This is a genomic window from Pseudomonas sp. S1(2024), from assembly GCF_046557535.1.
Map to the genome: position 1 here is coordinate 1 of NZ_JBKGFP010000063.1, position 42,863 is coordinate 42,863.

Sequence of the window (42,863 nt, forward strand, 5' to 3'; positions counted from 1 at the left end):
GCCTCTTCGCAGCACAAGGCTGCTCCTACAGGAATCGCAGTTCGCTGTAGGAGCAGCCTTGTGCTGCGAAGAGGCCGGCACAGGCGAATCAATGAACCACGGCCAACCACGGCAGGTAGGTCACCTTCAGCCCATAACGCTGCTCAAGGGTCCGCAACAGGGCCTCCGGCTCATCGAGGTCGAACACCCCGCTGACCTGCATCGCCGCCAGCTTGCTATCGGACAACACGATCCGCCCATGCCGATAACGCTCAAGCTCCGCCAGCACCTGCCCCAGCGGCTTGCCGTTGAAGATCAGCTTGCCGCGCTGCCAGGCCATCTGCGTGCCGGCATCGGCCGCTACTGCCAGTTCATGTTCGCCAACCTTGGCTTCGCCATGGGCCAATACCACGCGGCCATCGCGACGCACGCTGAAGGTGGCCGCACTCCCCTGCACCCGCTCACCGGCCGTGTCGACCACAAAGGGCCGTGAATCATCGGTGGTCTCGAACAAGGCCTCACCAGATTCCAGCACCACCCGCCGCTCACGGTCGCTGAACACCACGCTCACGGCTGTGGCACTGTTCAGCGTCACCCGCGTGCCATCTGCCAAAGTAATCACCTGTCGCTCACCTACCCCGGTGTGGTAATCCGCCAGCAGCATTGGCGCCTTCTGCCAACCCGCCACACCAACGGCCAACACCAGTGCAGCAGCCACCCCCGCCTGTTTGAGCCAGTTGCGGCAATGGCGCAGGGCCTGGCCGATGTATTTCGCCACCATGCTTTCGGAAACCCCCAGGCGCTGCGCGATCTGTGCCTGGGTCAGGCCGTCCACGCGGTTGAGCAACAGCGCCTGGCGGGCATTGTCGGACAGCTGCAGCAGCGCCTGGTCGAGGATCTGCAAGCGCTCCCGGGCCAGCAAGGCCGCTTCCGGGGCCGGCGCCGGGCAGGCGACCTCACCTGCCCGCTCGCTGTCGTCGTGGCTGGCGGCAATGCGCTGCTCGCGGCGCAAGGCATCGATCGCCAGGTTGCCGGCCACGCGGAAGATGAAACTGCGCGCGTGCAGCACCGGCACCGCCTGCTGGTCGATGTTCACCAGCTTAAGGTAGGTTTCCTGCGCGACATCGGCAGCGCGCTGACGGTCGCTCATGCGCCGTGTCAGGAACTGAAGCAGGTCGTCGTAGTGCTCCTGGAAGCTTGCCAGCAGGCCCGGCGCGGGAGAAGTCAGCATGGGTTCGGGAACAGCCAGTAGGAGAAGTTATCGGGCGTTAATGAGAAACAGTATCTTTCATCTGGGCGGAGACTTTCAACGCCGACGCGTATTTGCCACACTGCCCATTCGCCCACTCTGGCAAGGTCGCACCCCATGGCTGCCCGTCTGCACCGCTACGCCCGCCTGTTCCTGGTCCTGCTGCTGGCCTGCGGCCTGGGGGCCTGTGCGCTGTTCCAGGCACGCGACCCGGTCAATATCAGCGTGATCGGTATCGAGCCGCTGCCCGGGCAGGAGCTGGAACTGCGCATGGCGGTGAAGATGCGGGTACAAAACCCCAACGAGGCGCCGATCGACTACAACGGCATCGCCCTGAACCTGGAAGTGAACGGCCAGCCGCTGGCTGCCGGGGTCAGCGACCAGCAGGGGCACATCGGCCGTTATGGCGAAGCGGTGATAGTGGTGCCGGTGAGCATCACGGCGTTTTCCTTCCTGCGCCAGGCCTATGGGCTGGGCCGGGTGGACTCGTTGCAGGGCCTGCCCTATGTGCTGCGCGGCAAGCTGGCCGGCGGGCTGCTGGGGACCGTGCGCTTTACCGACGAGGGCAAGCTGGACCTGCCCAAGGGCGCCTACTGGTAGGCGCCTGGCGGGGTATGATCAGCGGCTGGCGCTGGCTGCGGCCATCAGCTTGTTGACTTCGCTGCGCACCATGTTGGCGTATTCGGGCGGCGACATGCCATCCAGCTCGGCACGCACCCACTCGGCCCATTTGCCTTTGCGCCGTGGTTTCTCGGCGATCAACCGTGCCGCTTCGCCCTTGGCCTTGCCCAGGTTGTTCTGCCACAGCTCGAACAGCCGGGCCTTCTCTGCCTCGATCTGCGCCCGTTCCTCGAAGCTCATGTTGGCCAGATTGAAACTCATGAAGGTACCTGCAGGTTTGAAAATGGCCGCTATCTTACACCCAGGTACTGCAACAGCCCAAAGCCGCCGCAACTTTCCCGACGCGCCGGCATCCATTGTTCAAGCCACACCATCGACGAGGACGAGTTCATGGCCCGGAAAAACGCCCCGCTGACCGACAGCGATCAGATCAAGGACCAGGTATTCAGCGAACTGCAGGCGCTGATCGAAGAGTCGGAAAAACTGCTGAACGACAGCGCCGCCCTGGTGGGTGACGAGGCGGAAACCCTGCGCGCGCAGGTAAGCCTCAAGCTACGCCAGGCGCGCAATGCCGCCGACAAGGTACGCAGCAAGGCGCAACCTGTGATGGACGCTACCCAGGACTATATCGGTGGCCACCCGTGGCAGACCGTGGCCATTTCCGCTGGCCTCGGGCTGGTAGTCGGCCTGCTGCTGGGCCGCCGTCACTGACGCCTGGGCCGCCTGGTGCGAATCAGGCGGCCTGCGCCATCGGTATACCGCTGTGGAAGCGCAGCTCCTGGTCCGGTGACTGGATCAGCTCCACCTCCGCTGCGCGCACCAGTTCCACCCGGCGGGCAATGTCTGCCTCTTCGCCATAGTTGTGCGCCAGTTTCAGATAACCCTGGTAATGGCGCGCTTCGCTCTTCAGCAGGCCGTGGTAGAAGCGGCCCAGTTCCTCGTCCAGATGCGGTACCAGCGCGGCAAAGCGCTCGCAGCTGCGCGCCTCGATGAACGCCCCCACCACCAGCGTATCCACCAGCTTGACCGGCTCGTGGGCGCGCACCAGCCGCCGCAGCCCCGACGCATATCGCCCCGCCGACACAGGGCGCAGCGGCACGCCACGACGCTTCATCAGGCGCAGCACCTGCTCGTGGTGCACCAGCTCCTCGCGGGCCAGGCGCGACATCATGTTGATCAGGTCGAGGTGGGTGTTGTACTTGGCGATCAGGCTCAGGGCGGTGCTGGCAGCCTTGAACTCGCAGTTCTTGTGGTCGATCAGCAGGGTTTCCTGGTCGGCGAGCGCCGCTTCGATCCAGGCGTCTGGTGTCGGGCAACCAAGAAAGGCGTCGATTTCGGGGATCAGGGACATGAGCGTGCAACCACAAAGAACTGGCAGGGCCGGCGATTATACCGGCGGCGGCGGGCGGCGCCAGTGACTATGCTTGATGTACATCAAGCGCCAGCGGGGGAAGCGCCGACTATAGTCAGGCATTGGTCGCCACCTTTGAAGGGAGTTAACGCCCATGCAAGCCGTCCGCAGCATCCTCGTCGTCCTCGACCCCGAGCACGCCCACAGCCGGGCACTGACCCGGGCCAAGCTGATCGCCGGCGTCACCGGCGCGCGCCTGCACCTGCTGATGTGCGACAAAAGGCATGACCACAGCGCGCTACTGAGCCTGCTGAGCAGCCAGCTGCATGATGACGGGTACGACAGCGTCACCCATGAGGAGGCCTGGCGCGACAACCTGCACGACACCATCATCTACGTGCAGCAGGCCGAGGGCTGCGAGCTGGTGATCAAGGAACACCGCCCGGACAACCCGCTGAAAAAGGCCCTGCTCACCCCCAGCGACTGGAAGCTGCTGCGCCAGTGCCCGTGTGCCGTGCTGATGGTCAAGAGCGAGCGGCCGTGGACCGGCGGCAAGGTCCTGGCCGCGGTGGATGTGGGCAACCAGGACGAGGACCACCGCCGCCTGCATGCCAGCATCATCGACCATGGTTTCGAGATTGCCAAACTGGCCAAGGGCGAGTTGCACGTCATCAGCGCCCATCCGTCGCCGATGCTGTCGGCGTCGGACCCGGTGTACCAGTTGAGCGAGACCATCGAGCAGCGTTACCGCGAGGCGTGCAAGGCATTCCAGGCAGAGTACGACATCGGCGAAGACCGCTTGCATGTGGCCGAAGGGCCGGCGGATGTGCTGATTCCGCATACCGAGAAGGAGCTCGATGCGGTGGTGACGGTGATCGGCACGGTGTGCCGCACGGGGATTTCCGGGGCGTTGATTGGTAATACCTCGGAGGTGGTGCTGGATTCGCTGGAGGGGGATGTGCTGGTGCTCAAGAGCGAGGAGGCAATTGCCCATCTGGCGGAACTGGCCCGCGGCTGAGTTCAATCTGTCAGGGCCCTATCGCCGGCAAGCCAGCTCCCACATCGACCACATTGACCTCAAGTCATGTGCAGTACCTGTGGGAGCTGGCTTGCCGGCGATGGGCTGCGCAGCAGCCCCATTCGACACCAAACGCTAGGCCAACGCTTCCTGCACCTTCGGGTCCAGCCCCTCCCCTGCATTGGCCTCGGCCCATTCCGCCAGTTGCCGGCGCATCGCAGGCGTCCAGAAGCTCTGCAGATGCTGCCGTATACCTTGCACCGCCAGCGCCCGGTCTGGCTCGCTGTCGAAGTAATGGGCAATCTGGTTGGCCATCTTGACCAGATTCTCACTGCTCATCGGCGCACCTCGGTTTTCTCCGCAATACGACGCTCCTTCAACAACCGCCGCTGCTCGTCACTGAAGTCCTGGTAGCGCTTCTGCCACTGCGACGGCTGGAACACTTTCACCACCTCCACCGCCGTCACCTTGTACTCAGGGCAGTTGGTGGCCCAGTCGGAGTTGTCGGTGGTAATCACGTTGGCCCCCGACTCTGGGAAGTGGAAGGTGGTGTACACCACACCCGGCGCCACCCGCGTGCTGACCTTGGCGCGCAGCACCGTCTGCCCGGCGCGGCTGCCGATGCCGACCCAGTCGCCATCCTGGATGCCACGGCTTTCGGCGTCGGTCGGGTGGATTTCCAGGCGGTCGGCGTCATGCCAGGCGACGTTGCCGGTACGCCGGGTCTGGGCGCCGACGTTGTACTGGCTGAGAATGCGCCCGGTGGTCAGCAGCAGCGGGTAGCGGTTGTTGACCTTCTCCTCGGTGGGCACGTAGCCGGTGAGCATGAAGCGCCCCTTGCCACGTACGAACTGGTCGATGTGCATGGTCGGCGTGCCATCCGGCGCTGCGTCGTTGCACGGCCACTGCAGGCTGCCGTGGCGGTCGATCTCGGCGTAGCTGACGCGGTGGAAGGTAGGCGTAAGGCGGGCGATCTCGTCCATGATCTCGGACGGGTGACGGTAGCTCATCGGGTAGCCCAGGGCATTGGCCAGGGCTATGGTCGCCTCCCAGTCGGCCTTTCCGGCCAACGGCTCCATGACCTTGCGCACCCGCGAAATACGCCGCTCGGCATTGGTGAAGGTACCGTCCTTCTCCAGGAACGAGCTGCCCGGCAGGAACACATGGGCGAACTTGGCTGTTTCGTTGAGGAAGATGTCCTGCACCACCACGCACTCCATGGCCAGCAGGGCCGCAGTGACGTGCTGGGTGTTGGGGTCGCTCTGGGCAATGTCCTCGCCCTGGCAGTAAAGGGCCTTGAAACTGCCGTCCAGCGCAGCCTCGAACATGTTGGGGATGCGCAGGCCCGGGTCAGGCTGCAGGGTCACGCCCCAGGCCTGCTCGAACTCGGCGCGCACAACTTCGTTGGAAATGTGCCGGTAGCCGGGCAGTTCGTGGGGGAACGAGCCCATGTCGCACGAGCCTTGCACGTTGTTCTGCCCGCGCAGCGGGTTCACCCCTACCCCTTCACGGCCGATGTTGCCGGTGGCCATGGCCAGGTTGGCGATGCCCATCACCGCGGTGCTGCCCTGGCTGTGTTCGGTCACGCCCAGGCCGTAGTAGATCGCCGCGTTGCCGCCGGTGGCGTACAGCCGGGCGGCGGCGCGGATCTGCTCGGCAGGCACGCCGCAGACCGGGCCAAGCACTTCGGGGGCGTTTTCCGCCAGGCTGACGAAGTCGCGCCAGCGGGCGAAATCTTCGGTTTCACAGCGGGCATCGATGAAGCGCTGGGCCAGCAGGCCTTCGGTGACGATCACGTGGGCCAGGGCGTTGAGCATGGCCACGTTGGTACCGGGGCGCAGTTGCAGGTGCAGCTCGGCGCGGGCGTGCGGCGAGTCGACCAGGTCGATGCGCCGTGGGTCGATCACGATCAGCCGCGCGCCCTGGCGCAGGCGGCGCTTGAGCTGCGAGCCGAATACCGGGTGGGCGTCGGTGGGGTTGGCGCCGATCACCAGCACCACGTCGGCCTGCATCACCGAGTCGAAGCTTTGTGTACCGGCCGACTCACCCAGGGTCTGCTTCAGGCCATAGCCGGTGGGCGAATGGCATACCCGCGCGCAGGTGTCGACGTTGTTGTTGCCGAACGCCGTGCGCACCAGTTTCTGCACCAGGTAGGCTTCTTCGTTGGTGCAGCGGCTGGAGGTGATGCCGCCGATGGAATCGCGACCGTACTTCAGTTGGATGCGGCGGAACTCGCTGGCGGCGTAGGTCACCGCTTCGTCCCAGCTGACTTCCTGCCATGGGTCTTCCAGGCGCTTGCGGATCATCGGCTTGGTGATGCGGTCCGGGTGGGTGGCGTAACCCCAGGCGAAGCGGCCCTTGACGCAGGCGTGGCCGTGGTTGGCGCCGCCGTTCTTGTCCGGGACCATGCGCACCAGCTGGTCGCCCTTCATTTCGGCGCGGAACGAGCAGCCGACGCCGCAATAGGCGCAGGTGGTGATGACCGCACGCTCGGGTTGGCCCAGCTGTACCAGGCTCTTTTCGGTCAGGGTCGCGGTCGGGCAGGCCTGCACGCAGGCGCCGCAAGACACGCACTCGGAGGCGAGGAAGTTTTCACCACCCGCCGCCGCCACCCGCGATTCGAAACCGCGCCCGGTGATGGTCAGGGCGAAGGTGCCCTGGATGTCCTCGCAGGCACGCACGCAGCGGCTGCAGACGATGCACTTGCTCGGCTCGTAGTCGAAATACGGGTTGGATACGTCCTTTTTCTCGGCCAGGTGGTTGGCGCCGTCGTAGCCATAGCGCACCTCGCGCAGGCCCACCTGGCCGGCCACGGTCTGCAGCTCGCAGTTGCCGTTGGCCGAACAGGTCAGGCAGTCCAGCGGGTGGTCGGAGATGTACAGCTCCATCACATTGCGGCGCAGGCCTGCCAGGCGCGGGGTTTCGGTGTGCACCACCATGCCTTCGCTGACCGGGGTGGTGCAGGAGGCCGGGTAACCGCGCATGCCTTCGATTTCCACCATGCACATGCGGCACGAGCCAAAGGCTTCGAGGCTGTCGGTGGCACACAGTTTGGGGATGCTGGTGCCGAGCATGGCCGCGGCACGCATCACCGAAGTACCGGCGGGCACAGTGATGGCGCGGCCATCGATGCTCAGGCTGACCTGTACCTCGCTGTCACGGGCCGGGGTGCCGAGGTCGCTGCTTTTATCAGAAGCGGGGTCGAAGAAATTGATCACTGCGCGGCCTCCGTGTGGGTCAGCCCGAAATCGGCGGGGAAGTACTTCAGCGCGCTGGCCACCGGATAGGCGGTCATGCCGCCCATGGCGCACAGCGAGCCGTATTGCATGGTGTCGCACAGGTCGCGCAGCAACAGGGCCTGGTCATGCCGTTCGGTCATGTCGCTGGTGGCGATCAGCCGGTCGACCACTTCCATGCCCCGGGTCGAGCCGATGCGGCACGGGGTGCATTTGCCACAGGACTCCTCGGCGCAGAACTGCAAGGCGAAGCGCGCCATGCTGGCCATGTTCAGGGTGTCGTCGGCCACTACCACACCACCATGGCCGAGCATCGCGCCCATGGCGGCAAAGGCTTCGTAGTCCAGCGGCGTATCGAAGTGGCTGGGCGGTACCCAGGCACCGAGCGGGCCACCAACCTGCGCGGCCTTCAACGGCCGGCCGCTGGCCGTGCCGCCGCCATAGCCTTCCACCAGCTCGCGCAAGGTCAGGCCAAAGGCGCGTTCCACCAGGCCGCCCTGACGGATGTTGCCGGCCAGCTGGAACGGCATGGTGCCCAGCGAGCGGCCCATGCCGAAGTCGCGATAGAACGCCGCGCCCTTGGCCATGATGACGGGTACCGAGGCCAGGGTGAGTACGTTGTGCACCAGCGTCGGCAGGCCGAACAGGCCCTGCAGCGCGGGTAGCGGAGGCTTGGCGCGAACGATACCGCGCTTGCCTTCGATGGATTCGAGCAGCGCGGTTTCTTCGCCGCAGATATAGGCGCCGGCGCCGACCCGCACTTCCAGGTCGAAGGCCTGGCCGCTGCCGGCCACGTCGCTGCCGAGATAGCCGGCGTCACGGGCGATGGCGAAGGCCTGGTCGAGCACGCGGATGGCGTCGGGGTATTCCGAGCGCACATAGATGTAGCCCTTGTCGGCACCCACGGCGAGGCCGGCAATGATCATGCCTTCGATCAGCAGGAACGGGTCGCCTTCCATCAGCATGCGGTCGGCGAAGGTACCGGAGTCACCCTCGTCGGCGTTGCACACCACGTACTTCTGCCCGGCCCCGGCGTCACGCACGGTGCGCCACTTGATGCCGGCCGGGAACGCCGCACCGCCGCGGCCGCGCAGGCCGGAATCGAGCACGGCGGCGACCACCTCGGCACCATCCAGGGCCACGGCCGCTTCAAGGCCGGCGAAACCGCCATGGGCACGGTAGTCGTCCAGCGACAACGGGCGGGTGATGCCGGCGCGGGCGAACAACAGGCGCTGCTGGGTCTTGAGGTAAGGGATGTCCTCGACCGGCCCCAGGGCCAGCGAGTGGCCACCAGGTTCACCGGGCTCACCGGTAAAGGCGTCGAGCAAGGACGGCACGTCTTCCGGGGTGACCGGGCCGAAACCCAGGCGCCCTTGCGCGCTGTCGCACTCCAGCAGCGGCTCCAGCCAATACAGCCCGCGGGAGCTGGTGCGCTGGATATCCAGCGGCAGCTGGCGGCGCTCGGCCTCACACTGCAACGCATCGGCAACCTGGTCGGCGCCCACGGCACGGGCTACCGAATCGCAGGGGATATACAGCTTCAGCATGCTGCGTCCTCCTGGCAAGCGTTGACCAGCGCGCGCAGGCGCTCAGGGGTAAGGCGCGCATGCACCTGGCCGTCCAGTTCCAGCGCTGGCGAGCAGGCACAGGCGCCCAGGCAGTACACCGGGCGCAGGCTGATGGCGCCGTCGGCGCTGGTGCCGTGGTCGTCCAGCGCCAGTTGTTCGCGCAGTTGCGCGGCCAGCGCCTCGGCGCCCCGGCTCTGGCACGACTCGGCGCGGCACAGGCGCAGGGTGTGGCGCGCCGGTGGCGTGGTACGGAAATCGTGGTAGAAGCTGATAACCCCACGCACCTCGGCCAGGCTGAGGTTCAGGGCATGGGCAATTTCGGCGACAGCGGCATCGGGGATGTAGCCGATGTCGTGCTGGATGGCATGCAGGATCGGCAACAGCGCGCCGGGGGTATCCTTGTCACGGGCCAGAATGCGGTGGATCACAGGCAGGTGGAGCAATTCATCAGGCATACAGCGGACCTCGGCATCACGGACCCTGCCTGAATTGTTGTGAGGGCAGGTATCCGGCGTGTTCTGCTGCGGCGCGCCGGCCACGTCACGGTTGCGTGGTGCCAGCGGCCTCCTTGCCTGCGGCCGCACGTCTGCGCGCGCTGGTCCGAGGCATCCTGCAAGCATGGCACTTGTGGCGCCGGGGGGTTGCGTGCGAACGACCAGGCGCATCCTGAAACCGACGCGGGTTGTTTTCCATGCTTATGCTGGCTGCTCTTGCAGGAGACGGCCCACCCCTTTGGGCTGCGCTGCCGCGCAGAGAACAACGATCGCTCGCCTGGCCCATGAGGCACGCTTACTGGACCGGCTCGGCCTCCAATGACGCAGGCTTGAAGCCCAGGCTTCGCATCAGATCACGTGCCGCCTCGAAGAACATGAGCTTGAGGCTTTCGGCATATTCCTCCGTCAAACGGCTTGCTGGTCCTGAAATGACAAGAGCTCCCATCAGTTCCTGCTGCGCGCCGTAGATGGGCAGCGCCATTGAAGCGGCATGCGGGTCGGTGGCTCCCTTCGAGTAGTAGGGTTTTTGCAATGCAATACCGATATGATACGGCGCGCGCAACGCCTGAGCCCCCGCCGCTTCATCCATCGGCCGCATGTCGCCGGGTTGAAGATTGAGGCGAAGTCGATGGGAAGAGTTAACACGGTACTGGCACATCCGATATGCACCGTGGCGCACATAGAAGGAGGCGGTCTCACCCGACTTTTCAGCCAAATCGTGCAAACGTGGCATCACATGCCTTTCGAGGTCCAGTGCCTCTTGATAGACCGTGTTCAAGCGCATGACTTCACTGGCTAGCTGATAACGCCCGTCAGCCATGCGCGTGATGAAGCCATGGTTTTCCAGGGACACCATCAAGCGCATGATCGTGCTTTTGATGAGGCCGGTACGTTCAACCAGCTGAACCAGGCTCAGCGCAGAGTCGCCTATCTGAAACGCGGTCAGCACGGTCAAAACACGGTCTGCCGATGCCACACCATTTACCGCTGGACGCGGCCGCGCTTTCACCATTTGCAAAACCTCACAGGATCGAAGCCCTCGATTGTACGCAAGGGCGGAAAAACCTCATTATCCGACAACGGTCGGCCACCGCCAACGTAGCATGCGCTGTGCGTGCAAGATAAAAAAAGCCAGCAGGGCAATATATCTGCGCCTGCTGGCTAGAGGTTGATCGCTATCGTATGGGGCAAATATTCGCAGACCTGGCAATCAGCGAACCTTACAGCCGATGCGGCCCTGTTCGCTGCGCTGGCCGATGCTCAGAACAGCGGCAGGGTGTAGTTGATGATCAGGCGGTTCTGGTCACCATTGCGTGCTGCCTCGCTGTGCGATTTGCCGTTGCGCCAGGCCACGCCAAGCCCTTTGAACGTGCCGCCCTGGATCACGTAGTCCAGCGAGAAGTCTCGCTCCCACTCCGACTGTTCGGCGCCTGCGGCTGCCTGGATGTGGTCGCCTTTCAAATAGATCACCGAAGCCTTCAGCCCAGGTATGCCGTTGGCAGCAAAGTCATAGCCGTACTGGGCAAACCCGGTACGCTCACCAGCGCGCGTGAAGCTGAGCAGCATCTTGTCCGTCCACAGATACAGGCTGCTGCCACCAGCCCCCTTGTCGATCGAACCCTGGTTGATCTGCACGAAGTTGCTATCGTCGGAAACACGCTGATAACCCAGGGTCAGCGAGTGGCCCCGCAAACGATAGGTGAACGCCGCACTCCACAGGTCGTTGTCGATTTCCCCGTCGCTACCTTTGGTGTATCCACCAACGGTATAGCCCTGGCTACGCCCTGAGCTACTGCCGTTGGCACCGTCCGCACGGGTGCGGAAATAGCGCAGGTCAGTGGTCAACGAGCTGTCATCGGTCAACGCCAGGGTGTGATTGAGGCCGGTGAACTGCTGCAGATAGTAGTCTTCGAGTTGCCCGGCGTAATACTGCAGCAGCAGCGTTTTGGTGGCGCGGTAGTCGGCACCGACAAAGTTGAAACGGTCACTCTCCTGAGTGCCGCCGTTTACGGCCATGCCGGTAAGGTCGGTCGAAGCCCGGCCCCTGGCGCGGTTCAGCGCCCCGCCGATGAGCGTGAGGCTATCGATGTCACTGGACTGCAATTGCACGCCCTGGAAGGTTTGCGGCAGCAACCGGCCATCAGAGGCCACCAGTATCGGCAACCTGGGCATCAGCTGCCCCACGCGCAGCTCGGTCTGGCTCATCTTCATCTTGGCGGTGGCACCGGCGCTGCTCCAGCGGTCAGCTGCGCCATCGCCATCGGAAGGAATCATGCTACCGCCCTGATGCCGCCCTCTGCCGCTGTCCAGCGTAAGGCCCAGCATGGCCGTGGCGTCCACGCCGAAACCAACCACACCGTCGGTATAACCGGAGCGCAGGTCGAGCAGAAAGCCTTGCGCCCACTCCTCGGTTCTGGAGGGCTGCGCCGTGCCGTCGCGGTTATCGCTGTTGAAGTAGAAATTGCGCATCGACAAGTTCGCGTGGCTGTCACCGATCAGGTCGGCCTGGGCAGACAAGCCTATGACGCTGCCGCCTGCTGCCAAGGCAATGCGGCAGATGGAAGGTAGGGATTTCAAGCAAGAGACTCCAAAGGATCGTTGTTATTATTTTGAAACGGCATTTCTTTATATTGAGGCAGATTATCGCAATCTCGTCAACAGGCCACGATGAACAACCATAAAATCAGGAATCACCGCAAAAAACAGCTTCACCCTTCGTCCGGTTTTGTTTTATTTTGCAACGCCATTGCATTAAATACATCAATCGGACGCCCAGGCGTCCCCCGGCCCTACAGGAGCGCCCATGAGCTTCTTTGCTGCCCCGCCGACCGTGGAGACCACGGTATTCACCCGCCTGCCCGACCGCTTCCGCGACCCGCGCCCGACTGCCTGGGCCAATGCCAACCGCCAGGGCCGTGCCATCGACTCGTTCCTCGAAGGCCCATCATTCGATCGTCAAGGCCGGCTTTACGTGACCGACATTCCCAACGGGCGAATTTTCCGCATCTCGCCGCAGGGCGAATGGGAACTGGTGTGTCAGTACGATGGCTGGCCGAACGGCCTGAAGATTCACCAGGACGGACGCATCTTCATTACCGACTACAAGCGCGGGATCATGCTGCTCGACCCAGACACCGGTGCTATCGAAGCACTGCTGGACTCAGCTGGTTCGGAAGGCTTCAAAGGCGTCAACGACCTGGTGTTTGCACCCAACGGTGACCTGTATTTCACAGACCAAGGCCAGACCGGGCTGCAGGATGCCAGCGGTCGCGTGTACAAGCTCGACGCCAGCGGCAACCTGACTTGCCTGCTTGGCACCATCCCCAGCCCCAATGGCATCGTCTACGACCCGCACCTCAATCATCTGCTGGTAGCCGTGACACGCGCGCAACAGATCTGGCGCATCCCGCTGGGCAACGGCTCGATCATCGGCAAGGTGGGCGTTTTCGCCCAGTTGCATGGCGGCCTGGGCGGGCCCGACGGCCTGGCCCTCGATGCGCAGAGCAACCTGTACATCGCCCATACCGGTTTCGGCTCGGTATGGAAGCTGTCGAAAGTCGCTGAGCCATTGCAGCGCATCGTCTCCTGCACAGGCATCAGCAACACCAACCTGGCCTTCGGCGGCAATGACGGGCAAACCCTGTACATCACCGAATCCGAAACCGGCAGCATTCTGCAGGTGCGCACCACTGCGCCTGGGCTGCCAATGTATTCCCACAGCTGAACCAGCCCCCTGTCAGGGCACACAACAATTACAAAAGAGTGACGACATGACCCACGAAACCCCCGCTGCCCAGGCGCCGCTCAGCGACGCCGAGGGCGAACGCCTGATGCGCCGCGTGCTGTGGCGCCTGGTGCCGTTCATCTTCATCTGCTACGTGATCAGCTACCTCGACCGCACCAATGTCGGCTTCGCCGCCATCAGCATGAACCAGGACCTGGGCCTTACCGCGACGATGTTCGGCTGGGCGGCCGGCCTGTTCTTCTTCGGCTACTTCATGTTCGAGATCCCCAGCAACCTGCTAATGCAGCGCTTTGGCGCACGGGTGTGGATTGCGCGAATCATGATCACCTGGGGGCTGATCTCCATGGCCACCGCGTTCGCCACCGGGCCAATCAGTTTCAGCATTGCGCGCTTTTTGCTTGGGCTTGCCGAAGCGGGCTTCACGCCTGGCGTATACCTGTACTTCACCTACTGGTTCCCCGGCAAATGGCGGGCGAAAGCCACTGCCGCCTTCCTGCTGGGCATTCCTGCGGCCAACATCGTCGGCTCGCCCCTGTCCGGCTGGCTGATGGAACAGCACGGCGTCCTGGGCCTGAAGAACTGGCAACTGCTGTTGGTCACCGAGTCGATGCCGGCCGTGCTGCTTGGCATCGCTTGCCTCTTCGTGCTGGTCGACACCCCGGCCAAGGCAAAATGGCTCAACCCGCGAGAGAAAGCCTGGCTTGACCAGCGCCTGTCCCAAGAACAACAGGCCATCGGTGCATCTCATGGCAATACGCTGCGCGCAGCCTTGACCAACCCCAAGGTGTTCACCCTGGCGGCCATCAACTTTTGCTGCATCGTCGGCTCGATTGGCATAGGCATGTGGCTGCCACAGATCATCAAAGGCCTGGGCATCGATAGCGGCGTGGTTGGCCTGGTGGTCGCCCTGCCCTACCTGCTCGGGGCACTGGCGATGACGATGTGGGCACGGCTGGCCAACCGTAGCCGTCACCGCCTGCCCTATGTGGTCAGTGCATTGGCCTTGGCCGCCGTGGCCCTGGTGGCCGCCGCCCTGCTTGACCAGCCGGTGTTGAAGATCGCCAGCCTGTGCGTGGCGGTGGCGAGCATCCTGTCATTCCAGGCCACGTTCTGGGCGATACCTTCGACCTTCCTGACCGGTCGCGCCGCCGCTGGCGGCCTGGCGATGATCGTCTCGATCGGCAACCTGGGCGGCTTCACAGGCCCGTTCCTGATCGGCCTGATCAAGGACGCCACTCATAGCTTCAGCATGCCGTTCTTTGCCGTTGCATCGATCCTGCTGGTCGGCACCTGCCTGATGCTTTGGCTGGGCGACCCCGCCAAGCAGCAGACGCCTCACGGCCAAGGCCAGACAATCTGACCGCTCAGCTGCGACGACGCATACCGTATTGACCCAACAGCCCGATCACCAGGAACCCTCCGGCGACCCCCAAGGTCGCCGGCGCTCCCCAGCGGGCCGCGATCAGCCCCGCCGCCATGCCGCCCAAAGCTTCGAAGCCGAAGCGCATGGCAATATAGAAAGCGATCACCCGGCCACGCAAATGGCTGGGTGCGCCACTTTGCAGCTGCATGTTGGTACTGACATTGCTCAGGGTGATGCCGAAACCCAGAACGCCCAGCGCCAGCAACGCCAGTGGCAGCGCACCCGCCATCCACAAACCGATCAGCGCAACCGCGCATAGCAGTGCTCCAGCATCGGTGAACTGCCGCAGGCGAGGCAATGCACCGCCAACCGCCAGCACCAGCGTGGCCACGAACGCGCCCGCGCCTGCCGCCCCCCACAACCATCCAAGCACTCGCGCATCGCCAGCGAACACGGCCCTGGCCAGGATCGGCAGCAGTGCCGCGTAGCAGGATGCCAACAAGTTGACCATGATCACGTTGACCAGCAACTGGCGAACGTTGCGCGTTTGCCACAGATACAACAACCCTTCGCGAAACACTTGCGCGGTTGAGCCACTGGCCTTTGGGCCGGCAGTACCGCGCACTTTCAGCAAGCCACCCAGCAAGGCCATGAAAGCCACGGCAGTAAGGGCGAAGCAGGCCGCCTCGCCGGCCAGGGCAATGAGCCCACCGGCCAATGGCGGGCCGACGAACCGTGCGGCATTGATCAACATGGCATTGAGCACCAACGCGTTCGGCAGGTCGGCCGGGTCGTCGACAAAACTGCCGATCAGCGCTTGGCGCAGAGGGGTTTCCAAGGCATTGAGCAAGCCAAGCAGCAATGCCATGGCAGCAATGAACGGACCATCGATCCAGTTGCGCCAGGTTGCAAGCGCCAGCACGAGCGACTGCGCGATCAGGATAAGCTGCACGATGATCAGCAACCGGCGCTTGTCATGCCGATCGATCCACGCTCCTGCCAACGGGCCGATGAGCAATTGCGGCGCGAGCGAAAGGAAGGTGATCAGCCCCAGCAGTACGGCAGAACCGGTCAGATGATAGGCCAGCCAGGCCAATGCAACCTGCTGAACCCACTTGCCCAGAGTGGAAACACCCTGGCCTGCGAAATAGATCTGAAAGTTGCGATGAGCGAGCGCCCGCACGGCGGCGGGCCAACGTTTGCGATGCGGTGACGATGAATCGGACAAGTCTGCGAATCCTCAATAGAACCCGCGACCGACACCGACCCAACAGCCGCTGCACACCCCATCGCAAGGTGCGCAGCGCATGCTGGATCAGCCTGGCAGCAGGCAGCCTTTCTTCTTCAAGGACTCCAGGACCCAGGAACGGTCGTTGGTGCCTTGGGCAATGTGTTCCATCTGTGCGGTTTCGGCAGTGTGCTTGGCGGTAGCGCGAGCATAGACCTCGGCGACGTGGTCGTAAGGCACGCACAGCAGGCCATCGTCATCACCGATCACCAGGTCGCCTGGCTCGATCACCATACCATCAATGGCAATCGGCACGTTGATCTCGCCCGGGCCGTCCTTGTATGGGCCACGGTGCGAAACGCCAGCAGCGAACAACGGGAAGTCACCCGCACCGATGTTGGCTGCATCGCGAATGGCGCCGTTGATGACGATACCGGCCAAGCCACGCTTGACCGCGTAGGCCACCATCATTTCACCGATCAGGGCGTTGGTCAGATCGCCACCGGCATCGACCACGATCACATCGCCCGGCTGAGCGATATCGATCGCGTAATGCAGCATGAGGTTGTCACCTGGGCGCGCCTTGACTGTCAAGGCCGGGCCACACAGCACACCTTCGCGATGCATGGGGCGCAGGCGGGCACCACCTGCAGTCATCCGGTTCATCGAATCGCTGACGTTGGCAACCGGAACCTCACGATAACGTGCAACCCACTCATCACCGACTTTACGTGCGCGCTCAAGCACTTGGAAGCCAATGCTCATGTGACATACCTCTCTTGGTGTTATTCGATGTCATCGGCCGCTGCCGAATCTGTTTTTTAGAATGTCATTTCATTAAAGTCGTGGCAATTGATTTTTGTCGGCTATTTTTGCTTGCTATCGACGAGCATCTTAATTTTCTTGCAACAGCGTTTCATTATGATAGGGTTTATCCCATTGCCGCAGATGAGCGGCAGACTGCGCCCGAACCGCTCCCAGACAAGAACAAGGTATCCACGATGTCCCGTACCATTCTGCTGACCGGCCCTGAGCTTGCCGCCGAGGCCATGAACCTTGCCGCCGAACAGGGCGTCAGAGTCGTCCCCACTACGCCCTACCTGCCCGCCGAAGAACTGGAAGCGATCATTCGCGCTGAACAGCCCGATGCCATCGTGGTCCGCCAGGGCAAACTGACCCGCGCCATGATCGACGCTTCAGCCAACCTGAAAGTGATCGCCAAGCACGGCGTGGGCTACAACACCATCGATCTCCAGGCCGCCGCCGACCGCAGCATCCCGGTATCGATCGCCCTGGGCGCCAATGCCCAGTCGGTGGCCGAGCTGGCCTTCGCCCTTATGTTCAGCGTGGCACGTCAAACCGCACTGCTGGATGCGCGCATGCGTGACGGGCACTGGGACAAATCCTCGGCCAACGGCATGGAGCTGTCGGGCAAAACCCTGGGGCTTATCGGTCTGGGCTCGATCGGCAGCATCCTCATGGACCTGGTGGCGCCACTGCGCATGAAGGTCAAGGTGTTCGACCCCTACCTCAAGCAACTGCCGGAGCGCCCGCACGTCGAACGCGAAGAGGATTTCGATCGCCTGCTGGCTGAAAGCGATATCATCAGCCTGCACTGCCCGCTGACCGAGACCAACCACAACCTGATTGGCGCTGCCCAGCTCGAGCGCATGCGCCCAGGCGCCATCCTGATCAACACTGCCCGTGGTGAGCTGATCGACACCAACGCCCTGGTAAAAGCGCTCAGCGAACGCCGCATCGCCGGTGCCGGCCTGGATACCTTCAGCCCCGAGCCGCCGCCTGCCGACAGCCCGCTGTGGGGCCTGCCGACACTGGTCGCCACGCCGCATGTCGGTGCCAACACCACCGAGGCCCGCGAACGGGTAGGCCTGGTAGCGCTAAAGCAGGTTCTCGATGTGTGGGCGGGCAATGCTCTGGACCCGCGTTGCGTGGTCAACCGCCACCTCTTCGCCAGCTGATCGCACCCCTCGCGTGCCTCTCGTGAGCGGGGCACGTTCACACGCGTCACTCCAGAAAAAAAACAATTGGAGAGCACCATGACTTCAGCAACATCGCTGCCGGATGAACTCGAACGCAGCACCATGCGCCGTATCGCCTGGCGACTGCTGCCCTTTCTGATCGTCTGCTACCTGATCGCGATCATCGATCGCGGCAATATCGGCATGGCTTCCCTGCAGATGAACGAGGACCTGCAGCTCACGGCCAAGGTGTTCGGCTTCGCCAGCAGCCTGTTCTTCTTTGCCTACTTCCTGGTCGAAGTGCCCAGCAACCTGGCCATGCAACGCTACGGGGCACGCATCTGGATAGCCCGCATCATGATCACCTGGGGCCTGATCTCGGCAGGCACGGCGTTCGTTCAGGGTGCCAATTCACTGTACGTGATGCGCTTTCTGCTGGGTGCTGCCGAGGCCGGTTTCTTCCCGGGCGTGCTGCTGTACCTCACCTACTGGCTGCCGTCTGCCTACCGCGCGCGCATGGTGGCGCTGTTCATGGTGGCGATCCCTGCCGCCAACTTCATTGGTTCGCCACTGTCGGGCCTGCTGCTGAACCTGGATGGCTGGATGGGCATGCGTGGCTGGCATTGGCTGTTCATTCTCGAAGGCATTCCAGCCGTACTGCTGGGCATCGCCTGCCTGTTCGTGCTTACCGACCGCCCCGAGCAGGCCAAGTGGCTGAGTGACGAGCAACGCGGCTGGCTCACCAAGCGCCTGGCTGATGAAGCCTCGAAAAAGACCGCCATCGGCCACATTTCGCTGTGGAAGCTGCTGCGCCACAAAGACATCTGGGTGCTGGCCCTGATCTACTCGGGCGCTTCTGCCGCTGGCAGCACCATGAGCGTGTGGGCCCCGCAGTTGCTGAAAACCTTTGGCCTCAGCGCCATGGAAATCGGCCTGGTGAACGCCATCCCTTACGGCATCGCCTCGGTGCTGATGATCATCTGGGGCCGCAGTTCCGACCGTACCGGCGAGCGTCGCTGGCACACCGCAATGACCATGCTGCTGATTGCAGCAGGCCTGCTGATGACCTTGTTCACCTCGTCCCTGCCGGCAACGGTAGTGATGCTGACAATGGTCCTGGTGGGCGCCTACTCGATGAAAGGGCCGTTCTGGGCGCTGGTGTCGGGTTGGCTGTCTTCCTCGACTGCTGCTGCAGGGCTGGCAGCCGTGGGCGCCATGGCCAACCTGATTGGCGGAGGCATCATGGTCAATGCCTATGGCGCCATTCACGATGCCACCGGCAGCTACTCCCTGGCGCTGATGCCGTTGGCCGCGCTGTGCACCGTGGCCGGGCTCGCGGTACTGGTGATTGGCCGCAAGCGCCAGCGCGAGCAAGCTGAGGCAGCCAGCGCTCTCAGCGCGAAATAAGCCGCGCAAGCCGTACTTCGATGCCCGCTTTCCTGCCTCAGGAACGTGGGCATCGTCATTTCACAACAACAAAAAACGAGGAATATCCATGACGTTGTCTCGTCGTCAACTCTTGCAGGCCACCGGTGCACTGGGTGCTGTCGCCTCCATGGGCGCCATGGCCGACGTGCCCTTCAGCAAGGGCGATGCGCACCCGCGCCTGACGCCGCCCGCAGGCAGCATCGACTGCCACATGCACCTCTACGACAGCCGTATCCCGGCCGCACCCGGAGCTACCCTGCTGCCGGCGGATGCCTCGCTGGAGGATTACCGCAAACTGCAGCAGCGCCTGGGCATCCGCCGCATGGTCATCGTCACGCCATCGACCTACGGCACCGATAACCAGGTGATGCTCGATGGCTTGTTGCGCAGCCGCGGCGATGCCCGGGGTGTGGCGGTTGTGTCCAATGCGATTACCGACGCAAAGCTTGCCGAACTGCACCAGGCAGGAGTGCGTGGTATCCGCTTCAACCTGAGCGTTGGCAGCCAGGTGCTCGATGGGCTAGAAAGCCTGGCCGCGCGGGTCGGCGAACTGGGCTGGAACGTACAGGTCGCTCCCGGGCCGCTGCTGCCCGAGGTTGCCCCGCGCTTGCGGGCCTTGCCAGGCAAGATCGTTATCGACCACATGGGCCATGTACCACAGCCAGAAGCGCTGAAGTCGCCGGCTTTCGCCGCACTGGTGCGGCTGCTGGACACCGACCGGGCATGGATCAAGCTGTCGGCACCTTATCTTCGCTCGAAAATCGGAGCACCGCTGTTCGAGGACGTCGGCCGAGTCGCCAGTGCACTGATCAGCCATCGCCCTGATCGCATGCTATGGGGTAGCGACTGGCCGCACCCGACGCTTGCCGCCGAGCAGAAACCCGACGATGCGCTGATCCTTGACCTGCTGATGAGCTGGGCTCCAAAGGAGCAAACCCAGACCCTGATCTTGCGCGACAACCCCGCCCAGCTTTACGACTTCTAATCACCTGCCAAACCGAAACGTCGCCCGCATCGGCCGAATGACGAAACTACTCAGATCTATCGCGATGAACATGCCCTGCAGGCGTCGTAACGGCCTGGATCAATACTCGCGTTAAAGCTATACCCAAAGGGTTCCGAGTGACGATGAACCATCCGCCCTGTTAGCAACTGGGGGAACTTAGCGGTGTCGAATCAGCTGGTCATACGCAACATGACCCGTCCCGAACTGGACGAGCTCGTCGATTGGGCTGCCCGTGAGGGTTGGAATCCCGGCGTTCACGATGCCGATTTGTTCTGGGCCACGGACCCTGCCGCCTTCATCGCGGCGTCCCGGGGCGGCGAATTGATCGGTGGCGGTGCCATCACTTCCTACAACGGCGAATTCGGTTTCATGGGCTTTTTCATCGTCCGGCCTGAGTATCGCGGTCAAGGCCTGGGCGATACCCTCTGGCACGCACGCCGCGAGCGACTCCTCGCCCGCCTGCGCCCAGGCGCTAGCATTGGCATGGACGGCGTGTTCGCGATGCAGGACTACTACGCCAAGGGTGGGTTCGTCTTCTCCCATCGCAACATGCGTTTTCGTGCCAAGGCCACCGAACGCCCGGCGCCTTCGCAGGTAGACAACCAGGACATCGTTCCGTTGGCCACCTTCCCGTTCGATGAGGTGGTCGATTACGACCGCACCTGCTTCCCTGCCCCGCGCGCAGCCTTCCTGAGCGGGTGGATAGCCCAGGCCGATGCACTTGCCGTGGGTTGCCGCCGCGAGGGCAGGCTTAGCGGCTATGGCGTGGCAAGGCGCTGCCGGGAAGGCTACAAGATCGGCCCCTTGTTCGCCGATGACGCCCTGGCAGCCAATGCCCTCTACGCACGCCTGGCAGAATTTGCGCAAGGTTGCCCGCTGTTTCTGGATGCCCCCGAGAATAACCCCGCCGCGATGGCGCTTGTGCGCCAACAGGGCATGATCGAGGTTTTCGGCTGCGCACGCATGTATCTGGGCCCTCCTCCGGCGATCGCACACGAACGTGTGTTCGCCGTCACGACCTTCGAGCTGGGCTGATGTCCGCTCGCAACCTGATCGGTTATGGCGGCAACCCACCCCACCCGCGATGGCCCGGTGGGGCGCGCGTCGCGGTCCAGTTCGTACTCAACATCGAAGAGGGTGCGGAGTCATGCATGCTCAATGGCGACGCACAGTCGGAGGCCTGGCTCCATGAGCTACCCGGCCGCCCGCCGCGTGTGGGGGAACCGGACCTGAGCGTCGAGGGCATGTACGAATACGGATCGCGCGCAGGTGTGTGGCGCATTCTGGAGCTGTTCGGCGCCAGGGGCCTGCTGCTGACCGCCTTTGCCGTTGGCCGAGCACTGGAACTGACCCCGGCGATTGGCCATGCGCTTTGCGCTGCCGGGCATGAGATTGCCGGGCATGGCTACCGTTGGCTGGACTATCGCGACATGCCTGAAGACCAGGAGCGGCGCCATATCCGCCTCACCATCGAGGTGATCGAGCAGATCTGCGGTAAACGCCCCGTAGGTTGGTATACAGGCAGGGTCAGCCAGAACACCCGCCGCCTGTTGCGTGAGGAAGGTGGGTTTCTCTATAGCTCGGATGCCTACAACGATGATCTGCCCTACTGGCTCCCAGGCTCGCCCGCCCACCTGGTGATTCCGTACACACTGGTCAACAACGACGCCCGCTATCTGCTGCCCAATGGCTTCGCCTGCGGTGAAGACTTCTTCCGGTTGCTGAAGGATGCTTTCGACCTGTTGTGGCAGGAGGGCGCGCACCACCCGAAGATGATGAGCGTGGGCCTGCATGGGCGGATCAGTGGCCATCCTGGTCGTGCGATGGCGCTGGCGCGCTTTCTCGATTACGTGCAGGGCCACGACGGGGTGTGGGTCTGCCGGCGCGAAGAGATTGCCAGGCACTGGATAGCCCAGTTCCCCGCCTGAGCGGTCAGTCGTTCGCAACAAACACGGGATCAGCTAACGACCCGCCCTGCCGGACGCGCCGAGCACAGCCTTGCGCTGGCATTTCATCAGGACCTTACGGCCAGTTTCGACAAAGGGCGTGACGATCAGGCTATAGACCGTCAGGTAACGCTGGTGGTCCTGCTCACCGGTGCCGAAGCGGATGTTTTCGGGCGTTGATGTAGTGACATAGAGCGTGCCGAACATCCAGTCCCAGAGGGACAGGTTGGTGCCGAAGTTCCGGTTGAAATGGCGCGGGGCATCACTGTGATGGATCTGGTGCTGGGCCGGGCTGTTCAACACATGTTCCAGCTGAGGGCCGAACGACAGCCAGACATGGCTATGCCGCAGGTTGGCCGCCAGGCTGTTGAAGATGAACACCAGGTAGGTCACGCCGAACAGGGTGTAGCGGCTGACTTCACCGCCGCAAAGGTACCAGAAGCATCCGGCGTAGAAGCCGATGCCAATGCCGGTGCTCAGTTTCTCGACGATCTTTTCCACGAAATGCACCCGGCTCGCTGTCGCCGGCACCAGCACGGGCGCCGAATGATGGACCTTGTGAAAGGCCCAGAGCCAGCGGGAGTGAAAGGCCCGGTGCGCCCAGTAATGGATGAAGTCCTTCAGCAGGAACACCCCCAACCCGTAGAGCAGGGACAGTGCAAGGTTCTCGCCCAGGCGCGGGCGCGCGCCCCAGAGGTTGCTGAAAAAGGCCAGGTAATCGCCGGAGCGCAGGATGTAAGGGTCGACCAGATGGACGACGGGCAGCACCAGTGCAACCTTGAGGATGGCCCGCACGAAGTAGTAGCGGTAGTCCAGCAGCGCCGAGGGATGCAGATGTACCCGGGCGCCGCCGATGAATTGCCAGAACGACTGGGCGTCGCTCAGGCCGCGCCGCTTCCTGAAGCGGAACAGACCATAGGCTGCGCCATAGGAGATGCAAAGGAACAAGGCCCCGAAACGGCCGTTCAAATTGAAAATGCCGAGAAACTGGTCGGTAACGGGCGTGATCACCCAATCGGTCAGGTGCTCATAGGCAAGCGACAGGGCATCCACGAAACGTCAGCCTCGGCAAAAGGGACGCAATTGTAAATCAGATTGATTTACTCGAGTGGCTTTCTGCATGAAGTGGTGCTTCAAGCACCGGGTAATCGCTTGCCCCCGCCCGCAAAAACACAACACACCGATTGACAACTGCAGGAGGAAGGACAACTATCCGGCCGCCTTTATGCGAAGCTTTATCATTATCAATGCGCTTCTCATCATTGCGCCCGCATAGTCCATCGAAAGGAGCCAATGGATGTCCGCCTGTTTTTCTCCCCCCGCCTTCAGCATTCGCCAAGCCGCACTGGTAGCAAGCCTTTCTGGCTCGCTGCTGGCCAGTGCCAATGCCTGGGCCGTGCCTGTCAGCTACAGCATCCCGGCGGGGCCGCTGGGGGCCGCAATCAATCATTTCGCCTTGGCAAGCGGGGTGACTGTCAGCGTCAGCAACGAAGAAATCGCTGGCCTGCGCAGTGAGGGACTGCAGGGCAGTTACGAGCTAGAGCAAGGCCTCGCGCAACTGCTGCAAGGCAGTGGCCTGCAGGTGCTGCAAACGGGAGACAAGCACTACATGCTGGCCCGTCCGAGCCAGGATGGCACGATGGAACTTGCTGCAACGACGGTCTCCAGCGTAGGGCTGGGTGCTACCACCGAGGGCACCGGCAGCTACACCACAGGTTCGGCCAATACGGCAACCGGGCTGCGCCTCTCGGCACGCGAGACACCACAGTCGATCAGCGTGGTGACCCGCCAGCAGATCGAAGACCAGAACCTGAACGATGTTGCCCAGGTACTGGAACAGACCCCAGGCGTGGTCGTCGACAGCATGGGGCCGGCCGGCAGCGACGCCAATCATATCTACGTACGTGGTTTCGAGGTCGGCACCATCCAGGTCGACGGCCTCAACCGACCTGACAGCTTTGGCTTTCGCGACGACCTTGCCGACATGGTGTCGTATGACCGGGTCGAGGTGGTACGCGGGGCCACGGGGCTGATGTCCGGCACTGGTGACCCCGGTGCGACCGTCAACCTGATCCGCAAGAAGCCGACCTTTGAAACGCAACGCAAGCTGACCCTGAAAGCAGGCTCGTGGGACACCTACCGCACCGAGCTGGACGTGTCTGGCAAGCTGTCGGAAAGCGGCAATGTACGCGGGCGCCTCGTGGCCTCGAACACCGACAGCCAGAGCTACGTCGACCGCCAGTCCCTGGAACGGCAGGTGGGCTATGGGGTGCTGGAATGGGACATCACCGACAGCACGATGCTAACCGTGGGGGCGGAGTATCAGGAAATGGACAACGACGGCGCCGGTAACCACGGCTTCCCGATGTTCAACTCCGATGGCAGTCACTTCAGCCCTTCCCGCTCGTTCAACTCGGCCTCGGACTGGAGCTACCACAAGCGTCGCACCAAGACCCTGTTCACCACCCTGGATCACGACCTGGCCAACGGCTGGCACCTGAAATTCAACGCAGAGCACAGTCGCCGAAGCTATGACGACGTATTTGCCACCGCCGCCAGCGGCACCGTCAAACCTGATGGCAGCGGCATCCAGACCTGGACTGGCCGTTGGGCAGGCGAACCTCGGCAGACCTCGTTCGACCTGTCGGCTACGGGCCCGTTCGAAGTGCTGTCGCGCGAGCACCAGGCGTACGTCGGGCTCAGCCACTACCGGGCCTACTACCGCAACGACGGCTACCATCTGTGGACCTGGCAGGACATCGACAACATCCATGACTGGGATGGCTCGTTACCAATACCTGATGCCATCCATAACAAGACGACCGAAAATGCGCTGGACGAAACCCAGGACGGCCTGGTGGCCTCGGTGCGCTGGAGCCTGGCCGATGACCTGTCGCTGATTACCGGCGCGCGGGTGATCGACTGGCGACGTGACGAAACCGAGGAGCAGTTGGCGAGCGGTGAAACCAAACACACCTCGCGCAGCGAAACCGGGGTCGTCACCCCTTACATCGGGCTGGTTTACGACATCAATGACAACTGGTCGGCCTATGCCAGCTACACCACCATCTTCAACCCGCAAGACAAACAGACTGCATTGGGCAGCTACATCGACCCGTTGGAGGGCGTGAACTACGAGCTGGGCCTGAAGAGCGAGTTCTGGAACAAGCGCCTGACTGCTGCACTCAGCGTGTTCGAAGTGCACCAGGACAACCTGGCCGTGGCGGACGGCGACGCCCAGGCGCCAGACGGCAACCAGGCCTACCGGGCCGAGTCCGGCACCAAGACCCGCGGTTTCGAAATGGAAATGGCGGGCGAGATCCTGCCTGACTGGCAAGTATCGGCCAGCTACACCTATGCCGTGAGCAAGAACTCGGATGGCGAGCGCCTGCTCACCGAGGTGCCCCGCGACACCCTCAAACTGTTCACCAGCTACCGCCTGCAGTCACTGCCGCAACTGAAAGTGGGCGGCGGTGTGCGCTGGCAAGGATCGGAGTACGAGAAAAACGCAGGCCCCAACAAGGAGACCTTCACCCAGGGTGCCTACAGCGTGGTCAACCTGATGGCGCAATATGCCTTCACGCCGCAAACCAGCGTCTCGCTGAACCTCGACAACGTGTTTGACAAGACCTACTACACGGCCATCGGCTCACGTGGCTGGTACGGCAGCCCACGTAGCGCCACGGCCACGTTGGTGTACGCGTTCTGACCCAGCCGGCGCTCGCTGCCGATGCCTGGCAGCGGCGCCGAACAAGTATCCATATTTGGCGCAGCCAGTAACAAATGCGCACAATATGTGTGTACAAATTTCCCATCTCCAGGCTCGCATCAGAGGTGACGGCGACCAATAAAGAGGATACAAAAGCCCGAGAACCGCCAAATCCAAGTGCTCGGCGGGTTGGTACGAATCTTGTTTGTATACAAAACCAAAAATAAAAGTACACAAGAGTTACGGAGTCCCGATGGCGTCAATTTCACGTTCCGGTGTCAGCCAGCTTGATGTTCCCCCTGCCGAAACGGCTGGGCCCACTCAGTTGGAGTTGAGCCCGCGCCTTTACAGTGCCGACCTTGCACCGACCCGCGCGGCAAATCGCACCTGGGGCCGCTACAGCCTGTTTGCACTGTGGACCAACGATGTGCACAACATCGCCAACTATTCCTTCGCCATCGGCCTCTTCGCCCTGGGCATGAGCGGCGCCCAGATCCTCGCAGCCTTCGCGCTCGGCGCACTGGTGATCTACGGCCTCATGAACCTGTCCGGCTACATGGGGCAGAAGACCGGCCTGCCCTACCCCGTCATGTGCCGGATCAGCTTCGGCATCCATGGTGCGCAGATCCCGGCATTGATCCGCGCGGTAATCGCCATCGCCTGGTTCGGCATCCAGACCTACCTCGCCTCGGTAGTGCTGCGCGTGCTGCTCACCGCCATCGCTCCCGAGCTCAAGCCCTACGACCAGAACTCGATCCTCGGTCTGTCGACCTTGGGCTGGATCACCTTCCTCGGCATCTGGTGCGTGCAGGTGGCGATCTTCGCCTATGGCATGGAGATGGTGCGCCGCTACGAATCCTTCGCCGGGCCGATCATCCTGGTCGCCTTCGCAGGCCTGGCGGGCTGGATGTACTGGCGCAGCGGCCTGTCGATTTCCTGGTCCAGCGGCAACGCGCCGACCGGCTCCACGATGTGGCTGAAGGTGCTGGGTGCCGCCGCGCTGTGGGTCTCGCTGTACGGCACCATGATCCTCAACTTCTGCGACTTTACCCGCAACTGCCCGGACCGGCGTACCATCAGCGTGGGCAACTTCTGGGGCCTGCCGGTGAACATGCTCGGTTTCGCACTGATCGCCGTGGTGCTCGCCGGTGCGCAGTTCAGCATCGACGGCAAACTGGTGCAGGGCCCGACCGAGATCGTTGCAGCCATCCCTAACACCGCCGGCCTGGTGCTGGCCTGCCTGGCCTTCCTGATCGTCACCGTGGCGGTGAACATCATGGCCAACTTCGTCGCCCCGGCCTACGTACTCACCAACCTGGCCCCGAACCTGCTGAACTTCCGCCGCGCCGGATTGCTCAGTGCCGGTATCGCCGTGCTGATCCTGCCCTGGCACCTGTACAACAGCCCGTCCGTGATCGTGTATTTCCTCGGCGGCCTGGGCGCCCTGCTCGGCCCACTGTACGGGATCATCGTCACCGACTATTACCTGGTACGCCGCAGCCGGGTGAACCTGCCGGAGCTGTATAGCGAAAGCAGCGAGGCCGCCTATCACTATCGTGGCGGGGTCAACCTGCGCGCCGTAGCGGCCTTCATCCCGGCGTCGCTGATCGCCATCGTGCTGGCGCTGGTGCCGGCGTTCGATACGCTGTCGCAGTTCTCCTGGTTCTTCGGCGCGGGCCTGGGCGGGCTGATCCACTATGCCCTCGCCAACCGCAGCGCAAGGTACCTTGAGGTTTCCGGCGAAAGCATCGCAGTGGATAGCACGCACCACTGACCGGGGCTGCCAGCGCGCCCTGATCACGGCCAGCGCGGGCCCCTGTAGGAGCGGCCAGCTGAGATGCCCGCTCGCTCGGAAGAACCATCCGATCTGTTTCCAGACGCATGCCCTGCTCTCTTGGTAAACTAGCCGCCTGCCCTGGCAATCACCGATCTCCTGCCGCCGACTTTTGCTACGTCGCGCCCTCGGTTTGCTACAAACACCCTCGAAATTGCTGAATTTGGTACAAGACACGTTGAACGATATGACCACAAACCCAGGCTCTAACCCAGCAACCACACGCCCTGAGCCTTCCCGTCGCTTCAGCGTTGCACCGATGATGGATTGGGCATACGTTCGCAAATACCCTTTAAATACGTGACTCCCAAAGCCTTCCAAAATCATTTGTACCAAATTTGTACCAACTACCAATGATGATTTCAGCCTTCGTACGACTGATTTGGCTTAATAGCTGATCAGTCAGTTCCTACGCTAGTCTCGGATGTCGAGAGAGGTAATGAATCATAGCGTCGGTCATCCGGTGAATCTGCTCACTCGAATTCGCCCCCCAAGCAGACACCTCATCTAGGTTGAAACGTCCCCCAGTCTCAGCCTGCAACAGGATTCCAGTGCGGCTAAGGTAGGCATAGCGCTTAAGCAAAACAAAGGCGTCGGCAATGGTCAGATCGTCGAGACGAGTTTGGTCAATCCCTCTTAAGTCTTCCAACGCCATCTCCAGCACGGTGACGTGATACTTCAGCATTACCTCCGCGGTTGCGCCTTTCAAAATGTGCTGCGCTGCAGAGTCGATCGCTGCATCCGCATTCACTGCAACTCCAAATGCTTTCTGCATGTATTCATAGTTCTCGCGAGCTTTTTCGCGCCTTTGGTGGACACGCTCCCGCTGTGCGAGGAACACGGCAACTAGGATTGCCCCGATACCTCCGAAGGCCTGCGCCCAAGCTGGCGCATCTCTGAGAATTCCAGCGTAGTCCAGCACGACTAACGCGCCTCCGCCAAGAGCACCGAGCGCGAGGAACCCCCAGATCACCCATGCGGTGCCCACCCTCATTCCATCCGACATGCTTGACCTCATTCGAAAACTAAATTTCAAATGCGAAGCTTGGCAAGATTCGATCGACAGATCCAGCGACAAGGCGAGCAGCCCCCCCATTGTGCTGGAGTAGGAATGGAAAAAGGCGCCCAAGTCCCAATCAACAGGGACTTGGGCGCCGTTAATCTGAGTATCAGTGGCTGGGTGGGCATGATTTGGCATGGACTGGCGTACGGCTTGCCCCAAGGTTTCCATCCCTGAGGACACCGAGCTAGCCACTGATCGAGATTCAGGGGGCGGAGGTCTGCCCGGGCTATAATGCTTGAGCTGGCAAAAGGAGTTTGTCTATGAAACGCGACCGCGCAATGGAAGAACTACGTGCCCTGGTACTGGCAAATAACCCTCACCTCACATCAGCCGAGCTCGAAAAACTTACTGATCTTCAGGTTCTGGAACGGGTCAGGAACTCGTTCATAGTGGATGACCCAGGCAGATCAAGTAATGAATGGGAGGTAGACATGTCGATTGCGCTGGAAGAAAGCGCGCAAGACCTGAAATATCATGGCTTGGCACCTTTTTAGCATAGCTAATACACAGAAAATTTCACGGACTGTGAAGCCGAATCCGCACCTACTTCGGCCTGGCTCTGAACAGAGGTGTGTGCCAGCCGAGCTGATCGTCAGGCCGCGCCGGGCATGCAATAGCGATAGCTTGTTTTCGCATAAGGTGCCCTAGAAATCGCCGTTCATTTACCCTAACATCCAAAAAAGCGTATTTCGGGATTAGTTTCAAGCTTGACACCTTCCTCCATAGGGGGATCCCAGCACCCGATTCGGCACTAAAAACCTGCATCCAGATCGCAGCCAAACACATGAAATGGAGTTCCAAAAATGAACTTTAATCCTAACCTGCTACTTTCCGCAATGGCAGATGAACTAGCAGAGATCGATAGCACCATAGGAAAACTACAACAACTCAGCTTTCACTTAAGCCTAGAAAACAACTATTACAACGAAGAAAATGAAATGACAGAGTCCGAGCTCAAGTGGCGACTTGAGAGAACCTACATCGGACTATCCCTACTAATGGAGCACCTCTCTCTAAATAACTTGCTCTCGAAATTCCAAGCTGGATTTACCATATTTGAAGGAAAGCTTGAGGAAGTTGCAGTCGCCCCTTACCTTGGCGACTTCTATAGCCAAGCGCAAATTTATCTCAGACAATACCTACACGCCCTCTCAGCCCTTCTAGGTGAAAACCTGCTAAACCAAGATTTAGTACAAAAGAAATCAACTCTCGAAGGAATACTACTTAATACCCCCAAAATAATATTTGACAGAGGCATAGAGCCACAGAACGAGGCCCAAGTAAGAAAAAGCGTGTATGACCTTTTAATTCACGTATTTCCTGACACCGTACGAGAAACCTCAATAATCCAAAACACCAAGACCTACAAACCAGACATAGGTGTTAAGTCACTATCAACCGCCATCGAATACAAGTTCGCCGACTCATCTGACGAAGTTAAAACAGCTGTTGGTGGCTTATATGAGGACATGCGCGGATATTCTGGAAGCAAAGACTGGACTCAGTTTTACGCTGTAATATACATGACAGAACACTTCTTCACACAACAACAAATCATGGCCGAATTCAAACACACTTCCGCAGACGAAAACTGGAAACCTCTACTTGTTATCGGGAAGGGTTCTAGAACCAAGCGCAGCGCCAGTTAAAGATAATAATTTAAGCCCCTCGCCCATGCCATAACCGCTGTATGGACGCCAACCATTAACGTCAAATAGGGGAAACATGAAGCGAACCACTCTATTAATCATATCTTTATTCATCGCGTTATTTACAGAGCTATTGAAATGGGGGCTAGGCAAATTTTTAGATTTAAACATCACATCAGAAAACACTTACGAAGTTATCATTAGAGCTAACGAGGCGCTGACGCACATCACTGGTAAATTTGCAGCAGGCTTTATATTAGGAGCCCTGATATTTTCCACATGGGATTGGCCATATGTGAAAAAATATTTAGTCAAAAGACAGCTAAAAAAAGATCACCTAAGTGACATTGCGCTGGCCAAAGAATGCGAGAACATTGCTGAGGAACTCAGCGCTCGGGACGCTAAGTTTCAAACCACACAAAACGAGATTAGGGCAAATAGTAGCACTGCTCGACTTGAAGATACATTTAGCCGCTGCAGACTTGTAGCAACTAGAGACATGGAAAAAATTCAAATTGAACTTGGCCAGAAGGTACGAAATACAATTGCGTCACTATCAGAAAAAGGGATGGCAATCGACGACGAAGCAAAATACATAACCGAATGGAACCTTAAGGAACTATCATATTTATTTACAGAACTTTCCAATGCCTTAATCAAACAAAATTACCAAAATAGAACTTTTAAACTTAGCAAGGCAAAGGACTGAAATCTCATTTGCACGTCGAGGGTATGGGTTAATTTTTGTACTCTGACATCGGCACACGCATTGGTATGAATGTGTAAGTAAAATAAGATTTCATCTCAAAATTCATGCTAGTGCCGAGGCCCACACGGATGCCCTAGAGCTTGCAGATTGAAGTCAGCGATCGTTTGGAAGAGCGAATCTGCCAAGACACGGAGACGCTCGACCTCCTCTTCCGAGCAGCCTGATGCTTGTGCCTCATGATACCGCCGCATTGCATCAACAGCCTGCAGCATCAAAGGGTCGTCAGGCAAGATCATATCGGAAAGTTCCGTTGCCATTTCATGAACCCTGCTGCGGCGTGAAAGCCCACATTATAGACCATTGATCCGTAAAGACCTGAACCCGACCAAAATCCATTATAGGTCGCAGCAGGACTGAGTAAACGGCTGTTCTGCCGTTACCTGATGGCTCTTTTCAACCTCCCCAAGATCTGCCCTAAATTTGCTCTGAGACTTATCGACTCTGGTGCAAGCTCACGGATGAAAAAACCTCGACACTGCTGCCCACCTGAGCTGTTACTCCTGAACCAGCTCGCTATTAGGGAAAATCTGAAATTCCCCGTATTTGCGAAACGGCCGCGCTGTAACCCGCATGGTTGCTGGGGTGTATATTTCAAGGACTGGTTTTTTAGACCATCCTTAGGGCCGCGCTGGAAGAGTTCTCCCTTGGGGGTCCGCCATCGCGGATCAGTCATCACCCAGGAAAACGTAACTGCCGCACTAACGACCCTCGACATCCATGCTGAATCTCATCCGAGATAAAACAGTTACAATCCTGAACGCAGATACAGCGAGGAGTAGCTGTTGAGGTTCGGCGGTGACGGAGACTCTGCGTTCGCGCTATACTTGAAGAGGTCGCCTTAGGCAAAAATCATTAAAACATTCACCACCTCCACTCAACTCATGTAACGGAACCCTTCATGCTAAAAAACTTAGTAACCACACACTTATCAAGCAGCGTAATGATCGCCACACCGGGAACCCCAAGCTTTATTTTTTTGTGCTCCGGCTTCATCTGCAGCAACAAAGGCTATATTTTGACCTGCGCGCACGCACTAGATCTTACGAAGGAAATTTACATCGCAACTCCGCCAGACCCGAATTCTTTCCCTCACCTGCAAGGCCTTAAATTCCACTTTGTCAAAGCCACTATCGCTCAGTTTGACCCACTAAATGACGTAGCACTCTTAAAAGTGGAAGAATCTAACTTCAAAATTACCGGCCCCAAACCTTCTATTGCATTTGGGGACGAACGTGAAGCGGCAATTGGTACGACTGTTGGCTATTTCGGCTTTCCTTTCGCGGCTCGTGGACTTATCTTGCTCAAATCATCTCAGAGCATCGTAAGCGCAAAGGTCACAAATGAAAGGAATGCAAGAAGTTTAGTTTTAGACTCCGCTGTCAACGATGGAAATAGCGGAGGACCTCTTATCGACGCCACCACGAATAAGGTTATTGGAATTATTTCAGGCCGATACTCACCATCCGGAACGCAACCGGTAGCCCTCATTGGAGGTATAGCACTGGGGCAAGACAGTAATATTTCTTTTGCAACTGGCATTAGCTATGGTATTGACCTAATGAAAGCCGAAGGTATTTATGAATAACATTGATGCAGCCAGCATTACTACAGCGATTGAGGAGCTTGCACCTCATCATCTGCGATCTTTTCTAAAGTCCGCTCTTGAAAAAGATGATTATGACTTTGACGCCGCAGGAATGATGCTTACTGGGGAAATAAGCCCTCAAAGAGCAGTAGTTCAAACATCCATCATCAAACGTGAGGATAGTCTGTGGCTTTCGGTTGTAGACGAGGTGTATGATTTCTTCTGCACATCGTCGAGCAAGTACAAACCTGAAAGAGCCGAAGCGGGCTCAAACGCTAAAAGTATTATAGCTGTGATCGCTGCCTCTCTAGCCGCGAAATTTCATATCGCCATAGGTGTTGCCACTGGATTTGTAACATTAGCTATAATTGCGGTATTCAAAATAACCAAAAATGCTTGGTGCACTTTGCAGCGCAGCAAAAAAACAACAATTAACTCTCCAGCAGACAAAGCATAATATACTGAGTGGACATTTTCCTAGATGTCCACTCAACTAGTATTTTTGACTCCAAGCTGCCGCATCACCTCAGAACAAGCCACCTAGCGAAGTAGGTTGCCAGTTCATGATCACCAATTCGCCTGTGACCTCCGCCTTGCACTGGCGCTGGTTCGTGTTGCTATAGCGGATATCCAGGCACTCGAAGTGGAAACCGTCGAATACCCGTCGGATGTCTGGGTGATCGTTGATGCTGACCATTACCCTGCCCTTGCAACGGCGCATGAAGTGAGCCATTCGCTCGTACTCCTCGAATGGGAAATCTACGCCATACCCGACAGTCTGCCAGTATGGCGGGTCCATGTAGAAGAACGTATGTGGTCGATCGTAGCGCTCGGCACAGTCGAGCCAAGACAGATTCTCGACGTAGGTGCCTGCGAGACGCTGCCATGCAGCAGACAGATTCTCTTCGATGCGCAACAGGTTGATGGCCGGCCCGGTAGTCGCGGTACCGAACGTCTGCCCAGTTACCTTCCCACCGAACGCATGCTGCTGCAGGTAGAAGAACCGAGCTGCACGCTGAATATCGGTAAGAGTTTCAGGGCGCGTCATCTTCTGCCACTCGAAGATCTGCCGGGAGCTGAGCGCCCACTTGAACTGGCGCACGAACTCTTCCAGGTGGTTCTGCACAACGCGGTAGAGGGTGACTAGGTCACCGTTGAGATCGTTCAATACCTCCACCGGGGCTGGCTGAGGGCGCATGAAGAACAGCGCAGCACCGCCGGCGAAGACTTCGACGTAGCATTCATGAGGGGGAAAGAGAGGGATCAAGCGGTCGGCCAGGCGGCGTTTGCCACCCATCCAGGGGATAATTGGAGAGGTCATAGGTATGCAAGTCTTTACTGTATGAATAAACAGGTGTTAGGCTCGCCGCGCTTTGTGCACAAGGCAGAGGCTACGGCTGGACTTGCAGGAAGGGTCTGCGGGTTCGGTGGGCCGGGCTGGATGTTGACGCATCCTCCCGGCTCGCCTCTTTACTACTTGGTGACTTCGCGGACGTAGGCCTGGCAGGCCTGTAGTGCGATCAGCCCTCGGTCACCGGTGTCGGTGATGCCGATAATTCGTTGAGCATGTGCTGGGTCAAGTCGGGCGCGAACGGTTGCATGAACCACGCCTCCGGTGCCGGCGGCTTCTCGCACCCCACCGTCACAACCCGGGGCGGCAAAGGCTTCGGCATCGACAAGGACTGACAGCCGCAAGTCAGCAGTAGCCAGCCTGTCACGCAAGCGATCTTGAATCTGTTTTGCATCGTTCATCTCCTTCCAGTGTGTTTTGCCCTGCTCCTGCAGGCGATCCTCCAGGTCTTTTCGCTGAGCTTTCTGCTCTGCCAGCTGCTCCAAGGCGGCAACTGCAGCCTCCTCACGTTCCCGACCATGAACCCGATCTCTGTCCGCCAACTGCTGGACATAACCGGCGGCCAACTCAGCCAGCTGTTTTCCGTATTCGCTGGCCTGCCACACCCAGGCCCCACGCCCGCCGGCATAGAGCCCGACCGCAGCGGCCAGAAGCGCGATACGCCAATTCAGCGGCATTACTGCAGTACCTCAAGCGCACGCTTGTAGAGCGCCTGGCGATCTTTCAACCCATTGAGGCCACCATTGATACGGCGGGTGATCAGCTCGAACACCGAGTCATCGGCCCGCAGCACCTTGTCCGCGAGGCTATTGAGTCCTGCCCGCTGCCAGTACCAGCCGGCCGATAGCGACGCATAGACGGGCTGCTCAAGAAGGTCAGGCGTGTTGAGCAAGCGGCTGTCACCGAACAGCGCTTCGCTGCAGGCCTCATAGTTGTCGCGGCCGGTGACCTGAATAAGCCCACGGCCACGGTACCGCTGACCATCACCGTCAGCCGCCGGGGTGTTGCCGAGGCGTTCCGCCAGGCGCCCGGTGTCGTACTTGGCCAGATAAGCATCGTTACCGAGCTCGCGCACATACTGCAGCTGCCCTGACTCATGGCCGACTTGCGCGAGGAACGCAGCCATACGCCGAGGGGTAATGATCGAGTACTTGCCCATGGTTGCGTTGAGGCCGGGAGCAAAAACGCCGGCTTTGCGGCCGGCGTTAGGGAGGATTTGTTGCAACTGTTGAACTGAGATAGCCATTGGTCTCTCCAGTGGTGGCCGTATACGGCCATGTGGGTTAGAGCTGCTCAACCTTGAGCGGCTTGTCGTCTTTCTTTTTCTTGCCCGAGGCCTTGGCCTTGCCCTTCTTCCCGCCGTTGCACTCCACGGTCGTGGTCCACCCGTTGGCCGTGAACACTTGCTCCACGCTTTCCACCAGGTACTCGCCATCGAGCCCAACCTTGAAGCCCTGGGCATTCACCGAGCACTCCGCGAACAGGTCGTGCCGGCCCGCCATTTCCAAGCGCACACTGGCGGTGCTGCGGTTGAACGCGGCCAGCCGCGCCTTGGCGGCCTGCCTGGCAGCAGTTTCGTTGGGGTAGATATGCCGGTCGGTGTGAACTGGGGGCAGGCCATCCGGCGATTCGTCGTTGTCGAGCTGGACCACCTTCAAAGCGCCGGACTTCTGATCCTGATGCTGGGTTTTCACTGCTTTCTGCGTGCTGCGGTCGCTCAGCCGGAACTGATAGCGGGACACGTCCGTCTTGTTGACGGTGATGACCTGCAGTGACTTGCCCGAAGTACTCTTCCCACCCTGCCGGGGCATCACCAGCAGCTTGCCCTGGGCAACCTTGGCAGTGCTGTCGTACTGCCGCGCCAGGCGCGTGACGAAGTTGAAGTCCGACTCGTTGCGCTGATCGATCCGCTCGACCTTCGTCGTGACCGGGCAAACCACCTCCCAGCCATTGCGCTTGGCGATTTCAGTGACGATCTCGGACAGCGGCACATTCTCCCAACTGCCGCTACGAATGGTCTTACCGCTGCCGCGCATGTCGCTGGCCTTGCCGCGAATGGTCAGCTCATCAGGTGGGCCGGATAACTGCACTTCGTCGACCGTGTATCGGATCCGACAGACGTTTCAAGGAGCTGATCAACAAAGGTCGGATTGATCTTCAACTGAGCAAAATCGACACCTCGAAGAAAGCACAGCACGTGATCTACCTCCACAACCTTGCCGCTTATCTCGACCGACAGGCCGAACGTTCAACCCAGTCAGCTTGACCAGGCGGCCCCGGCCATCAGGGGCATACGGCCCCCGCCGACTCTCACATCAACGGCGGAGGGCTCTTTCGGAGCACAGCACATGCAATCGCATCAACAAGTTCTTGCCATGGGCATTCTCTTGCTGGCCACCCTAGCCATCCTGCCTTTCCTGTTCGCGAAAGCCCGCCAACGCGCCTTCAACCGCGGCCTGGACGCCGGCAAACAGCGCCTGAAAGCCGATCTGAAATTGCAGATCAAAGGCCTTCAAGACGACCTGGACGAAGCCCGGGCCCAGACCGAAGCGGACCAGCGCAAGCATCACCTGGCTATCGCACACCTCAAAAGCAGCATCCGCGAACTCGAAGCCCGGATCATGTCCTACACCGGGCTTGCAGTGACCAGGGCGGACTACGAGCTGCTCATCAGCGCCATAGAAACCCTGAACCTGACCGAGCGGACGCTTACGGCAATGAAGGCAACTCAGCAGGCATCACGAGCCGGTCTGCAAGCTACAGGACTGAGCGACTTGGCTAAACGCATACACGCTCAACTGCGTGAAACGCCGGCCAGCGCCGCAAATGCAGGGGCTGCAGCATGACAACCGCCCAGCAGATCAACGTGTCAGGCACTCAGCAGCAGACACTCCCCTTCCAGCGCGAACTATATGTGGACCTATTCGCTGGGGCGGGCGGAGCAAGCAGCGGCGGCGCCCGGGCCTATCGCGACCCTGATGTGGCCATCAACCACAACCCCATCGCCATCGCCGTGCACCGGGCCAACCACCGCAAGACCCGGCACTACATCAGCGACATCTACGAGGTCGATCCACTGGAGGCCACCGGCGGCCAACCGGTTGGCATCCTGTGGGCCTCCCCAGACTGCCGGCACTTCTCCAAGGCCAAAGGTGGCGCGCCACGCAGCAAAAGCGTTCGCTCCCTTCCATGGGTCGTTGTCCGCTGGGTATTCGCGACACGCCCGCGCCTGTTCCTCATGGAAAACGTCGAGGAATTCCAGGCCTGGGGGCCGCTGGACGATGCTGGTAAACCGCTCAAGACCGAGATGGGTCGGACCTTCAAGGCATTCATATCCTGCCTTACCACCGGCCTGCCTGCAGACCACCCCGATATGGAAGAAATCATGGACTGCATCGGCCAGTGGGTTCCCATGGAAGCTCTGGTGCGTGGCCTGGGTTGCAATGTGCAATGGAAAGAACGCCGTGCGTCCAACGCTGGGTCACCGACCATCCGCAAGCGCCTGTTCCTTATCGCTCGCACCGATGGCCGTCCCATTGTGTGGACCAAACCCAAGCGACACGAGAACCCCCAGGCCGATCAGCTGCCATGGCGAACCGCGGCGGAGTGCATCGACTTCTCCGACCTGGGCAAAAGCATTCTCGAACGCAAGCGCCCGCTGGTGGACAACACCTGCCGCCGGGTCGCGAAGGGATTCTGGCGGCACACCGTGCTGGCCGAGCAACCGTTTGTCATCCCCTTAAACGATCAGCAGCTGGCTGCCGCCAGCCTCACCGAGTTCGCCAACGCGAGCAACCAGCGAACCTTCAGCATTGCAGAGCCTTTGCGCACCCAGGTTGCCCAAGTGAAGGGTGGCCACTTCGCCATGGCAGCAGCACACCTCACGCATTTGACCCACCATGGCGAGCGCTCGGGCTATCCCGTTACAGAGGCAGTTCGAACCATTACCGGAGCAAACCGGGGCGAACAGGCAATGGCCACTGCCGCCATGGTGACACTGCGCAAGGGCTGCACCGGCAGCAGCCTTTTGCAGCCCGTCAACGCCCTGACCACAGGCAGCGGGCACCACGCTTTGGCCGCATGTCACTTTGAGCAGGCTAACGGCGGGTTCTACAACGGTGACGGGCGGGCTGCAAAGGCACCACTGAGCACCATTCTCGGACGAGGCACTAATCAGCGGCTGGCCACCGCCTACCTTGTGAAGTACTACGGCACGGGCGGGCAGTGGCAAGGTGTGGAAGAGCCTATGCACACGCTGCCAACGAGAGAGCGCATGGCGCTGGTCACCATCGTGCAGGTGCCAGCCGCCATCCTGCCGCCGAAACTGATGGAACGGGCCCGGAAATGCGCCCACTTCCTGCACAAGTACCTGCCTGAACACTTCCCCAGGCCAGTGGATGTGGTGCTGCTCGGCGAGTATGCTCTGGTGGACTTCACCCTGCGCATGCTCAAGGCACCGGAGCTGAAGCTGGCACAAGGGTTCAGCCCTGACTACATCCTCGATCGCGGACTCTTTGAGAACCCTCACACGGGCCAGCTGGAGTGGCGCGCCATCAACAACACCGACCAGATCCGACTGATCGGCAACAGTGTTTGCCCAGACGAGGCGGAGGATCTGATCGCCGCCAACGCCAAGGATCTGATCGATCTGTACCAGCGGGAGGCCGCATGAGCCAACACGACCATCCCGCACCCGACGTGAAATTCAACGCAGCCGCGTGGCTCGGCCAGGCCGGGCTGTATCGCACTCGGTTTGACGCCGTGCGCAACTTCGAGCAGTCCGTCACGCCGGTTTCCGCTGACGAACTATTCGAGCTTGCTAGCAAACAGGTGATCAGCCAGATCAACGAGGGCCGGAACCGTGCCTAACCCAACACGAATCTGGCAACTGATCAGCCTTGTGCTCGCCATCACGCTGGTTGCCGCCCTAGTCGAGCTGTATCGCAGCAGCACCGCCCGCCGCCCAGCGGCAGGTCCATTACCGACCGTCGACATTAGCCAGAACTTCGAGCGCCTGGCCCTAAGCCCGAATGCACGCCGCGCCCATGAGAGGTATTCGTTGTGACCACCACACAGACCTACACCCCGACTACCCGGACGCCGAAAGGCATGCAACCCATGCAGCGCCCCGCCATGTCGTTCATCTGCGACATCTGCGGCAAGGCTCGCGTGAAGGGCAATCACGACCAGTGCTCCAAGGCCCGCCAGGCAGCTGGCTTCATCATCACGCGAGGTCGCAAGTCATGAGCATCGATCCACGAGACCTGTTCGTTAGCCTCAACCCCCTCGGCCTGTCCCAGCTCGAGCTGGAAAAGGACAGCTCCGGCTTCGTCGACGACCGCACCCACAACGACTACCTGGTGTTCCTGGCTGGCTACAAAGCAGGCACGGTGGATGGCGAGGAACGCGAGTGCCAGCGCCACCACCCAATAAACGCCGAGGGCTTCCAGCCCGAGATCAGCACCCTGCTTTCCGGCATGCCCTTTACCGGTGCGGCGGGCGTACACAACCTGAATCAGGCGGAGGGCAGCAAGCCCGACCTCAACATTACTCTTCCGAAAGGTGAGCGCGAGAGCTACTCCGCCGCCCGGGAAGTCCTGACCGAGAGGATTCGTCAGATCATGGTTGAGGGCTATACAGCGGAACAAGATGACCAGTACACAACAGGACAGCTAGCTGATGCGGCCAGCGTCTACGCCGCCTGGGCTCGCACTTGGAACCTACCGTATGCCCAATGCACGCATATCCCAGCACTATGGCCATGGGCTCCAGAAACGTGGAAGCCCCAATCTCAGCGGCAAATGCTCATCAAATCGGGAGCATTGATCCTGGCTGAATTGGAGCCCTTGATCGACAGCAGGCCCAGGAGGTTGCGCATGGCTAACCAAACTCCCCCACGGATCCGCCCAACAATGGCCTCGCACAGTCTCGACCTGCCCGCCATCTGCGATGTCTACGGCAAAGGTAGGTCGACCAGACGACACTCGAAATGCAGTCGGATCCGCCAACTGCGCGAGGGCGATAAATGGGCAGCCTACATGGCCAATGTGGCCGCCAAACGAGCACTGGGGAGAAGTGCATGAACACCGCTTTTGTTCTGATGGCGCAATACAACGGCAAAGCCATCATCTCAATAGAGCAGATTTGCTCCGACTATTTCACGCACCTGACACCGGATATGTTTCAACGGAAGGTACTGGCCGGACAAATCCAGCTTCCAATAACCAGGCTCGAAGCTAGTCAGAAAAGCGCCAGGGGCATACATATCGCTGATCTGGCCCTGTACCTCGACCGTCAGAGAGAAGCTGCGCGCCTCGAATGCGCGCAGCTGAACAAACCTCTACGCGCAAGCTAACTAGCCTACCCGGGCGCCGAGCTTCACCGGCGCCTGGATAATCTGGTCCAACCACTTCCAACCCTTATACCCGTCTCCTCGACCGCGCAAATGGGTATAACGCCGCATCGAGTTCCAATCGCGATGGCCGGATACACTCGAAACTCTGGGTATATCCCAATCCATCTCAAACAGCCGGCTCACACCTTCGTGGCGCAGATCGTGAAAGTGCAAGTCCTCGATACCTTTCATCTTGCACGCTTTAGCCCAAGCAGTACCGACCGAGTCAGTGTTGTAGGGGAATATCTCCGGACACTCCCTCGGCATGCTCTGCACAATCTGCCATGCCTCATCAGGTAAATGACACCAGACATCATTACCTAGCTTCTGACCGGGGTTTTTCATATCCCGCACTTTTACTGCTTTTCGGTGCTCATCCAGATCGTCCCAGAGAATTCGGGTGATTTCGTCCATTCGTCTTGTCGAAAAGATCGCGAACGCCACCACCTTGGGCATGTGGATGACTGACGGCCTGCGCTGCAGCGTCTCGAAGAAGTGCTCCATCACTTTGTCGAGCTCATCCAATGTAGGCCTGCGATCTCGCTCGCGACTCCTCATGTTGTAACCGAACTTTTTCAGGACCAAACGAGCATCAGGCATTGCTAACGGATTGATCTCGTACCCCCAAGCCGCCCTGGCCAAGGACAACACCGAACCCAGGTGAGCCAAATCATTGCCGGCAGTCTGAGGCTTTACGGAGCCACCCTCTGGCCCCATGCGCCAAAGCGCATAATCCACCAGGACCTGCTGGCTGATATCGGAGTCGATCTTCTCCCCCAAGTAACTTTTCTTGATGGCATTGAGAGTCAGTCGCTTGGTTTCACCGAGAGGCCGGGCTTTCTCCGCCTCGATCAGGTAGCGCTCGATCATCTCCTTGACCGTGTGCCCCTTGCGGCTGGCCCTCTCAATCGCACCAGGTACCGCCAATTCGGTCTCTCGTCGCTTCGCCCAGGCTTGAGCAGCCTGCTTGCGGGCGAATGTCTGGGCTTCTTGGTAAACTATGACACCCTTTTTCTTGAGGCGGATCTGGACGGTGTAGCTGACCGTCCCATCGGCCTTTTTCCTTGCTCTGATCGTTGCCATGATTTTCGGTGGTACAAGCGTGATTGGCGGTGGTACATCGTACCACTGTCACACCAAAAACGCCCAAAAACCCCCAAAAACGGCACAAAAATGCGTAGACCAGAATGCCCCTAGAATCAGCTTCAAAGCCACAAACCACGCGCCCTGAGCCCTCTCGCCGCTTCAGCGTTGCACCGATGATGGACTGGACAGACCGCCACTGCCGCTTCTTCCTGCGCCTGCTTTCCAAAAACACCCTGCTGTACACCGAAATGGTCACCACCGGTGCCCTGCTGCACAACGACGCCCACCGTTTCCTGCGCCACGACGTCTCCGAGCACCCGCTGGCCCTGCAACTGGGCGGCAGTGTGCCGGCCGACCTGGCCGACTGCGCCCGCCTGGCCGAGGAGGCTGGCTACGATGAGGTCAACCTCAACGTCGGCTGCCCGAGTGACCGGGTGCAGAACAACATGATCGGCGCCTGCCTGATGGCCCACCCGGCGCTGGTGGCCGATTGCGTGAAAGCCATGCGCGATGCGGTGTCTACCCCGGTGACGGTCAAGCACCGCATCGGCATCAATGGCCGCGACAGCTACGCCGAGCTGTGCGACTTCGTCGGCCAGGTGCGCGAGGCAGGTTGCCGGAGCTTTACCGTGCATGCGCGCATCGCGATCCTGGAAGGTTTGTCGCCGAAGGAGAACCGTGAGATTCCGCCGCTGCGCTATGACGTGGCGGCGCAGTTGAAGGCGGACTTCCCGGACCTGGAGATCGTGCTCAACGGCGGGATAAAGACCCTGGCCGAGTGCCAGGCACACCTTGAAACCTTCGATGGGGTGATGCTGGGACGTGAGGCGTACCACAACCCTTACCTGCTGGCCGAGGTGGACCAGCAGCTGTTCGGCAGCGAGGCGGTAGTGGTCAGCCGCAGCGAGGCGCTGGCGCAGTTGCGTCCTTATATCGTCGCGCACATGGAAAGTGGTGGCGCGATGCACCACGTTACCCGGCATATCCTGGGGCTGGCCCAAGGGTTCAAGGGGGCGCGGCGCTTCCGCCAGCTGCTGTCGGCGGATATTCACAAGGCGGCGGAGCCGCTGGCGGTGTTCGACCAGGCGGTGGAGCTGTTGCAGGGGCGGTAACCTGACAAGCGCCGCAGTATCTGTGGGAGCGGGGGGGGCCGAGGAAAAAAGAAAAAAAAAGGGCAAAACCAAAAATGGAGTCCTCGCCGGCAAAGCCCCC

At 60.4% G+C, this 42,863-nt stretch carries 42 protein-coding genes and 1 pseudogene; 25 read left to right on the forward strand and 18 right to left on the reverse strand.

The annotated features are described in order from the left end of the window. Nucleotides 1–88 precede the first annotated feature (88 nt). On the reverse strand, nt 89–1,210 hold the full coding sequence (locus ACLCGK_RS17325) for a sigma-70 family RNA polymerase sigma factor (protein ID WP_102084066.1): 1,122 nt from the start codon (nt 1,208–1,210) through the stop codon (nt 89–91). Between the two features lie 135 nt (nt 1,211–1,345). Here ACLCGK_RS17325 and ACLCGK_RS17330 point away from each other — a divergent pair, with 135 nt between their 5' ends. Next, the gene (locus tag ACLCGK_RS17330) at nt 1,346–1,828 is read left to right on the forward strand and encodes an LEA type 2 family protein (RefSeq protein WP_015269631.1); all 483 of its coding nucleotides are present in this window, start codon (nt 1,346–1,348) and stop codon (nt 1,826–1,828) included. A gap of 18 nt (nt 1,829–1,846) precedes the next feature. Here ACLCGK_RS17330 and ACLCGK_RS17335 read toward each other — a convergent pair whose 3' ends face one another. Beyond that, nucleotides 1,847–2,110 (reverse strand): hypothetical protein, encoded by a 264-nt coding sequence (locus tag ACLCGK_RS17335; RefSeq protein ID WP_003256287.1) that lies wholly within the window; start codon nt 2,108–2,110, stop codon nt 1,847–1,849. 129 nt (nt 2,111–2,239) lie between these two features. On the opposite strand from ACLCGK_RS17335, the gene ACLCGK_RS17340 reads away from it, so the two are divergent. Further along, the gene (locus ACLCGK_RS17340) at nt 2,240–2,560 is read left to right on the forward strand and encodes a YqjD family protein (RefSeq protein ID WP_003256286.1); all 321 of its coding nucleotides are present in this window, start codon (nt 2,240–2,242) and stop codon (nt 2,558–2,560) included. Between the two features lie 22 nt (nt 2,561–2,582). On the opposite strand, the gene ACLCGK_RS17345 is transcribed toward ACLCGK_RS17340, so the two are convergent. Beyond that, the gene (locus ACLCGK_RS17345) at nt 2,583–3,200 is read right to left on the reverse strand and encodes a tRNA-(ms[2]io[6]A)-hydroxylase (RefSeq protein WP_015269630.1); all 618 of its coding nucleotides are present in this window, start codon (nt 3,198–3,200) and stop codon (nt 2,583–2,585) included. A 154-nt stretch (nt 3,201–3,354) separates the two neighbouring features. Here ACLCGK_RS17345 and ACLCGK_RS17350 point away from each other — a divergent pair, with 154 nt between their 5' ends. After that, nucleotides 3,355–4,218: a universal stress protein gene (locus tag ACLCGK_RS17350; protein WP_410952535.1), complete on the forward strand. Its 864-nt coding sequence runs from the start codon at nt 3,355–3,357 to the stop codon at nt 4,216–4,218. Between the two features lie 135 nt (nt 4,219–4,353). On the opposite strand, the gene ACLCGK_RS17355 is transcribed toward ACLCGK_RS17350, so the two are convergent. The 6 genes from ACLCGK_RS17355 to ACLCGK_RS17380 form a co-directional block, all read right to left on the reverse strand. Then, entirely contained in the window at nt 4,354–4,557 is a 204-nt protein-coding gene (locus ACLCGK_RS17355) for a formate dehydrogenase subunit delta (protein WP_013971803.1), read from the reverse strand. Continuing rightward, nucleotides 4,554–7,436 (reverse strand): formate dehydrogenase subunit alpha, encoded by a 2,883-nt coding sequence (gene fdhF, locus ACLCGK_RS17360; RefSeq protein WP_054572332.1) that lies wholly within the window; start codon nt 7,434–7,436, stop codon nt 4,554–4,556. Before fdhF ends, ACLCGK_RS17355 begins: the two co-directional genes overlap by 4 nt. Then, nucleotides 7,433–9,001: a formate dehydrogenase beta subunit gene (locus tag ACLCGK_RS17365; protein ID WP_410952536.1), complete on the reverse strand. Its 1,569-nt coding sequence runs from the start codon at nt 8,999–9,001 to the stop codon at nt 7,433–7,435. Before ACLCGK_RS17365 ends, fdhF begins: the two co-directional genes overlap by 4 nt. After that, a complete protein-coding gene (locus ACLCGK_RS17370; protein WP_054572333.1) occupies nt 8,995–9,477 on the reverse strand; it encodes a formate dehydrogenase subunit gamma in 483 nt (160 codons plus the stop codon). Before ACLCGK_RS17370 ends, ACLCGK_RS17365 begins: the two co-directional genes overlap by 7 nt. A 334-nt stretch (nt 9,478–9,811) precedes the next feature. Then, a complete protein-coding gene (locus ACLCGK_RS17375; protein WP_123084557.1) occupies nt 9,812–10,528 on the reverse strand; it encodes an IclR family transcriptional regulator in 717 nt (238 codons plus the stop codon). A 248-nt stretch (nt 10,529–10,776) separates the two neighbouring features. Beyond that, the gene (locus ACLCGK_RS17380; protein ID WP_410952537.1) at nt 10,777–12,093 is read right to left on the reverse strand and encodes an OprD family porin; all 1,317 of its coding nucleotides are present in this window, start codon (nt 12,091–12,093) and stop codon (nt 10,777–10,779) included. Between the two features lie 226 nt (nt 12,094–12,319). Here ACLCGK_RS17380 and ACLCGK_RS17385 point away from each other — a divergent pair, with 226 nt between their 5' ends. Together ACLCGK_RS17385 and ACLCGK_RS17390 are read left to right on the forward strand one after the other, a co-directional pair. Continuing rightward, nucleotides 12,320–13,240, forward strand: coding sequence for an SMP-30/gluconolactonase/LRE family protein (locus ACLCGK_RS17385; protein WP_410952538.1), 921 nt, complete (start codon nt 12,320–12,322; stop codon nt 13,238–13,240). Nucleotides 13,241–13,286: 46 nt separating this feature from the next. Beyond that, entirely contained in the window at nt 13,287–14,621 is a 1,335-nt protein-coding gene (locus tag ACLCGK_RS17390) for an MFS transporter (protein WP_013971796.1), read from the forward strand. Between the two features lie 4 nt (nt 14,622–14,625). Here ACLCGK_RS17390 and ACLCGK_RS17395 read toward each other — a convergent pair whose 3' ends face one another. Continuing rightward, the gene (locus tag ACLCGK_RS17395) at nt 14,626–15,852 is read right to left on the reverse strand and encodes an MFS transporter (protein ID WP_410952539.1); all 1,227 of its coding nucleotides are present in this window, start codon (nt 15,850–15,852) and stop codon (nt 14,626–14,628) included. A gap of 87 nt (nt 15,853–15,939) precedes the next feature. Beyond that, the gene (locus tag ACLCGK_RS17400; RefSeq protein WP_013971794.1) at nt 15,940–16,617 is read right to left on the reverse strand and encodes an RraA family protein; all 678 of its coding nucleotides are present in this window, start codon (nt 16,615–16,617) and stop codon (nt 15,940–15,942) included. Nucleotides 16,618–16,853: 236 nt separating this feature from the next. On the opposite strand from ACLCGK_RS17400, the gene ACLCGK_RS17405 reads away from it, so the two are divergent. From ACLCGK_RS17405 to ACLCGK_RS17425, 5 genes are all read left to right on the forward strand, one after another. Then, the gene (locus ACLCGK_RS17405; protein ID WP_024086593.1) at nt 16,854–17,831 is read left to right on the forward strand and encodes a hydroxyacid dehydrogenase; all 978 of its coding nucleotides are present in this window, start codon (nt 16,854–16,856) and stop codon (nt 17,829–17,831) included. Between the two features lie 78 nt (nt 17,832–17,909). Further along, complete coding sequence (locus ACLCGK_RS17410; RefSeq protein WP_013971792.1) at nt 17,910–19,238, forward strand: MFS transporter; 1,329 nt, start codon at nt 17,910–17,912, stop codon at nt 19,236–19,238. A gap of 88 nt (nt 19,239–19,326) precedes the next feature. Further along, entirely contained in the window at nt 19,327–20,244 is a 918-nt protein-coding gene (locus ACLCGK_RS17415) for an amidohydrolase family protein (RefSeq protein ID WP_410952540.1), read from the forward strand. 183 nt (nt 20,245–20,427) lie between these two features. Next, nucleotides 20,428–21,300 (forward strand): GNAT family N-acetyltransferase, encoded by an 873-nt coding sequence (locus ACLCGK_RS17420; RefSeq protein WP_410952541.1) that lies wholly within the window; start codon nt 20,428–20,430, stop codon nt 21,298–21,300. Then, entirely contained in the window at nt 21,300–22,193 is an 894-nt protein-coding gene (locus tag ACLCGK_RS17425) for a polysaccharide deacetylase family protein (RefSeq protein WP_410952542.1), read from the forward strand. Before ACLCGK_RS17420 ends, ACLCGK_RS17425 begins: the two co-directional genes overlap by 1 nt. Nucleotides 22,194–22,226: 33 nt before the next feature. On the opposite strand, the gene ACLCGK_RS17430 is transcribed toward ACLCGK_RS17425, so the two are convergent. After that, nucleotides 22,227–23,264, reverse strand: coding sequence for a sterol desaturase family protein (locus ACLCGK_RS17430; RefSeq protein WP_410952543.1), 1,038 nt, complete (start codon nt 23,262–23,264; stop codon nt 22,227–22,229). 244 nt (nt 23,265–23,508) lie between these two features. Here ACLCGK_RS17430 and ACLCGK_RS17435 point away from each other — a divergent pair, with 244 nt between their 5' ends. Together ACLCGK_RS17435 and ACLCGK_RS17440 are read left to right on the forward strand one after the other, a co-directional pair. Continuing rightward, nucleotides 23,509–25,920 (forward strand): TonB-dependent siderophore receptor, encoded by a 2,412-nt coding sequence (locus ACLCGK_RS17435; protein ID WP_410952544.1) that lies wholly within the window; start codon nt 23,509–23,511, stop codon nt 25,918–25,920. A gap of 253 nt (nt 25,921–26,173) precedes the next feature. Continuing rightward, entirely contained in the window at nt 26,174–27,694 is a 1,521-nt protein-coding gene (locus tag ACLCGK_RS17440; protein WP_410952545.1) for an NCS1 family nucleobase:cation symporter-1, read from the forward strand. Nucleotides 27,695–28,163: 469 nt separating this feature from the next. On the opposite strand, the gene ACLCGK_RS17445 is transcribed toward ACLCGK_RS17440, so the two are convergent. After that, on the reverse strand, nt 28,164–28,985 hold the full coding sequence (locus tag ACLCGK_RS17445) for a hypothetical protein (RefSeq protein WP_410952546.1): 822 nt from the start codon (nt 28,983–28,985) through the stop codon (nt 28,164–28,166). A gap of 92 nt (nt 28,986–29,077) precedes the next feature. Between ACLCGK_RS17445 and ACLCGK_RS17450 the strand changes: the two genes are divergently transcribed. The 5 genes from ACLCGK_RS17450 to ACLCGK_RS17470 all read left to right on the forward strand — a co-directional run bounded on the left by ACLCGK_RS17450 (nt 29,078) and on the right by ACLCGK_RS17470 (nt 33,277). After that, nucleotides 29,078–29,311, forward strand: coding sequence for a hypothetical protein (locus ACLCGK_RS17450; RefSeq protein WP_410952547.1), 234 nt, complete (start codon nt 29,078–29,080; stop codon nt 29,309–29,311). 309 nt (nt 29,312–29,620) lie between these two features. Next, nucleotides 29,621–30,466, forward strand: a complete 846-nt coding sequence (locus ACLCGK_RS17455) for a hypothetical protein (RefSeq protein ID WP_410952548.1) — start codon at nt 29,621–29,623, stop codon at nt 30,464–30,466. Between the two features lie 76 nt (nt 30,467–30,542). Continuing rightward, nucleotides 30,543–31,175 carry a hypothetical protein gene (locus tag ACLCGK_RS17460; protein WP_410952549.1) on the forward strand — a complete coding sequence of 211 codons (633 nt, stop codon included), beginning with the start codon at nt 30,543–30,545 and terminating at the stop codon, nt 31,173–31,175. A 958-nt stretch (nt 31,176–32,133) separates the two neighbouring features. Continuing rightward, nucleotides 32,134–32,820, forward strand: coding sequence for a S1C family serine protease (locus tag ACLCGK_RS17465; protein ID WP_410952550.1), 687 nt, complete (start codon nt 32,134–32,136; stop codon nt 32,818–32,820). Further along, complete coding sequence (locus ACLCGK_RS17470; protein WP_410952551.1) at nt 32,813–33,277, forward strand: hypothetical protein; 465 nt, start codon at nt 32,813–32,815, stop codon at nt 33,275–33,277. The genes ACLCGK_RS17465 and ACLCGK_RS17470 overlap by 8 nt, the downstream gene beginning before the upstream one ends. A 69-nt stretch (nt 33,278–33,346) precedes the next feature. On the opposite strand, the gene ACLCGK_RS17475 is transcribed toward ACLCGK_RS17470, so the two are convergent. The 4 genes and pseudogenes from ACLCGK_RS17475 to ACLCGK_RS17490 form a co-directional block, all read right to left on the reverse strand. Next, on the reverse strand, nt 33,347–34,141 hold the full coding sequence (locus tag ACLCGK_RS17475) for a DNA adenine methylase (protein ID WP_410952552.1): 795 nt from the start codon (nt 34,139–34,141) through the stop codon (nt 33,347–33,349). Nucleotides 34,142–34,293: 152 nt separating this feature from the next. Next, the gene (locus ACLCGK_RS17480) at nt 34,294–34,848 is read right to left on the reverse strand and encodes a lysis system i-spanin subunit Rz (protein ID WP_410952553.1); all 555 of its coding nucleotides are present in this window, start codon (nt 34,846–34,848) and stop codon (nt 34,294–34,296) included. Beyond that, nucleotides 34,848–35,417, reverse strand: a complete 570-nt coding sequence (locus ACLCGK_RS17485) for a glycoside hydrolase family 19 protein (protein WP_410952554.1) — start codon at nt 35,415–35,417, stop codon at nt 34,848–34,850. Before ACLCGK_RS17485 ends, ACLCGK_RS17480 begins: the two co-directional genes overlap by 1 nt. A 37-nt stretch (nt 35,418–35,454) precedes the next feature. Further along, nucleotides 35,455–36,276, reverse strand: a pseudogene (locus tag ACLCGK_RS17490) (phage late control D family protein); the annotation flags it as partial. On the opposite strand from ACLCGK_RS17490, the gene ACLCGK_RS17495 reads away from it, so the two are divergent. The 7 genes from ACLCGK_RS17495 to ACLCGK_RS17525 all read left to right on the forward strand — a co-directional run bounded on the left by ACLCGK_RS17495 (nt 36,243) and on the right by ACLCGK_RS17525 (nt 40,526). After that, on the forward strand, nt 36,243–36,437 hold the full coding sequence (locus ACLCGK_RS17495; RefSeq protein ID WP_410952555.1) for a pyocin activator PrtN family protein: 195 nt from the start codon (nt 36,243–36,245) through the stop codon (nt 36,435–36,437). The pseudogene ACLCGK_RS17490 and the gene ACLCGK_RS17495 overlap by 34 nt on opposite strands. Before the next feature lie 82 nt (nt 36,438–36,519). Beyond that, nucleotides 36,520–37,017: a hypothetical protein gene (locus tag ACLCGK_RS17500; RefSeq protein ID WP_125920099.1), complete on the forward strand. Its 498-nt coding sequence runs from the start codon at nt 36,520–36,522 to the stop codon at nt 37,015–37,017. Further along, nucleotides 37,014–38,843 (forward strand): DNA cytosine methyltransferase, encoded by a 1,830-nt coding sequence (locus tag ACLCGK_RS17505; RefSeq protein ID WP_410952556.1) that lies wholly within the window; start codon nt 37,014–37,016, stop codon nt 38,841–38,843. The genes ACLCGK_RS17500 and ACLCGK_RS17505 overlap by 4 nt, the downstream gene beginning before the upstream one ends. Further along, nucleotides 38,840–39,040 (forward strand): hypothetical protein, encoded by a 201-nt coding sequence (locus ACLCGK_RS17510; RefSeq protein WP_125920101.1) that lies wholly within the window; start codon nt 38,840–38,842, stop codon nt 39,038–39,040. The genes ACLCGK_RS17505 and ACLCGK_RS17510 overlap by 4 nt, the downstream gene beginning before the upstream one ends. Before the next feature lie 192 nt (nt 39,041–39,232). Next, nucleotides 39,233–39,418, forward strand: a complete 186-nt coding sequence (locus ACLCGK_RS17515; protein ID WP_125920102.1) for a hypothetical protein — start codon at nt 39,233–39,235, stop codon at nt 39,416–39,418. Beyond that, complete coding sequence (locus ACLCGK_RS17520; protein ID WP_410952557.1) at nt 39,415–40,254, forward strand: hypothetical protein; 840 nt, start codon at nt 39,415–39,417, stop codon at nt 40,252–40,254. The genes ACLCGK_RS17515 and ACLCGK_RS17520 overlap by 4 nt, the downstream gene beginning before the upstream one ends. Continuing rightward, nucleotides 40,251–40,526 (forward strand): pyocin activator PrtN family protein, encoded by a 276-nt coding sequence (locus ACLCGK_RS17525; RefSeq protein ID WP_410952558.1) that lies wholly within the window; start codon nt 40,251–40,253, stop codon nt 40,524–40,526. The genes ACLCGK_RS17520 and ACLCGK_RS17525 overlap by 4 nt, the downstream gene beginning before the upstream one ends. On the opposite strand, the gene ACLCGK_RS17530 is transcribed toward ACLCGK_RS17525, so the two are convergent. Further along, a complete protein-coding gene (locus ACLCGK_RS17530; RefSeq protein WP_279925273.1) occupies nt 40,527–41,648 on the reverse strand; it encodes a tyrosine-type recombinase/integrase in 1,122 nt (373 codons plus the stop codon). It lies immediately after the preceding gene. A gap of 104 nt (nt 41,649–41,752) precedes the next feature. Between ACLCGK_RS17530 and dusA the strand changes: the two genes are divergently transcribed. Next, nucleotides 41,753–42,763: a tRNA dihydrouridine(20/20a) synthase DusA gene (gene dusA, locus ACLCGK_RS17535; protein WP_410952559.1), complete on the forward strand. Its 1,011-nt coding sequence runs from the start codon at nt 41,753–41,755 to the stop codon at nt 42,761–42,763. Nucleotides 42,764–42,863: the final 100 nt, after the last annotated feature.

Coding starts and splice junctions, on each gene's coding strand:
- ACLCGK_RS17520 (WP_410952557.1), top strand. CDS start 39,415: ATGAGCATCGATCCACGAGACCTGTTCGTTAGCCTCAACCCCCTCGGC.
- ACLCGK_RS17370 (WP_054572333.1), bottom strand. CDS start 9,477: ATGCCTGATGAATTGCTCCACCTGCCTGTGATCCACCGCATTCTGGCC.
- dusA (WP_410952559.1), top strand. CDS start 41,753: ATGCCCCTAGAATCAGCTTCAAAGCCACAAACCACGCGCCCTGAGCCC.
- ACLCGK_RS17330 (WP_015269631.1), top strand. CDS start 1,346: ATGGCTGCCCGTCTGCACCGCTACGCCCGCCTGTTCCTGGTCCTGCTG.
- ACLCGK_RS17400 (WP_013971794.1), bottom strand. CDS start 16,617: ATGAGCATTGGCTTCCAAGTGCTTGAGCGCGCACGTAAAGTCGGTGAT.
- ACLCGK_RS17410 (WP_013971792.1), top strand. CDS start 17,910: ATGACTTCAGCAACATCGCTGCCGGATGAACTCGAACGCAGCACCATG.
- ACLCGK_RS17340 (WP_003256286.1), top strand. CDS start 2,240: ATGGCCCGGAAAAACGCCCCGCTGACCGACAGCGATCAGATCAAGGAC.
- ACLCGK_RS17475 (WP_410952552.1), bottom strand. CDS start 34,141: ATGACCTCTCCAATTATCCCCTGGATGGGTGGCAAACGCCGCCTGGCC.
- ACLCGK_RS17450 (WP_410952547.1), top strand. CDS start 29,078: ATGAAACGCGACCGCGCAATGGAAGAACTACGTGCCCTGGTACTGGCA.
- ACLCGK_RS17510 (WP_125920101.1), top strand. CDS start 38,840: ATGAGCCAACACGACCATCCCGCACCCGACGTGAAATTCAACGCAGCC.
- ACLCGK_RS17465 (WP_410952550.1), top strand. CDS start 32,134: ATGCTAAAAAACTTAGTAACCACACACTTATCAAGCAGCGTAATGATC.
- ACLCGK_RS17365 (WP_410952536.1), bottom strand. CDS start 9,001: ATGCTGAAGCTGTATATCCCCTGCGATTCGGTAGCCCGTGCCGTGGGC.
- ACLCGK_RS17425 (WP_410952542.1), top strand. CDS start 21,300: ATGTCCGCTCGCAACCTGATCGGTTATGGCGGCAACCCACCCCACCCG.
- ACLCGK_RS17485 (WP_410952554.1), bottom strand. CDS start 35,417: ATGGCTATCTCAGTTCAACAGTTGCAACAAATCCTCCCTAACGCCGGC.
- ACLCGK_RS17335 (WP_003256287.1), bottom strand. CDS start 2,110: ATGAGTTTCAATCTGGCCAACATGAGCTTCGAGGAACGGGCGCAGATC.
- ACLCGK_RS17345 (WP_015269630.1), bottom strand. CDS start 3,200: ATGTCCCTGATCCCCGAAATCGACGCCTTTCTTGGTTGCCCGACACCA.
- ACLCGK_RS17505 (WP_410952556.1), top strand. CDS start 37,014: ATGACAACCGCCCAGCAGATCAACGTGTCAGGCACTCAGCAGCAGACA.
- ACLCGK_RS17460 (WP_410952549.1), top strand. CDS start 30,543: ATGAAGCGAACCACTCTATTAATCATATCTTTATTCATCGCGTTATTT.
- ACLCGK_RS17415 (WP_410952540.1), top strand. CDS start 19,327: ATGACGTTGTCTCGTCGTCAACTCTTGCAGGCCACCGGTGCACTGGGT.
- ACLCGK_RS17435 (WP_410952544.1), top strand. CDS start 23,509: ATGTCCGCCTGTTTTTCTCCCCCCGCCTTCAGCATTCGCCAAGCCGCA.
- ACLCGK_RS17500 (WP_125920099.1), top strand. CDS start 36,520: ATGCAATCGCATCAACAAGTTCTTGCCATGGGCATTCTCTTGCTGGCC.
- ACLCGK_RS17480 (WP_410952553.1), bottom strand. CDS start 34,848: ATGCCGCTGAATTGGCGTATCGCGCTTCTGGCCGCTGCGGTCGGGCTC.
- ACLCGK_RS17440 (WP_410952545.1), top strand. CDS start 26,174: ATGGCGTCAATTTCACGTTCCGGTGTCAGCCAGCTTGATGTTCCCCCT.
- ACLCGK_RS17525 (WP_410952558.1), top strand. CDS start 40,251: ATGAACACCGCTTTTGTTCTGATGGCGCAATACAACGGCAAAGCCATC.
- ACLCGK_RS17355 (WP_013971803.1), bottom strand. CDS start 4,557: ATGAGCAGTGAGAATCTGGTCAAGATGGCCAACCAGATTGCCCATTAC.
- ACLCGK_RS17530 (WP_279925273.1), bottom strand. CDS start 41,648: ATGGCAACGATCAGAGCAAGGAAAAAGGCCGATGGGACGGTCAGCTAC.
- ACLCGK_RS17375 (WP_123084557.1), bottom strand. CDS start 10,528: ATGGTGAAAGCGCGGCCGCGTCCAGCGGTAAATGGTGTGGCATCGGCA.
- ACLCGK_RS17445 (WP_410952546.1), bottom strand. CDS start 28,985: ATGGAAACCTTGGGGCAAGCCGTACGCCAGTCCATGCCAAATCATGCC.
- ACLCGK_RS17405 (WP_024086593.1), top strand. CDS start 16,854: ATGTCCCGTACCATTCTGCTGACCGGCCCTGAGCTTGCCGCCGAGGCC.
- ACLCGK_RS17470 (WP_410952551.1), top strand. CDS start 32,813: ATGAATAACATTGATGCAGCCAGCATTACTACAGCGATTGAGGAGCTT.
- ACLCGK_RS17385 (WP_410952538.1), top strand. CDS start 12,320: ATGAGCTTCTTTGCTGCCCCGCCGACCGTGGAGACCACGGTATTCACC.
- ACLCGK_RS17455 (WP_410952548.1), top strand. CDS start 29,621: ATGAACTTTAATCCTAACCTGCTACTTTCCGCAATGGCAGATGAACTA.
- ACLCGK_RS17390 (WP_013971796.1), top strand. CDS start 13,287: ATGACCCACGAAACCCCCGCTGCCCAGGCGCCGCTCAGCGACGCCGAG.
- ACLCGK_RS17350 (WP_410952535.1), top strand. CDS start 3,355: ATGCAAGCCGTCCGCAGCATCCTCGTCGTCCTCGACCCCGAGCACGCC.
- ACLCGK_RS17325 (WP_102084066.1), bottom strand. CDS start 1,210: ATGCTGACTTCTCCCGCGCCGGGCCTGCTGGCAAGCTTCCAGGAGCAC.